The organism is Halioxenophilus sp. WMMB6 (genome assembly GCF_033283405.1).
Lineage (GTDB): Bacteria > Pseudomonadota > Gammaproteobacteria > Pseudomonadales > Cellvibrionaceae > Halioxenophilus.
Genome location: NZ_JAWMQR010000009.1, coordinates 115,344 through 173,014 on the forward strand (window position 1 = coordinate 115,344; position 57,671 = coordinate 173,014).

Annotated in this window: 37 protein-coding genes and 1 other RNA gene (1 of these 38 only partly in view); 11 read left to right on the forward strand and 27 right to left on the reverse strand. The window is 57.8% G+C overall.

Annotated elements, in window-relative coordinates; translation table 11 throughout:
* Positions 1 to 250: 250 nt before the first annotated feature.
* From SBL51_RS18860 to SBL51_RS18925, 14 genes are all read right to left on the reverse strand, one after another.
* Positions 251 to 625 carry a hypothetical protein gene (locus SBL51_RS18860; protein ID WP_317932675.1) on the reverse strand — a complete coding sequence of 125 codons (375 nt, stop codon included), beginning with the start codon at positions 623 to 625 and terminating at the stop codon, positions 251 to 253.
* Positions 626 to 746: 121 nt separating this feature from the next.
* Positions 747 to 1,199: a hypothetical protein gene (locus tag SBL51_RS18865; protein WP_317932676.1), complete on the reverse strand. Its 453-nt coding sequence runs from the start codon at positions 1,197 to 1,199 to the stop codon at positions 747 to 749.
* An 866-nt stretch (positions 1,200 to 2,065) separates the two neighbouring features.
* A complete protein-coding gene (locus SBL51_RS18870; protein ID WP_317932677.1) occupies positions 2,066 to 7,234 on the reverse strand; it encodes an OmpA family protein in 5,169 nt (1,722 codons plus the stop codon).
* Positions 7,231 to 15,765: an isopeptide-forming domain-containing fimbrial protein gene (locus SBL51_RS18875; protein ID WP_317932678.1), complete on the reverse strand. Its 8,535-nt coding sequence runs from the start codon at positions 15,763 to 15,765 to the stop codon at positions 7,231 to 7,233. Before SBL51_RS18875 ends, SBL51_RS18870 begins: the two co-directional genes overlap by 4 nt.
* A gap of 417 nt (positions 15,766 to 16,182) precedes the next feature.
* Entirely contained in the window at positions 16,183 to 17,568 is a 1,386-nt protein-coding gene (locus SBL51_RS18880) for an AgmX/PglI C-terminal domain-containing protein (RefSeq protein WP_317932679.1), read from the reverse strand.
* Between the two features lie 9 nt (positions 17,569 to 17,577).
* Positions 17,578 to 18,075: a biopolymer transporter ExbD gene (locus tag SBL51_RS18885; RefSeq protein WP_317932680.1), complete on the reverse strand. Its 498-nt coding sequence runs from the start codon at positions 18,073 to 18,075 to the stop codon at positions 17,578 to 17,580.
* Entirely contained in the window at positions 18,072 to 18,563 is a 492-nt protein-coding gene (locus tag SBL51_RS18890) for a biopolymer transporter ExbD (protein ID WP_317932681.1), read from the reverse strand. The genes SBL51_RS18885 and SBL51_RS18890 overlap by 4 nt, the downstream gene beginning before the upstream one ends.
* 12 nt (positions 18,564 to 18,575) lie before the next feature.
* On the reverse strand, positions 18,576 to 19,235 hold the full coding sequence (locus SBL51_RS18895; protein ID WP_317932682.1) for a MotA/TolQ/ExbB proton channel family protein: 660 nt from the start codon (positions 19,233 to 19,235) through the stop codon (positions 18,576 to 18,578).
* A gap of 49 nt (positions 19,236 to 19,284) precedes the next feature.
* A complete protein-coding gene (locus SBL51_RS18900; protein ID WP_317932683.1) occupies positions 19,285 to 19,572 on the reverse strand; it encodes a hypothetical protein in 288 nt (95 codons plus the stop codon).
* 5 nt (positions 19,573 to 19,577) lie between these two features.
* The gene (locus SBL51_RS18905) at positions 19,578 to 20,225 is read right to left on the reverse strand and encodes a tetratricopeptide repeat protein (protein WP_317932684.1); all 648 of its coding nucleotides are present in this window, start codon (positions 20,223 to 20,225) and stop codon (positions 19,578 to 19,580) included.
* Between the two features lie 68 nt (positions 20,226 to 20,293).
* Positions 20,294 to 23,515 carry a tetratricopeptide repeat protein gene (locus SBL51_RS18910; protein ID WP_317932685.1) on the reverse strand — a complete coding sequence of 1,074 codons (3,222 nt, stop codon included), beginning with the start codon at positions 23,513 to 23,515 and terminating at the stop codon, positions 20,294 to 20,296.
* Positions 23,516 to 23,565: 50 nt separating this feature from the next.
* Positions 23,566 to 25,665: a hypothetical protein gene (locus SBL51_RS18915; protein WP_317932686.1), complete on the reverse strand. Its 2,100-nt coding sequence runs from the start codon at positions 25,663 to 25,665 to the stop codon at positions 23,566 to 23,568.
* Positions 25,666 to 25,668: 3 nt separating this feature from the next.
* Positions 25,669 to 26,193 (reverse strand): hypothetical protein, encoded by a 525-nt coding sequence (locus SBL51_RS18920; protein ID WP_317932687.1) that lies wholly within the window; start codon positions 26,191 to 26,193, stop codon positions 25,669 to 25,671.
* A 1,157-nt stretch (positions 26,194 to 27,350) separates the two neighbouring features.
* Positions 27,351 to 27,857 carry a GNAT family protein gene (locus SBL51_RS18925; protein ID WP_317932688.1) on the reverse strand — a complete coding sequence of 169 codons (507 nt, stop codon included), beginning with the start codon at positions 27,855 to 27,857 and terminating at the stop codon, positions 27,351 to 27,353.
* Between the two features lie 332 nt (positions 27,858 to 28,189).
* Here SBL51_RS18925 and gtfA point away from each other — a divergent pair, with 332 nt between their 5' ends.
* Genes gtfA through glpK form a run of 3 tightly spaced genes read left to right on the forward strand, consistent with a single transcriptional unit; the run spans position 28,190 to position 32,302 of the window.
* On the forward strand, positions 28,190 to 29,632 hold the full coding sequence (gene gtfA, locus SBL51_RS18930; protein ID WP_317932689.1) for a sucrose phosphorylase: 1,443 nt from the start codon (positions 28,190 to 28,192) through the stop codon (positions 29,630 to 29,632).
* A gap of 52 nt (positions 29,633 to 29,684) precedes the next feature.
* Positions 29,685 to 30,809, forward strand: a complete 1,125-nt coding sequence (locus SBL51_RS18935; protein ID WP_317932690.1) for a glycerol-3-phosphate dehydrogenase/oxidase — start codon at positions 29,685 to 29,687, stop codon at positions 30,807 to 30,809.
* Positions 30,806 to 32,302, forward strand: a complete 1,497-nt coding sequence (glpK, locus tag SBL51_RS18940) for a glycerol kinase GlpK (protein WP_317932691.1) — start codon at positions 30,806 to 30,808, stop codon at positions 32,300 to 32,302. Before SBL51_RS18935 ends, glpK begins: the two co-directional genes overlap by 4 nt.
* A 253-nt stretch (positions 32,303 to 32,555) precedes the next feature.
* Here the strand turns inward: glpK and SBL51_RS18945 are convergent, their stop codons facing one another.
* From SBL51_RS18945 to SBL51_RS18955, 3 genes are all read right to left on the reverse strand, one after another.
* Positions 32,556 to 33,200, reverse strand: coding sequence for a hypothetical protein (locus tag SBL51_RS18945; RefSeq protein WP_317932692.1), 645 nt, complete (start codon positions 33,198 to 33,200; stop codon positions 32,556 to 32,558).
* Between the two features lie 319 nt (positions 33,201 to 33,519).
* On the reverse strand, positions 33,520 to 34,473 hold the full coding sequence (locus SBL51_RS18950) for an AEC family transporter (protein WP_317932693.1): 954 nt from the start codon (positions 34,471 to 34,473) through the stop codon (positions 33,520 to 33,522).
* 89 nt (positions 34,474 to 34,562) lie between these two features.
* A complete protein-coding gene (locus SBL51_RS18955) occupies positions 34,563 to 35,396 on the reverse strand; it encodes a 6-carboxytetrahydropterin synthase (RefSeq protein WP_317932694.1) in 834 nt (277 codons plus the stop codon).
* A gap of 271 nt (positions 35,397 to 35,667) precedes the next feature.
* Here SBL51_RS18955 and ffs point away from each other — a divergent pair.
* Positions 35,668 to 35,764: signal recognition particle sRNA small type (gene ffs / locus SBL51_RS18960), an RNA gene on the forward strand.
* Between the two features lie 235 nt (positions 35,765 to 35,999).
* Here the strand turns inward: ffs and SBL51_RS18965 are convergent.
* Entirely contained in the window at positions 36,000 to 37,295 is a 1,296-nt protein-coding gene (locus SBL51_RS18965; protein ID WP_317932695.1) for a MinD/ParA family protein, read from the reverse strand.
* Between the two features lie 204 nt (positions 37,296 to 37,499).
* On the opposite strand from SBL51_RS18965, the gene SBL51_RS18970 reads away from it, so the two are divergent.
* From SBL51_RS18970 to SBL51_RS18980, 3 genes are all read left to right on the forward strand, one after another.
* On the forward strand, positions 37,500 to 39,563 hold the full coding sequence (locus SBL51_RS18970; RefSeq protein WP_317932696.1) for an HDOD domain-containing protein: 2,064 nt from the start codon (positions 37,500 to 37,502) through the stop codon (positions 39,561 to 39,563).
* Positions 39,564 to 39,852: 289 nt separating this feature from the next.
* Entirely contained in the window at positions 39,853 to 42,045 is a 2,193-nt protein-coding gene (locus tag SBL51_RS18975; protein WP_317932697.1) for an EAL domain-containing protein, read from the forward strand.
* A gap of 235 nt (positions 42,046 to 42,280) precedes the next feature.
* A complete protein-coding gene (locus tag SBL51_RS18980; RefSeq protein ID WP_317932698.1) occupies positions 42,281 to 43,132 on the forward strand; it encodes a helix-hairpin-helix domain-containing protein in 852 nt (283 codons plus the stop codon).
* A gap of 95 nt (positions 43,133 to 43,227) precedes the next feature.
* Here the strand turns inward: SBL51_RS18980 and SBL51_RS18985 are convergent, their stop codons facing one another.
* Positions 43,228 to 44,382, reverse strand: coding sequence for an acyl-CoA dehydrogenase family protein (locus SBL51_RS18985; RefSeq protein ID WP_317932700.1), 1,155 nt, complete (start codon positions 44,380 to 44,382; stop codon positions 43,228 to 43,230).
* A gap of 473 nt (positions 44,383 to 44,855) precedes the next feature.
* On the opposite strand from SBL51_RS18985, the gene SBL51_RS18990 reads away from it, so the two are divergent.
* Positions 44,856 to 45,731: a hypothetical protein gene (locus SBL51_RS18990; protein WP_317932701.1), complete on the forward strand. Its 876-nt coding sequence runs from the start codon at positions 44,856 to 44,858 to the stop codon at positions 45,729 to 45,731.
* Complete coding sequence (locus SBL51_RS18995; protein WP_317932702.1) at positions 45,728 to 46,369, forward strand: hypothetical protein; 642 nt, start codon at positions 45,728 to 45,730, stop codon at positions 46,367 to 46,369. Before SBL51_RS18990 ends, SBL51_RS18995 begins: the two co-directional genes overlap by 4 nt.
* Before the next feature lie 106 nt (positions 46,370 to 46,475).
* On the opposite strand, the gene SBL51_RS19000 is transcribed toward SBL51_RS18995, so the two are convergent.
* The 8 genes from SBL51_RS19000 to SBL51_RS19035 form a co-directional block, all read right to left on the reverse strand.
* Positions 46,476 to 47,147, reverse strand: coding sequence for an OmpA family protein (locus SBL51_RS19000; protein WP_317932703.1), 672 nt, complete (start codon positions 47,145 to 47,147; stop codon positions 46,476 to 46,478).
* A gap of 66 nt (positions 47,148 to 47,213) precedes the next feature.
* Entirely contained in the window at positions 47,214 to 49,184 is a 1,971-nt protein-coding gene (locus tag SBL51_RS19005; RefSeq protein WP_317932704.1) for a serine/threonine protein kinase, read from the reverse strand.
* A gap of 128 nt (positions 49,185 to 49,312) precedes the next feature.
* The gene (locus tag SBL51_RS19010) at positions 49,313 to 50,032 is read right to left on the reverse strand and encodes a vWA domain-containing protein (RefSeq protein ID WP_317932705.1); all 720 of its coding nucleotides are present in this window, start codon (positions 50,030 to 50,032) and stop codon (positions 49,313 to 49,315) included.
* Positions 50,033 to 50,065: 33 nt separating this feature from the next.
* Positions 50,066 to 51,565, reverse strand: a complete 1,500-nt coding sequence (locus tag SBL51_RS19015; protein WP_317932706.1) for an FHA domain-containing protein — start codon at positions 51,563 to 51,565, stop codon at positions 50,066 to 50,068.
* Positions 51,566 to 51,693: 128 nt separating this feature from the next.
* Positions 51,694 to 52,524 (reverse strand): PP2C family protein-serine/threonine phosphatase, encoded by an 831-nt coding sequence (locus SBL51_RS19020; protein WP_317932707.1) that lies wholly within the window; start codon positions 52,522 to 52,524, stop codon positions 51,694 to 51,696.
* Between the two features lie 15 nt (positions 52,525 to 52,539).
* The gene (locus SBL51_RS19025) at positions 52,540 to 53,289 is read right to left on the reverse strand and encodes an FHA domain-containing protein (RefSeq protein WP_317932708.1); all 750 of its coding nucleotides are present in this window, start codon (positions 53,287 to 53,289) and stop codon (positions 52,540 to 52,542) included.
* An 18-nt stretch (positions 53,290 to 53,307) separates the two neighbouring features.
* The gene (locus SBL51_RS19030) at positions 53,308 to 54,117 is read right to left on the reverse strand and encodes a MotA/TolQ/ExbB proton channel family protein (RefSeq protein ID WP_317932709.1); all 810 of its coding nucleotides are present in this window, start codon (positions 54,115 to 54,117) and stop codon (positions 53,308 to 53,310) included.
* 46 nt (positions 54,118 to 54,163) lie between these two features.
* Positions 54,164 to 54,526, reverse strand: coding sequence for an FHA domain-containing protein (locus SBL51_RS19035; protein WP_317932710.1), 363 nt, complete (start codon positions 54,524 to 54,526; stop codon positions 54,164 to 54,166).
* A 398-nt stretch (positions 54,527 to 54,924) separates the two neighbouring features.
* Here SBL51_RS19035 and SBL51_RS19040 point away from each other — a divergent pair, with 398 nt between their 5' ends.
* Complete coding sequence (locus tag SBL51_RS19040) at positions 54,925 to 56,784, forward strand: protein phosphatase 2C domain-containing protein (RefSeq protein ID WP_317932711.1); 1,860 nt, start codon at positions 54,925 to 54,927, stop codon at positions 56,782 to 56,784.
* A 66-nt stretch (positions 56,785 to 56,850) separates the two neighbouring features.
* Positions 56,851 to 57,671, forward strand: the beginning of a protein-coding gene (locus tag SBL51_RS19045) for a M4 family metallopeptidase (protein WP_317932712.1). It continues 1,483 nt past the right edge of the window; only the first 821 of its 2,304 coding nucleotides appear in the window; it begins with the start codon at positions 56,851 to 56,853; its stop codon lies off the right edge, out of view.

Sequence of the window (57,671 nt, forward strand, 5' to 3'; positions counted from 1 at the left end):
CTCTTTTCTTTTTTCCTCTTCCTGGATGGTGTGGCTCGCACTATCGGGCTCCACTTTTGGGGTTTGGTATTTAAATGGTGGTGTTGGCGCCAGCCGATTACTGCGGCTTGTTCCTAGTGTTTCTGCCTGTTGGGGGTGGTTGCCTTTTTTAGCTTCGGCGTTTTTGGTTTGAGTGAATTAAATAGGTTTTGGAGTGAGTTAAGTGTTTCCTGTTGTTAGTTAAATGCTTCCTATTGTTAGGTGAATGTCTCTATTGAGCAGAAAATTGCTGCTTGCCCGTAGAAAAATGGTTGTCAAAGATCCGGCATAGTCGCTGCGAAAGGCAATTTGCCGGTTGCTTGACTACTTTTGCTATTGGCTTGGGGAAAATTGCGGGTGGGAGAGGCATTTTTCTATCTGGTAGTAGCAAATTGCTGGTTGGACAGGCCTTTTTGCTGGTGATAAATAGGAATTTTCCTATTGGTCGGGAGAATTTTCTGGGTTGAAGAGGCAATTTTTCTACTTGTGTGGGCAAATTGCCTGTTGGGGGGGATTTTGTTTTTGGTGTTTGGGAATTGTTTTCTTGTTGAGTTTGTTTTTTCGATGGCAATCGAAACAAATAAAGCCTAAATATTTCGCTGTTCATAACAGCACTGCTCTCTGCCTTCTCACCAGAAGGGTGAGCAACACAACTCAGCAGAGGCAGTCTTCAGTCAATTTATCTCACTGCGGTAAGCCGCAACGCAAGGCCCGCCCAAAGCCAACCACTAAACCGATTTACACTCGCCAACAATAACCTGCACTCCATCCCGCTCCTCTTTGCGAATCACAAACCAACCATGCTCACAAAAGCCGGTACTCTGCAAGCGCTCGCTTAACCGCTCGAGCACCCTCTCGCCGTCATCCCGGGGACGACCGCCGCCAGCGCGCATGCCGCCTTCCGGTGGTGAACCGCCCATGCCGGGGCCGCCGCCAGGGCTTCTGCCGCCCGGTGCACCGCCGCCTGGTCCGCCGCCACCCGGTCCACCACCAGCAGGGCGCCCGCCGGGGCCACCGCCGGCGTATTCGTAGGTAAATTGTTTGAGGCCGTCGTCGGTGATGTTGGTAATCAGCGCTTCGGCCAGGGGCTGTTCGTGTTTGGGTGCGCTGGAACAGGCGCTGAGCAGGGCCAGGCTCAGCAGGGCCAGACTGGGCAGTGAAGGGGTTTTAAGTCGCGACATTTTCAATTCTGAGTTGATGAACAATGCGCCGTGAGGCGGTTGGCCTTACGGCAACTAAGGAAGAGCTAGGGCCTGTTAACACTAATTTAGCACCACTGCTGGAGGTCAGTTTTTTGTCCAGCTAGGCGCCAGACTTGCCAGGTAGTGGGCCTACAAAGCAGCTGGCAACAACGCTTGGCAAAAAACTGGCCCCAGCCCGAAGGGTTGAGCCTGAAATGAGCTCGCTCGTTGTTGCTCACCGCTGATTTGGGCCCACCAAACTACGCGGCTCGCGCCTAGATGGAGCCCATTTCAAGCTCAACAGTGGTGCTAAATTAGTGTTAACAGGCCCTAGGTTAGTGGCCGAATGTGCAACAAAACAGGGGGCAAATGGGGAAAGAATGTGCAAGTTGATTTTCGATTGAGGAGGGGGGCTGTGTGGCTATCTGTTTTGGCGGCGACGCCGGAGATTTAGCAGAGGGGTTCGACAAATAGGTTTTGAAAATTAGGTTTCGAAAATTAGATTTCAAAAATTGGTTGAGAGAAACGGCTTCCGCGAAATGGGTTTTGGGAAAAGGGTTTACTGAGTGGCTTTTCCAGAGCGAATGTTCGCCGCTGGCGGGTCGCATCTGCGTGTCAAAAGAGGGTGGGTCTCTTGGCGACAATTTAAAATTTGGGGGAGTGGACGTTAGCGCTGAGCGGCCAGCTATAGCCCGCAGTTGGCGGACGTCGATGTTGGCTAATCCGAGTTGGGCAATCGCAAAATTTCAGCCGGCCGCGGTTATCCCGCGCCCAGCCTCCGTCAATTGGTGGGTGGGGCTTAAGCCAGAACCTGCCGCTTAAACCCGCACGCGCCTTTTAACTTGCCAGCACCAAGGTCTGCACGCTTAAAACTTGCCGACCGCATTGATAAAGATGCCTTGGCTGTCGTAACTGAGATCGGTCAGATCGTCGGAGAAGTCGGTGGCGTTGTAGCCGACCCCTACCTTCAGGTGATCACCCACGTGGCGGTAGATGCCGGCCAAGAGTCCGGCGCGTTGGTCCTGGGCGTCGGGCAGGTCGAGCAGACGCGCTTCGATCAACAGATCCCACTTGTGCAGCAGGTGCCAGTCGGTGCGGAAGATGTAGAGGTAGGCATCACTGCTGAAGAACTCCGGGTCGACCCGATCCAGGCTCAACTCGCCGCGGCGCAGGGCGTATTTGCCGCCCAGGCTCAGGTGGCGGTTAAGGTCGTAGGTGATGTCGGCGGAGAAGATGTTGCTCTTCTGCACATACTGCACGGCGCTGCCGGCCAGGGTCACCTGGTCGGTGGCGGGCAGGTTGTAGAAGTAGGTGTACTTCAACAGGGCGTTGAGTCGATCGCTGCTCACCGGACGATAGGCGTAGCCGACCACCGCCTCGGTGAAGTTGCCGTCGTAAAACTCACCCAGGGAGCTTTGGCTCTCGGAGATATTGAGTTTGCCGATCAGGCGCCAGCTGTCGGTCAACTGCAGTTTCAGGCTGCTTTTGCTCAACCAGGTTTTGCGCTCGGAGGTGAGTCCGGTGGTGGCGCTTTCGGTATCGTCGGTGCGGTACTCCAGGGCGCTGGTGATGGTGGTGTCACCCCACAGGTAGCCGACGTTGGCGCCAAAGGCGGTACGCTCGGTCTGGGCGGAAGTCTGCCAATCCTTGAGGGTGGCGATATCCAGGTTGAAGCCGTAGTTCCAGCGGTCGTTGGGGGCCAGGTCGATACCGGCGGAGTGGGTCAGGCCGGTGGGGGTATCACCGTGGCTGTACTTCTCCTCCATGTAGACGCTGGCGCTGTCGGAGTAGCGTGTGCGGAAACCGGAGACCAGATTGCCACTGCGCGAACGCACGCCGTTGTCGGCCCGTTCATTCTCCACCGCGTAGGTGGTGTAGAGGCTGGTGCGGTCGGAGTAGAGGAACTCGCTGCCGATTCGGCCCAGGGTGCCGAGGTCGCCACCGGACACTTCGCCGTCCATGATCAAGCGCTTACTTACCCGCAAACGCCCGCCCACACCGGCGCGGTTGTTGTCTTCGCGAGTGTCGGTGGCTTCCAGAGTGCCCTGCAGGTAGCCGTAGCTGCTCCAGCTGCCCAGGGAGTCGTACTCGCCCTGCAGGCGCAGGTCGGTGCGTTGACCCTCCTCCTGAGTGACCGGCACCACCACCGAGTTGTCGGTGCGGTCATCCAGGCGCAGGCCGCTGCTGAGCGTCCAGTGGTCGTTCAACTGGTAGTCGCCATCCAGCGCCAGGGCCATGGTCTCCAGGCCGTCGGTCTGGTCGCGGAGATCGAGCTTGCCGCGCATATCCAGGTTGTCGAGCACCGGCACCGCCAGGCTGCCACCGTACTGGGTGACGTCGCGGTTGGTCTGCAGGCCGGGGGCGGCGTAACCCGCCTCGACACTCTGCAGGTAGGCGGTGGCCTGGCCTTTGAGGCCAGCGTGCAGATCCTCCAGCGCCACTTTGCTGTCGAGGCGATAGGCGCTGGCACTGGCGTTTTCATCGGTTACCGACTGGTTGTCGAAGCTGTAGCCGCCATCGATGGAGGCGAGGGTGGTGACCCCGGTGCCATCGCTCTGGGCGGCTTCCAGTTTCACCCAGGTGGCGGCGCTCTTACGCCAGGTGAGGTCGAAGCCATTGAGGCTACCGTCTTCGTCGTCGGTCTCGTTGCTGTGCAGGTTAACCCCCAGGCGTACCTGCTCGTTCAGCCAGTAGTGGACCTGGCCACCCAGGGCCAGGGTATCCAGCTCGCCAAAGGCGGGGGTGTACTCGTAGCGGGTTACCAGGAATACCTGGTAGCCGATGCCGGTGTCGTTGTTGACCAGCATCTCCGAGGCGCGGCTGGCGGAGAGCGGTTCGCTGAGCAGTACCCGGCCCTGCAGGTAGTCGAGCTCGTAGTCGAGGCCGGGCACCAGGTTTTTCACCGCCACCACCAGCCCGGAGTCGGGGTCGCGTACCTCAATGCGCACCGTCTCTGAACCCTGCAGCAGATCCTCGTGGCGCAGGAAGTAGAGCGAGCCACCGGTGCCGCGGAACTCGTCGCGGCTGGCGACGGTACCCGGGTCGGCGACAAAGCCGTCGACGGCGATGCGCTCATCGCCAAAGCTCAGCACGTTGTCTGACTGCCAGTGGCCGTTGGCACCGTAGAGGGTGCGGTCAACCAGGGCCAGGCTGTTATCACTGTAGTCGACGTCGAAGTTACCCCACAGGCCGTAGTCGTCCTGCTTCTGTAACTTGACGTAGAACTTGCCCTGGGTGGGCGCCATCTCCTCCACCGTGCTGTCGTCGCCAAAGGTGGGGTAGAAGTAGTCCGGGTCCAGGCGCCGGAAGAGGGCGTCCGGGGTTTTGTCGAGGAAGTTGGAGAAGAGGTTGTCGAGCTCATCCTCACGGGTGTCGGCACTGCTCACCAACTGCCAGTTGTCGCCAAACTTGCCGTTGGCGTAGTAGGCCAGACGCCCTTCCAGGGAGACGCCATTGTCGTAGTGGATATCGTCCTGGGTGACCAGCTTGGCCGGGCCGTTGGTGCTGTCGGTGGCCAGGGTGATATCGGCCAGGCCGACGTAGAACCAGTCGTTCTTTTTCAGCTCCAGGTCGCGCAGGAAGAGTTCGCCATTGCCCTGTTCATCGAGTACCGCCACCTCGACGGTGTGCAGGCCCGCGGGCAGCAGCTCTTCGGCGACAAATTCACCCTGCTCATTGAGCGGCACCGGGTGGCCGGCGACCCACACCGAGTGGCCAGGGGGGATGGCGTCGCCAGAGACCTGGATGGAACCGCCCGAAAGGGGAATGTTGTTCAGCTCCAGGCGGTTTTCACCATAGCCGGTCAGCAGCTCGCGCTCGGCGTCGGCGGCCTGCAGCTCGTCCGGGTCGACGCTGTCGACCAGCCACAGGGACTGGGCCTTGGTCTCATCGAACAGGCCGTCGCTGTTGTAGACCCGCAAACGGTAGTGCAGGTGGCGGCGGACACCGGAGAAGTGCTCCTGCTCAGCGCTCCACTCGCCCGCGCCGTTGGCATCCAGCGGAATCACCGCCAGCGGCTCGTCGCGGCTCGACTGGCCGGCCTCAAACAGGCGTACTTCGGCGTGGTCGATGCGTTCGCGGTAGTTGCTGTAGAGCTTGAAGCGCACCTGGTTTTCGATGGCGCTGGTGTTGAAGTCATCCTGGAAGCGAATGGTGGTCGGCCAGGCGGTGACATTCAGGCGCGGTTTGAAGGCCAGGTTGTCGTACTTCAGTTGAATATCGGTCCGCTCCAGGGCGACGTCGGTACAGCGTTGGACGTCGGCGACACTTTTGCCCGGGTCATCCACTGGCACACCGTCGACGGTGATACGCATCAGGTTGAGGGCAAAGGGATTCTGGGTGGCCACTTCGCGGGTGATGCGGGTGATATCCAGCGCATCCAGATCGTCGAGGATGGCCAACTCTTCGTAGAGCACATCCACCACCACCCGGGAGCGGTCGAACTCGACGAAGCCTGAGTTGACCACATCGTCGGTCTGCACATAGCCGTAGCCTTCAACCAGCACCTGTTCATCACTCAGGCCGATAGCGTTGCGCACCTGCTCCATTACTCGTCGGGCGCGGGCGGTGGAGAGGCCGACATCGTCGCCATAGACGGCGGCGGTACGTCGCTCCAGGCGCTCGTTGGCGATGTAGCCGCGAAAACGCAGGCGCACCCGGGCTTTGTCTTTCACCTCGTCCATCAGGCGCACCAGGCGCTGGCTGTAGCCGGGCGGGACAATGGGCTGGCCGCCGTCAAACAGCACCGGCGGAATCGCCCCGGACGGGGGATCGTAGACCCGGGTGACGGTCTCGGCGCCGGACTGCTCGGGGCACATCTGTGGCTCGTCGGGCAGAGCTTGTAGCTGGTCGTCGTACCAGAACTCCACCTCGATGCGGTTGTTGAGCATGCGCCCCTTTTCGGTGGCGTTGGAGGCGATGGGCTGATCGACCCCCTTGCCGAGACTGTCGACCGCGCGGCTGGGCAGGCCCAGCGCCTCGGCCACGGCCAGGGCCACCCGGCGGGCGCGGGCGCTGGCCAGGCTCTCGTGATTGCCGTAGAGGCGGGCATCGCGGCCGGTCAGCGGCAGGTTGTCGGTGTGGCCGATAAAGCGCACCACCACATTCTGTTTGTTGTTGAGGTTGGCCAGCCCCTGGCGAATCTGCTTCAGGAAGTTGGCCGAGATCTCGGTGGTCTGCTCGTCGTAATGCAGAGGTACCACCAGGTTGCGTACCTTGGCGCGGTGATCGTGGCCGGCCTTATAGGTGAGCTTACAGACGGTCTCCACCCGGCACACCTTGAGCCGGTGCATCTGTTCGGCGACCAGTACCTCTTTCTCCACCTCGACATCGGTGATCTCGTCGTACCACACCTCCACCTCAACCCGGCGGTTTTTGGCGCGGCCGGCGTTGTTGCTGTTGCTGGCGATCGGCCGCGATTCACCCATCCCCTCATAGGAGATGGATTCCGCCGGCAGGTCGAGGGCCTGCTGGAAGAACTCGGCGGTGGTACCGGCGCGCTCGCGCGACAGCCCTTCGTTGTCGCCATAGATGGAGGCGAGTTCGGGACTCAGGCGGGCGTTGTCGGTGTGACCGACAAAGTGCAGGCGGACATTGGCGCGGTCTTTCATCTTAACCAGCACATCGCGCAGCAGCGCCACGTAGCTGGGTGGAATATCGGCTTCACCGGAGGCGAAGTAGATCGGCGGCACCACGTTCTGCAGCTTGACGGTGTTGATGTTCTGCTCGGTGACCTGCTGGGTCTCCAGGCGGTCGCCCTGGCTGTTGTCATCGTCGGGCATCAGCCACTGCCGGGCGTAGTCGGCGCTGTTCATCTGCTGCTCGGTGTTGTCACCAAAGCGCTGGTCGCGGTAGACAGGCTCGGCGTAGAGCGGTGTGGCCGCCCAGTCGACGGCGCCCAGGCTCCAGTCGAGGGTACGGCCCATCCAGCCCTGGGCCCGCTCGGGGTTGGACTCTTCAGCGTAACCCTGGCCGGCCAGCAGGCCGAATCCCAGGGCAATTAGCAACGGTTTTTTCATCAAGGTGATCGGCTTCATTTCAACACCCTCGACTTATCCGGTGGCCCGCCCCGGCGCCAGAAGATCTCCGTCTCGACGGTGAGCTTGTAGCAGCAGTCGAGTTCGCGCCACTGCTCGGCAATGGTGGCTTTGAGGGTGGCGACACGCTCTTTCACCAGGCTTTCGTTTTCCACATCGGCCAGGTAGGAGAGACGCAGGATCGCGGGTGACTTTTGCAATTCGTTAAGCAGCATGGGGATGCGCGGCAGCCACTGCGGACGCATCTCGGTGGTACCCGGCTGGAAGACGCCATCGGCGATATCCAGGCGCACCACCCGGTGCAGGGAGACCCCAAAGTTGAATTTCACCGCTTTACCGCGGGTCAGGCGCTGCACCCTTGGGTTCTCGCTGATAACCCGATAGCCCGAGGGCAGACTGCGCTCGTCCAGCTTGAGGATAAAGTTGGAGCCACGCAGCTCGTTGGGCACGGCGGCACAGGTGAGGTGGAAGCGGCCGTCGGCGTCGCTGGTGATCACCAGGCCGGTGGCGCTGACCACGCGGGCGTTAGGGATCCCCACTTCGCCGCTGTCCTGATAGCCGTTGGCGTTACTGTCGTTGAACACCTTGCCGTAGACATCGGAGCAGTCGAGGGTCGGGTCGGGCACCACGCGTACGGCGGCGCTGGCGGTGTTGGAGACCGGCTCCTGGGTGAAGAAACTCTCGACGTGGGCGCGGTTGATGTATTCGCCTTCACCGACGCCGGCACCGGGAATGAACAGCAGCTCGATGGTGCTCTCGGCGTTCAGCTCCAGGTCGATCTGATCCCAGCGCAGCTGGCCACCGACCAACACCGGCTCCAGCGGCAGGCCGTTGTAGCGGGCGGAGCCGGGCACGTACTTGAAGCCGGGCGGGAAGGTGTCGACCACGCTCAGGTCCTGCAGCGCCGACAGATAGTCGTTTTCAATGGTGAGCGTGTAGGGCACCAGATCGCCGCGCGAGACGTTCACCTTGCCGGCCACCTTGCGGATGGCGACAGCGGTGTCGAGGATCGGGTCGAGCGGGATGTGGTTGTTAAACAGCTGGTTGTCGCCGGGCACAAAGCTGTTGCCGAGTGCCAGGTGCAGATAGTAGTTGGTGCCGGCGCTGCGAATCGCCACCGAGGTTGGCGGTGCCGTCTCCAGGGCCACCACTTCACACAGGTCAGCGGTGGTGGGGAAGGCGTCGTTGGCACTGCCGGGACAGGAGGGCACGTCAAAGGCGGCCGTGGTCTCGTCGTTTTGCGGCGGAATCAGGCGCGAGGCACCGGTTTCATAATCGGCCGTGGGCGCGGTGACGCGAATCAGATAGCTGTCGCTGGTGCTACAGGCGGCCTCGCTGAAGTTGACGTCGAAGCGGTAGAAGCCGAAGTCGGTGGTGACCTGGCTCTGTTGCGCTTGGTCGTCAAAACAGGTGGCCGGCAGCGGCTGCAGGCTGCTGCCGTTGAGCAGCTCGACCGTGGCGCCAACAATGGGGGTGCGGATGATCGAGTCGTAGATGACGCCGTTGGGCAGCAGCGGAAGATTGAGGTAATCGAGCACGCTGTTGCCGGCCACCACAATCTGGTCAATCGCCTGCAGACTGTTGACGTAGGGCGAGTCGGCGATGCCGAGCTTGGCTGTGGTGACGGTGGCGTTGGGCTGAATAAAGCGCAGACCATAGACAAAATTGGCGGTGTCGTTGGGCGGCAGGCCAATAAAGCCGTAGAGACCGTCGGCGTCGGTGAGGGTGGTGGCGATCAGCTCGCTGCCGCGGTAGAGCTCCACCGTCCAGTTTTCAAAGCGGGTCTCGTTGCTGTCGACCGCCTTGTCGTCGTTGCTGTCGCGCCAGACGCTACCACCCAGGTTGGCGGTATAGGTGGGCGGCGCGCCGATAACCACTGCCACCGAGGCGGAGTCGGTCTGGTTGTTGGCCTGCCAGTAGACCTGAGCGGTGTTGATCACCGTGGTGCCGGTGGTCAGGTTGGCATCCAGGCTGGCTCGAAAGCGCAGGGTGATCGAGTCGCCCGCGGCCAGGTCACCATAGTTGGAGCTGTAGTCGGCGGTGACGGTCGGGTCGACAAAAGTGACGCCAGTGGTCACGCCATTGAGGGTGGCCGAGTTGGCGGTGTAGAGCAACTGGTCCGGGTCGGGCAGATCGAGATTATCGTAGATGATCACATCCGTGGCTGGCAGGGAGCCGATGTTCTGCACGGTAATGGTGTACTCGAGCTCATCGCCGGCCAGTACCAGATCGCCGTTCAGGTCGGCCACGGTTTTGACAATGGCGAGCAGCTGCGCCGGGCCCACGATACTGACGGTGGGCTGGTCGCCGTTGCTGTCGATGCCGTCGGCGTCGGTCGGTTCATCGGCCTGTTGGTTACTGCTGACCACACCCTGGTTGACAATCTGGGTGCCGGTGGTGGCGGTGGCGGCGACTATCACGTCGAACACCACGGTGGCACTGCCGCCGGCGGTGATCACCCCCGGTGCGGCGCCATCATTGGAGTAGACCATAATGCCGGCCGCCAGTGGCGACTGGCCGAGGTCGGGTTGATTGACCGGCTGACCGTTGAGGGTGGTGCTGTCGGCCACATAGAGGCTGTTGGCCGGCACCGCATCGACCAGGCTGACGCCGCTGGCGTCGACGTTACCCAGGTTGCTGATAACGATGGTGTAGCGCAGGGTATCGCCGGCATCGATCACTCCCGCCGAGCCGTTATCAACCACCAGGGCCACGGTTTTGGTGGCGTCGAGCAGTGGCGCGTAGCCAACCACATCGACGGTGGGGTCATTGGCGGTATCGGTATCCGGGTCATCCGAGGGTACTTCGGCAAAGGGTCCGCTGCCGGCGCCACTGCCGTAGACAAAGCCCTGGTTGGCAATGGCAGTGCCGCCCACGGTGCGCAGATCGATCACCACATCGAAGGTGATGGTGGCGGTGTAGTCGCTGCTGGCGGTGTAGTCGCTGCTGGCGGTGGCGTCGGCCGGCATAAAGCCGACCGTGCCATCCGCCGGCGCGTTGATGGCCAGGCCATCGCGCAGGGGCGATACGCCCGCGGCCGGGTCGGCCACCGGATTGCCGTTAAGGGTGGTGGAGCCGGCCAGATACTGGGTGTAGGTGGGGATCTGGTCGCGCAGGGTGACGTTGCTGGCGTTCTCATTTCCGTAGTTGTTGACGGTAATGGTGTAGCGCAGGGTGTCGCCCGGCTGCAGTACCGCCGGATCGCCGCTGATATCGTCGGAGACCTTCTCCACCCGCCACAGCGGCGCCGAGCTGATGGTGGTGACGGTGGTGCTACTGGGCGTGGTGGGCAGGTTGTCGGCGGTGATGGAGCCGGTGTTAAGCACCTGGCTGCCGCTGGTCAATACCGGCAGCAACTGCGCGCTGAACACCACGGTGATGCTGTCGTTGCCGTTAACGTCGCCGGTGGCGGCCAGGGTGATGTTGCGCAGGTCAATCAGGCCGGTGCCGTTGGCGCCGCCGGTGGCGTCGCTGTTACTGCTGTCGATGCTGGCCGGTAGGCTGATGAACTGCAGGGTGCCGGGCACAAACTGTGCGGCCAGGCTGTCCTGCAGCACACCGTTGGTGATGGGCACGACACTGTTGTTGGTCAGCACCAGGCTGTAGCGCAGGCTGTCACCGGGGCTGGCGTCGAGGCCTGGGTCCTGGCCGGTGCTGTCGTTAATCACACTCTTGGTGAGGGAGACATCCAGGCGCGTGGTCACCGTGGTGGTGACCGGGCCCACGTAGTAGTCGTTATAGGCGGGGCTGTTGCTGCCGTCGCGCTCATAGGGGTTGGCGCCATCCTGGCCGCTCCACCGGCTGCTGGCGCTGTTGGTCAGATCCTGGCCTGGCTGCACGCCAGCCAACACCAGCACATCGTAGGTGATGGTGATGGCGGTGCCCTCAACCACATCGATATCGGCGGTGGTGTTGGCCAGATCCCAGGTGAGGGTCTCGGCCGTGGCCACGCCATCGCCACCGTTGGTGAGCGGGTCGTTGATGGTGTTGCCGTTGCCGGTGACAGTGGCGGTGCCGGTCTGGTAGAGCAGTCCCAGGCTGAGGGCGTCGTCGATGGTGAGATCGAAGGCGTCGCTGAAATTATCGGTAGTGGCGCCGCCCTGGGCGGTGAGGGTCAGGGTGTAGCGCAGGCTGTCACCGGGCAGGGGGGCCGCACCTGGGGTGGTGAGGTTGGCCACCGCCTTGGCGATCGTAACACTTGGCTCAATGATGGTGACCGGGCCGCTGCTGCCGCGGGTGTCAGCGGCGGGGTCGAGGCCGTCGTAGGTGTAGTCGGCCGTGTTGCTGAAGCTGACGCCGGCATTGGTGTCGTCGCTGTTTACCACGCGTGTGGTGAGGGTGATCAGTAACTGGTCACCGGCCACAATTTGCGGCACCGCCAAACGCACCTGGCCGGGGGCGGCGCTGTTGTCGGTGAGAGCGACCGGGTTGCCTTGGAGGTCGACCGCCGTGGCGCTGACGTACTCCAGCGCCACTGGCAGGTCGTCGTTGATCTGGACGTTATCGAGAGTGGCGTTCTCCACCACCGCCGGCACGCGCAGCTGGTAAACCACCTCGTCGCCGATGGTGGCCTGGTCGGCGCTGACCAGGGTTTTACTTAAGCGGGAGATGCCGATCTGGTTGGTCATATAGACCTGGGCGACATCGACCGGTGTGTAGAGGCGGCCATCCAAGGCGAGTGGTCGCGAGCGGTACTCAGCCAGGGTGGCGCTGTTGTTCCAGGTGGAGAAGGGGGCGATGTCGCTGTGGAAACCGATGTTGTAGGTGACCGTGACACACTCGTTGACCGGAATCGGGGCGGAGTCCTGCAGGGTGATCTCTAACACGCCACCGCGGGCGGGCAGTAACTGGCTGTAGTCGACCCCTTGGTTGAGGGTGACGCCGGCCACACTGACCACCGGTGGGCTGGCGACCAGGTCGGTCTCATCCAGCTCCATGGGCAGCTGATCGCGAATAGTGGCGCCATAAGCCGGGGCCAGGCCGTTATTACAGGATTGCACCTGGAAGCTCATGCTGTCGGCCAGGATATCCACCTGATAGGGGTCGAAGGCGACGCCACTGCCGGTGCGGCCGCCCTGCACATCGACCTTGGTGATGGCGCTCATGGCCGGTTGCAGTACGTAAATGGTGGCGCTGTCGGTGAGACGGGCGGGGTCGAGCAGTGGGTCGCCGCCGGTGTAGCTGAGCGACGCCTGGTTGGTGAGGCTGTTGCTGGTACTGGTATCGACCCCGATGGGGGCGTCATCGGTCACCACCTTGGCGCGGTACTCAATCACTAATTGATCAACTGGAGTGTTGTCTCCGCTGGGGGTGTTGACGATATCGCCAAAATTCCACACCAGGTTGCCGGTATCGCCGTTGGCCGGCTGGCTGCTCAGGCTATAGGTGAAGGTGCTGGCGCCGGAGGCGGGGCTAATACTGACCAGGGCGTCGTAGGCGAGGCCGGCCGGCAGCACATCGCTCACCACCACGCCGCTGGTGGTGTACTCCTGCAGGTTCAGGGTGAGCTGGTAGTTGACGGTATCACCGACGCGCAGGACCGGGTTACCGGCGCTGGCCGGGTTCTCACTGAAGCTGTCGCTGACCACACTTTTCGTGAAGCTGGTGTTGTCGGCACTGCTGACGGTAACCGTTACCGGGCCGGCGCAGTAGTCGTTGGGGGCGGCGATGGCGGGGCAGCCGAGGCCGTTACGCTCGTTGGCGGCGCCCTCGTCGAGAGAGGTCCACTCGGCCACGGCGTTGTTGATCAGATCGCCGGTGGAGGCGTCGTCCACCTGCACCTGATAGGTGAGCACCAGGGTATCGCCGAGGCCCACATCCAGGCTCGAATCTTCGTTCAGGTCACCCCAGATCAGCTCACCGGTGGCGAGAATATCGGGAGTGGCTACGAAGCCCACCATATCGACACCGTTGAGCTGGGCGCGGGCCGAGCCCGGTACAAAGCTGAGGGCGGCGGCGGGGCTGTCGGTGATGCTCAGGTCAAAGGCGCCGGAGTTGCTGCCCACGGCGTGGCTTAAGGTGATCTGGTATTGCAGGATATCGCCGACGGTGGCGGTATCGGTGGCGGCCTTGCCGGCCGGGGAGACGTAGCTGACGCTCTTGGCAATGTTGAGGGTCGGCTCCAGTACCACCATGGCATCGGCGGTGTCGCCAGTGCCGGCAATCTGCGAGCCGGCGACGTTGTTGATGCGGTTGAAGGTGTAGCTGGCGGTGTTGCTGAAGGCCAGGCCGCGGTTATTGGTGGTGGTGTTGAGCAGTTCGGCGGTGATCTCAATCACCGCCTGACCACCGGCGGGGATATCGATACCGGTGGAGGCATCGACAATCACCGCGTTGCTGCTGGTGCCGGCGTTGCTCAGCGCCCAGCTGCCACCGGCGATCACCCGCGCACTGACGTAGCGGATATCCGCCGCCGAGGCGCTGAAGTCATCGAGAATCCGAACATCGTAGATGGCGGTGTTGATCGGCGTGGCCGGTACGGTGATGGTGTAGGTGAACTGCTCGCCAATGGTGGCGGAGGTCTGGCCGTTCTGCTTCAGCAGTGGCCCGGGCGTTTGGATGGTCACCGGGGTCGGGTCTTCATCGCCCAACACGCTGGGGTCGGAGACGCCGTTGACGAAGGGGTCATCACTGACGGCGAAGAAGTCGTCGCCGATGGCGGGGGTACCCTGGTCGGCGTGCAGGATGGCCCGATTATTGACCACCCTGGCGTTGGCCAAGGTGGACAGCAGATCGATCTCAAAGACGATATTGAGCTCGGTGCCGGTGCCGACATCCAAAGAGCCGCCGCCGCCGTTGATCACCAGTGAGCCGGTGCTGGTGTCAAAGGTGTAGCTGGCGCCACTGGCATTGACCATGTTAAAGCTGTTCAGGTCGAAACTGGCCGGGTCCAGAATATCGGTGACCTCAATGCCGTTGATGGTCTGGTCGACGTTAAACAGACGCAGGGTGTAGCGGATGGTGTCGCCGGCGATGGCGACGGTGGCCGGAAAGTCACCGGTAATGGCATTGGTGGCGGTCTTCTCGAAGAAGTAACCGGTCAGTGCCGTGGTGACAATGTAGGCATCCTGGAAATCGTTAACGCCAACTGTGCCATCGGTGATGGTGGGGTCAAACACCCGGCGGTTGGTAGTGCTGCTGTCGCCGCTGTACCAGATATCGGCACCGATAATATTTTTGAGCGGTTCGGTGTCGCCGGTGGTGTCGGCATCGAGCTCGCTGACGTAGGTGAGGATTAACATCTCGCCGGCGCCGATACTGGCGGCGGCAGAGGTGGTGGTGAGGGTGAACTCACAGGCCGGGAAACCGGAGTAGGTGAGGGTGTAGTCGGTATTCTCCACCAATACCGCGCTTACCGGGGTGACGCCATCGGCGGCGAACACCTGGGCGGTGAGGGTCGCGCCCGGGTCGGTATCACACATACCGGCCGGGGCCGAAGGCACATCGGGCAGCAAGTCGGTGAGGGTGATATCCCAGGCCGGGCTGCCGCCGACATTCTGTACCTCGATGGTGTAGGTGACCGGTACCCCGATGTTAACCGCGGTCTGGTTGGCGGTTTTGCTGACAAACAGTGACGGCTCAGAGATGGTGATGGCCGAGGCGATACCGCCCTCACCGGGCAAGGGGCTAAAGAATTCATCTTCCAGCAGACCGTCGCCGTCAGCGTCGAAGCTGCCATCCTCAAAGATGCCGTTTTCATCCAGGTCGACCCAGCGCGAGAACTCCCAGTTGGCGGTGTTGATAATCTGGGTGCCGGCAACGTTGGCCACCGGGTCGTTATCCACTTCGACGGTGATATCGATATAGATCTGCTGGCCGGCGTAGATGGTGTCAGCAAACACAAAGGTGAGCAGGCCGCCGACATTGGTGAAGGTGTGCGGTACGGTGAGGCCACTGCTGGCGAAGGTGACCGACGGGGTGCCAATCAAAGTGAGCGAGGCACCGGTGGCGTTGAGATCGTCAGTGAGGGTGACATTGCCCAGGTCATTGGGTGAGGGCTCGCCCGCCGGTACATCCATGGAGGGCAGAATCAAACGGTAGGTAAACTGCTCGCCAATACCCACTGTCGCTATGGGTGAGCGTTTGTCGATGGTCTCGTTGGGCAGAAACAGATCCTGACAAACGCCGGAGAAGGCATCCTCCAGAGAGTTCACCACCCACAGTTTGTGGGGGATGTTGGCACAGGCCATGTTGCCGGTGTAGTAGACGTTGTCAAAAATGATCAGGTGGATGGACGGATCATTGGTCTGGAAGTTGATGTTGGTGCTGAGCGGATTGGTGATCGGCCAGTTCTGAAAAGTACAGGAGACGTCGATGGTGATTTGCGTCGGTGCCGTGCCGATGATGTTGCCGTCGATAAGACCGCCGTAATCAGAGCAGAACTTCTCCGCCGCTTGCACAGGGGCGGTAAACAGGGCTGCGCTGGCCAGCAGCAGGGCGAAGGCCAAAAAAGCCCACAGGCTGCGCTGATGGTTACCGGCGGAAGCGCCGAAAGCGGTGCAGGTTGAAGCGTGATACCTACGCATAGTCATGGGCCGCAAACTCACTGGTCACTCGTTGATAATCGAACTGCGATTAATTTTTTCTTTTCGGCTGTTGAATGCATTTCGTTAGCCTGCTTCCTTTCCAATCGACCCAATAAATTTCGTGCGGCAGTTACGGCAAAACAACGACTTATTGGGCAAAAAAGTTGTCTACAATCCGAAATTCAGAGTGCCAAAAAAGGCGGCATTCGTTTACCAAAAAAGCGACAAAAAATAGATAAAGTTAATCCAAAAGTAGACGCTGGTTTCGAGCTTGGCCATTGTCCTGGAAGTAATCTTTGGACTTTTTTTTAAATCGTAGAACTGTTACTCAAATTTATCCCGCGCTGCTAAAGAAATATCCCAATCGACATCTTCAGGAAATTCTAATAAACAGCGCGGGCAAAGGGGTGTTGGCGGCCTGGCCTAGGCCGCTGGTAGGAAGTCGATGGGATAGAGGATGGTAATTTGGGGCACGCCGTCTTTCGGCCCGAAATTAAAGCGTTTAACCCGCTCCAGAACTTCAGCCACCAAGGCCTGGGAATCCATATCGGTATTCTCCAGTTTGGCCACTGACACGCTGCCATCGGGCTCAATGGTGATACGCAATACCATCTTGCCTTTCAGGAATGGGTTCTGGCGCAGCTCGCGGTTGTAGATGCGATAGAGCGAGGCTTTGTAACGGTCGAAGACAATTTGAATCTCTTCGTCGGTACGGGTGGGGCCGACACCATCGCTGAGCGGTCGGTCATCGGCCACCATATCGGTACCAATGGAACTGTCCACCCTGGCGAAGGAGACACCGGTACCCAGCTCGTTGCCGGCGGTACCGCCCACGCTGCGGCTGATGGCGGCGTTGTTGATACCGCCACTGGTGGCCGTGGCCTGGGACATCACCAACGCGCGGCTGGCATTGCCGGTGGAGGCGGCCGCCGTGTTACGCAAATTGGCGGTAGCGCCCAGTTTCTGATCGATATCGTCTTCTAAGAGCTCGTTGAAACTCTCTTTGAAGGCGAGTACGCCAGAGGTTTCGGCTTTGGTGCGCGCCGCTTTTTTCTGTTCCGGAGTAGGCTGTGGTTTCTCCGTGGTATCGGCCACTTTTTTCTCTTCTTTGCGCTCTTCCACCGGCTCCGGTTCATCTTTCTTCGGCCGCTCAATCGGCGGCTGGGGTATCGGCTTATCTTTCTTGACCATCTCTACCAAGTATTCGGGTACTTCCACCTCTTCCGGATCAAATTCCGGCAATTGCCAGAACAGAATCAGGAGATTGAGCAGCACCAAAAAGACCGCTGCACCACCAAAGGATTTACGACTGCGGACCTTATCTTCGCGCAGTGTGTGCCAGGGCACAGTCATGGCGCGGAAGGGCAGTTCGTGCTCCTCCCGCTCGATGATAAAGTCGGATTGCGCGCGATCTTCCTGATCTAAGACTTCATCAAGTTGATAGCTTAAATCGTCGACAATTTCGCACTGCTGGTTGAGCTTATCCTGCAGCGACTGCTTGGCTTGTTGCAGGTCGTCGTTCTGCTTTTGGAAGTCGGCGATTACACCCTGAATGCGGCCCAGCTGGGCGGCTTTCTGCTCTGGGCTCTGTTCTTCACCCCAAAACAGGGGGGCAGCATCCATCGCCTCCAGTTTATCCAGCGCACAACAGATATCGTCCAGTAGTTTGAACTTCTCGTCCGATTGCTGTAACTCGGCAATGGCTTGGTCTTGATCGCTAATCTGACTGTTGAGCTGGCTGATCTGCTCTTCAACGGTAGCTATTTGCGATTCAAGCGCTAATTTTTCTTCGGCTATTGAACTGGTCACAAAACTGCTCTAGCTCTGGGATGCTTTTTGGTTAACAGCGAGTGAAATTTTGGTGTAACCGGCGTTGGTGCACACAGACATGATGCCCCGCAATACTTTAAAGGGGACCTCCTTGTGCGCCATGATGGTTACTTCGCTGCTCTTGTCGACGCCCTCGTTGTTCAAACCGAGTGCGTTGCCTTTAATGGAGGCGAGTTTATCTTTCAGTACGTCCGCCGTAGTGGCGTCGGTATTGAGCACATCCATGGTCGGCATAATCGGCTCGCCGGCGATGGAGATAGTCTCCGGACTGACAAACACCACCACCGTCTGCCGGGGTTTGGCCTCGGCGACTGAATCGGGCAGGGTCACATCTTTGGGCGGTTCCACCACTTCAACGGAAGATTGGTTGACCAGCAGATAGAGCACCAGAATGGTAAATACATCCATCAGCGAGGTCAGGTTAAGGCCGCCCACCTTGTTGCGTTTGGCTCGCGCCATGCGCTTAATGCGACGGGAGTTTTTCATGGGGCATCGCCTAGTGATAATTTGGGAAAGAGGGCTCTTCGCTCTAACTCCGTCTGGCCATCGTGGCGGATCTCGGCCACCTTGACGGCATCCATCACACGAATCAGATCGTCATATTCGATGTCCGGCTCGACCAGAATGACGGCGTCCTCTTTCTCCTGATATTGGTTTTTCAGGGCCACCAGTTTTTCCGAGAGCGTGCCGATGTCCTGCTGGCCATCGATCTTGTCGATGGTGGCGGTAATCTTGTCGCCGTCGGTCATCTGCAGGCCGTTGTCCCGAATAATCACCTCGATGGTGATTAATGGCTTATCCGGTTGCTCGCCACCGGCGGCCTGCGCCGGCAGGTTGAGCTCCTGAATCGTGATCCGGGAGAAGACCGCAGTAATCAGCAGAAACGGAATCAGTACCACCATCAGGTTCAAAAAGGTGGTTACGTCGATCTCGACCGGATCGCTGGTGCGCCGATAGTGGTGTTTTTTTGCCATCGTAATTGTCGCTTAGGCTACTTGTTCGAGTTCAGCTCGCTTGGCTTTCTTGGTGATGACGTTGAGCGTGCGCACAGAGATCATCTCTAAACTGTCAACGATGGTGCCGGTTTTGTAGTTCAGGAAGTAGTGCATAAACAGCAGCGGAATCGCCATTACCAAACCGAAGGCAGTGGTGTTCATGGCGATAGAGATTGAAGCGGAGAGCAGGTCAGCCTTTTCCGCCGGGTTGGCGTTGGCGACCGCGTTAAACGCTGCAATCAGACCGAGAATGGTACCGAGCAGACCGAGCAGGGTGGAGATGTTGGCGTACAGGGCGATGGAGCCTGTGCGTTTTTCCAACAGCGGGATGATGCCCATCATCTCCTCTTCCATGGCGATCTCAATGTCGTCGCGACGGCGCACGGTGCCTTGTCGCTCCAGACCCACCTGTAACAATTTGCTGACGGTGGAGGTATCGTCGGCGGTCATTTTACGGGCGGCTTCAAAGTCGCCTTTAACCAGTACCGGCTCCATGCGCGACCACATCGATTTATTGGCCCGCTCGATTTGTGTGAGTTTAATGAATCGCTCAATGCCGGTGGCGGCACCGACGGCACCAACGATCATGATTGGATACATCCAGAAACCACCCTCTAAAAAGAAAGCGACGATGGTATTGATAACGCCCATGGTTTATTCCTCTCCCGTGTGCTTGCTAGGCACTGGTTTACAAAAAAAATTACTGATCAAGTTTGCCGCTGCGGATATCGAAATAATCCAGCTCGCGATTAAAAACATCTTTGTCCAAAGGCTTGAGTGAACCATCCACCAGCGCCTGCGCGGCCAGCTCTGATTCAAAGCCTATCTCTGAGCTTTTCCAGGGTACGATGAAAAGCGATTTGGGCGCTTCATCGTTACCGACAATCGATATACCGGAGACCGTTTTTACCTCGTCCTTTTTACTCTCTTGCGCGAATGCAAGGGGGCTTAATAGGATTATCGGCAGTAATAAAAATTTTTTGAGCATGGTAGTTATCTCACCTGCTTTTGGCGCAACGTGGCGATCCAGATTTTTACTGTTTCATCTTCCGGGTTGGCCTCGCTGTAGGCCTCGTATTGTTCCAGCGCACAGTTGACATCATTTAGATATAAATCACATAAAATGCCGTAATTTCGGCGCGCCGGCATAAATTCCGGGTATTTATTTACCACTCGCTCATAAAGTAAGCGGGCATCTTCAAAGCGGCCGATGCTGCGATAGAAAATACCCATCTCATTGAGTGCCGCCGGGTGGTTGGGATTGATCGCCAGGGCTTTTTGAAAGCTTGCTTCCGCCAACTCATTCTGGCCGGTTTTAGTATAGGCGATACCTAAATTGATGTAGGGCGCGGAATTATTCTGCGTGCCGTTGGCAACTTCATTTAACAGTACAATGGCCTGCTCATACTGCTGATCACGCAAGAGCTCAAGAGCGTTATCGAATTTGCGGCGAATGGAGAGATCGACGCTGCGGTTTTCCACCACTTTAATGCCGTTGTTGGCATCGTCCTGGCCTGACTGCTTCGAGGTTGTCGCACAGCCGGTACAGAAAATAACCAGAGCTATTGCAGGCAGGTACAGGCTGCGTAGCAGCGCGCTGCTGCTACGGTGCTGCTTAATTGAAATGAAGGGTGTCGCCATAGGTCTGATGGAAAATCCCGCCGTTAGGTTACTACTATAAACCTAGCCTAATTTAGCTTCAGCGTAGTTCAATTTTCCGAATCTGATAACGCGATAACATTTTTGTTATCCAGCGCTTGGCTTTGATCGTGGTTGTCGTTCTCTGCTGTTGATTCGGGTATTTCTGTGCTACTGGTGCCAGCATTAGTGGGTGCTGAATCAGCTGCGGACGCTTGACTGCTCTCGGCGCCGGGTGCTGGAGCCACCGGGGCGGCCTCGGGCTCTTTAATGGCGTAGAAGTAGGAGTCGATGGTCTCGACAAAGCCGGTGTGCTCCTCGTCGCGGGCGTAGATGGCCGGGAAAAGATCAGCGAGCTTGCCGATACTTTTATCGATCCAGTTACTGTAGACGCCGATGTAGAGCAGCTCGATATTTTTGCGGTGTACGCTAATGGCCTTCTCTTCAAACGGGAAGATCTGATCCTCCAGCGCCAGCTCGTACTCTTCCAGCTCCAGATCACTCAACCCTGATGGTCGTTCGGAGTTGGCCAGGGCGCGGGAGAAGTCGTAGTAGATCTCGGCCATGTAGTAGGTGGCGGCGGCGGTGATGTCGGCCACTTCGTAATCAACCAGGTCAGAATAGGCTTCGATGGCAATTTTCATCAGCTTTTTCTTTTTATCCAGGTTTTTCTTGATCGGCTCGACAATGGCCACCGCTTTAAATTTGTCGAAGTTGGGTTTGGCCAGGGTTAAGGCTGCGCCGGCCGCCAGGTAGCGGGTGCGATCGGTGCGTTGTTTGCCGGCACCTTTGTCGAGGGCGACAATTTTCAGCAGAGTGGCGGTGTGGCTTTTGCCATCGCCGCTTAATTCGTAAGCGCCGGCCAGTTTGCTGTAGACCTCCAGCACATTTTCGATGGGCGCCGGGAAATAGCTAATAAAGCGTTTGTAGACCGCCACCTCTTTGTCGGTGACCCCGGCCTCCTGATAGAGCTCGGCGGCCAACAGCAGCGCGCCGCGACGCACCTCTTCGTCGTCGGCTTCCGACTCGATGCGCTCATACTCACCGGCAGCCAGCTCCAACTGACCGCTCGATTTATAAACGAAAGCGATCTTTTTGGTGATCTCTTTTTGCAGGTCGTGTTTGGGGAAGTGGTCGCGGAAGGCGAGCAGCACATCGGTGGCTTGTGACCAGTTCTGCAGTTCGATTAACGCGCTGGCAGCATCAAATTCAGCGGTGGGGCGGATACTGGAGGTGGGCGCCAGTTTACTGACCCGCAGGTAGTGGTCGGCGGCCAGTTGGAAGTCGCCGGCGGTGCGCGCCTGCTCACCCTGGTTGTAGATGGCTGCGGCCAGGTTGTCGTAGAGACCAGTGCGCGACTCATCATTGCTGGCGGTTAATGACAGCACTTTGCTGTAGCCTTTTTCCGCCTCGGCGTAGTTGTTCAGGTCAAATGAACCGTGGCCGACCACCAACCAAGCGGCACGGGTTAAGGTCTGCTCAGCAGTGGGGTGGTTGTTGATCAATTTGTAAGCCGTGTTCACCGCCAGCTCATAATTTTTCATATCGTAGAGATCATCGGCGGCGGCGCTCAATACCAGCGCCACTTTTTCATGTTCCGGGTAGGTATCGGCAAAACGCAGAGAGGTGCGAATCACCTCCTGTTTAACGCTGTCAGTGGCAGCGGATTCCGGTGCCAGGCTTTTCAGATACTCACGGTAGGAGTAGACCGCGTTGTAACCGGCTTCGGAGGATTGCTCGTGCGCGGGGTAGTTGTAGGCGGTGAACTCATAGGCAACGGCGGCATCGCGGAAATCCTGGTTTTCCAGCATCAGGTCAGCCATTTGGTAGTTGATATGGGGCGACTCCTGCTCACTTGGGAAGGAGGCCAAAAATTTGCGATACCACACCAGCGCCTCGGCGTAGTTGGCCGGCTTCTCTTTTTCAAAGCGGGCATCCTGGTAGAGGGCGTGGTAGTGGTTGGCCAGGTCGGTCAGGTTGCCTTTCAGATAGTCGACCACTTCCGGGCGGCTGTGGTAGTCGTAGTATTGCCAGTAGGCGGCGTTCAAGGCGTAGGTTTCGGCGAACTCTTTCTTGGCGTCGATCACCAGCTGCGCAAAGCGGCCGGCCTTGAATATCTCAATGGTGCGCATAAAGAACTGTGGCGCAACCTCGTGGTAGGGGTGGCCGGCAATAAAGGCTTTGTAGGCGCCGGCGGCGTCGGCGTAGCGACGTTTGTCCAGATAGAACTCACCCAGGTTGCTGTAGACCTTGTCTTCGTAGGTGCGCCCGCCAATCTGGTTGAACAGATCGACCACTACCTCTGGGCCACCTAAGTTGGAGAAGCTGAGCGAGATGACGCGGAAGGTGTCGTCTACCCGTTTGCCTTCGATCTGGTCGTGTTCCTGGTTGAAGTCGTAACCGGTGCTCACCTTGTAGTCGAGCACAGCGATAAACTGCTCCAGCGCCTCGTCGTACATCTGCTGTTTGTAAAAGCTCCAACCCAGCTTGTAGAGCGCCAGCTCGTAGTAGTAGGAGGTGGAACCCATCTGCACGATGGAGTTGTAGGCCTGCTCGGCGTCGTAATATTTTTTGCGCACAAAAAAGAACTCCGCCCGGCGAAATTGAATTTCATCCAGGTAGCGGGAGTTGGGATAGGTTTCGATGAACTGATTCATCACCGCCATGGCGTTGTCGTTTTCACCGAGCTCCTCATAGGCGCGCGACATCTGGTAGAGCACCTGATCGTTGCGGTCGTAGAGCGGGTACTCTTTTAACAGCTTGGTGTAGAGGGCGATGGCCTGGCGGGCACTGGCGTTTTCCAGGTCGGAGGCGGCGCCGGGGTGTTCGGCCAGGGTTTCGGTGTCACTGTTGGCCAGCGCTACGCTTTGCGACGCCCGCTCCTCAAACTGGGCGACACTCTCGTCGCTGTTGGGATTGCTGATGTTGGAACTGGGGGTATCGCTGTTGGCACTGGCGGCGGCGGTTACCGTGGGCGAGGCCATAGGCTCGGCGCTGCGGGCGGTGTGGTTGACCGCGTGGCTGTCATCGGTGCCAACGTAGCCGTACTCGCGCTCGATGGAGAGGTCGGCAATGCGGCGGATGGCATCTGGGGTCATGGCCGTTTCCGGGGTCTCTTCGAGAAACACCCGATAGCTGTCCATGGCTTTTTCCAGGCCATCCTCAACCGTGGCGTCTTGCAGGATAAAGTCAGTATTGCGCAGCGACGCCAGCGTATCTTTGCCGTCGGTGATGGCACAGCCCGCCAGGGCCAGCGGTGCGGTGACTAAAATCAGTTTGTGAAGGTGCTTCATGGCTGCTGCCTGCAATGTCTGTTGTCAATCGATTACACAAGCGAGGCCAACTACTTGGCCTGGTGCTCGGTAATGTCAGCTTCCGTTTCTGAATGGGTTGAATCGGTCGGTTCGGTCGGCGCGACTGGCTCGGGTGGCGCGGTCGTCTCGGTTGGTTCGCTCGGCGCAGATGGTTCGCTCGGTGCGGCCGGATTGCTTGGTGCTGCAGTCTCAGTCGGCTCGTTCGGCGCAGCCGTTTCGCTCGGGTCGGTGGCACTGTTCAGGTCGCTTGACTCGGCCGGTTTGGCGTTGTCGAGTTTGCTCATGGTGGCCCGGTCATAGCTCTCGGCTAGAGCGAAGCGGGCTTTCACCTGGGCGGCTTCCAAGCGCTGGCTGCGCTGCATCAGTTCGTTGATGGCCATCTGCTCCAGCATTTTGCCCTGGCGCAGCATGAGGGTTTCCACGGTTTCAATGGCGCGTTGGGTACGGTTGCGCAGATTGTTTATCGTCTGGTTGTAACCCTGGTAGCTTTGCGTGGCCGCCTGGCGGGTGCGCACAAACGACTGGTAAATGGCCTGCAGCTGGGCGATCTCTTTGTCCAGTGCGGCCAGGTGTTCGAAGGTGGTGGTGAGGCGCTCGTCGTACTCCACGGTCCAGTTGTAGTGGATAAAACCGCGCAGGCGATCAACCCGCGCCTGGGATTGCGGGTTGTTGTTTTTGCTGCTGTTGGCGTAGGCCTCGATCGACATCAGCGACAGGCGCTCATCGGCGGTGGCCAAAAATTCCGGGCGCGGCGAGATCAGCATCGCCTGCAGGCGGTTGTCGATACGGTCGCGCTGTTCGAGACGCAGCTTGATCAGCGAGTCGAGCTTGCGGAACTGCTCGTCGATGCCGGGCAGCAGTGGCTCGTAGTAGTTTTTGCGCAGCTCGATGATCTCGGCGTAGGCGTCGTAGTTGGTGGCCCACAGCTCCAGCCGCTTGCGCAGCTGCTCCAGATCGAAGTAGTTCTGCAGTGACGACTGGAAGTCATGGGAGGCCATGAGATCCATCAGGTAGTAGGTTTCCGGGGTCTCTGGCAGCTCGCGCAGTTTGATCACCCAGTTGCGGTCGAGCTTGATCTCCTCGCGCACCAGGGCCTCGAGAAATTTGCCTTCGCGTATGCTTGCGATGGAGGCATCCAGGCGATCGAGCTCGCTGTTCATTACCGACAGCACATGGCCATAGCCGAGCGCGGCCTTGCCATACAACCCCAACTGGCCGTAGGCGTAAGGCACACCCAGCATCGCCTCCTGCACGGCGGCGTCGGTGACGTGGCGCTCGCTGAGGATGCTCCAGGGTACCAGTGCGTGCTGGTAGTCATCGTATTTCACCCGTGTCCAGCCAAGCCCCAACAGGGCCGAGTTGGAGTAGGGCCCATCCATGCGCACCCGCTCCAAAAACTTGGCAGCGTTCTGGTATTCACCGGCTTCCATCAAACGGCTGCCGAGGGTGAGGTTGGCTTTATCGCGAATGGCCAGTACGGCGCGGTCTTTGGTGTTTAACTGGCCGACGTCGGCCAGGGTGGTGGCGGCGGAGGCCAGGTTGCCCTGAGCCAGACGGGTCAGCCCCAGGTTGTACTCGGCGTAGCCCAGGTGGGTTTTGGAGCCGGACAGGGATTTAAAGATCTGCTCGGCTTCGTCAAAACGGCCGGTAACCATGAAGATCTGGCCCTTGAGGAAATGGATTTCGTTTTCCATCGCCTTGGGCAGTTGCCCTTCGATACGCTCAATAGCGTGCAGCGCGTTGATATTCTGCTGCTTTTGAAAATAGATTTTTGCCAGCCGGTAGAGCGCTTCGTTGCGCACTTCGGGGGCGACGTTACCTTCGATAACTGCCTTGATCGCGCGGCCGGCCTTGCGGTGCATGCGGTAGGAGAGTTCGAAATCGCCCACCGAGAACTCGGCTTCGTTGATGTGGTAGTGCAACTGGTCCAGTTGCGGCTCATCCACGCCGTAGTACTGCCGAACCTCGGCATCCAGGCGGGCGATCGCATCAAAATACTCATCCTGATTGGCGTAGTAGAGCGCCTCACCGAAAAAGAGATCGCGGTGGCGTTCGTTGCTCTCGGCGCTGGCTGCGACACTGTTGCCGGCAATCAGCAGAGCAAGGGGTAGGAGCAGAAGTCGGCGCATTGGTTAGCGGTCGAAAAATTGAACGCTCTTGCCACCAATGGCAGAGCCGGAGAGTTTGATTTCGACAAAGCCCGGGCCTACACCCTTGTCATACTGGTAGTCGGCCACCTCGACAAACTCGGTACCGAGTGCGGCTTTGCCGCGGAAGCCGACTTTAATGGCGTGGGCGCCGGTGCGCATATTGCCGGTGAAGATACGCTGCAAGCCGCCTTCGCGCAGGGCATCCAGCTCTTTAAAGGAGTAGATGTGGTGGGCAACATCCTGGCCATCGATGGTGATCTCCACCGAGTCCAGATCGACCTTGTCGCTGGCGGTGAGCGAGATAAACAGCGAGACCTGGGTATTGGAGGGGAACAACAGCTTCTCTTCCAGCAGACTCAGTTCAGTGGAGATGGCCAGAACATCCTGTTTAATATCCTGCACCTGTTCATCCAGCCCGATGATCTGTTCCCGGGAGACCTCCTGGGCCAGGGTTGGCAGGGAGAGGGTCACCATTAGCATGGTCAAGAAATAAGCAATACGTTGCATTGTTACAGCCTTAAGTAAGCCAAGCACTATCGAAACAGTTAAACAACCACAATGGCATTAGCGAACGCTGCATCGCGAACGGCGTTATCGTTGTTGAACAGGGGTTTGGGCGAAAGCCAAAGTTTAGGGTTGGTCCTATGCAGTGAAGTATAGTGCTGAAGAGTTTAGTTGCCGGTGATCCGACAAGAAGTGTGAAAAAAATTTGATATGAAGCGACAAAGCGATAACTAAATCACAATCACATATAAAAAAGTGATCTAGATAATTTAAAAAGATGGCCACTCAAGACTAAGCGGCAATTCAGTTCAGTTAAACCTTATATTAGCTGAAGGTGTTGGTTGTTGGCTGCGATTTTCCGCTGTACAAATATTGCTCCGTAGTGCGGAAAACTTATTCTTGAAAATTATAAAATTAAAATTTTAATAATCACCACCACTGTTCTATTGTAGCGAGCTGCTCTCTTATTAAAACCAAATAAAAATTGTGGGTTTACGCTTTTGGGATTTTCCTCACTCTGGCAATGGCTGTGCTTGACTGAAGATTATTTGATCGGATTTTTTGAGCCGGGTTTTTAGCCCTATTTTTAAGTTGCCTGAGTGCGCGGGTTACTTTTTGAACGATAGTAAAGGGGTTTTTATTTTTCCGGGTTTCGATAGCGTGCAGGGTAAACCGTAAGGTGTCCATAGAGAGTGATGACCATACAAGTGAAAGTCATAGAGAGCGATAAATAGCGGGTTATAAGTGCGTGGCCTATGGCAAAGGCGATGGATTGGAGTTCCCCGTTTCTGAGGCTGCAAAATACTTTTTGTGAAAATTATTGGTTGATTGGCCCGGTGTTAGCCGAGATGGCACAAGAGTGTGCGATAAACCATTTCCAATTTGGACCAAAGGCTGGCGCTTGCTTAGAAAACTGTCGGGTTAAAAAGGTAACAACGTTAACCCCGTATCTGACTGTACGTTTTCTGATCGTAGTGTTCTTCTTCTTATTTTTAGTGTGCACTGCCTTTTTGCTGCGCTCTGCTTAATGTTCTCTTTTAATATTTTCCACTGTCTATTTAAAGCCTGCCAATATCGCGCCGCTTGCGCGATATTAGTTTTGGCCTTTCTGCATCGCCGCAGCTGGGCTGCTATTTTTTTGATCGACACAGTTGTTCAGTTTAATATTTTTCTGGCCGAGGGTAGAGGGCGTAAATCTGCTCATCGTAGAGCACACCGCGCAGATAAATATTCTGTTTAAACACCCCCTCCAGTTGAAAGCCCGATTTCAACAGAGCCTTGGCTGAGGCCTGGTTGGCGTGGGCAACTGAGGCATAAATTCGTTTTACCGGGTAGTTGCTAAAAACTGAGTCACAGAAGGTTTGGGTGGCGGTGGTGGCAATGCCTTGCTGCCAGTAGGCTTCACCCAGCCAATATCCGAGCTCGGCGCTAAAGCGATACTCGTTTTCCAAAAAGCGTACACCGATAGCACCAATACATCGATCCGCTAGCGTAATTGCTTGATTGCACGTCGGGCCCTGCAGGTGACCCTCGGTCACCCACCATTGGCCGTCGGCCACTGTGTAGGGCGAGGGAAAATGGTCGCGAAGGTATTTGGCCACCCTGGGGTTGTTGGCCTGTAGCACGATGGCGTTGACATCTTCCGCCCTGAAATCCCGCAATTGCATGGTTGCTCTCCTGGATTGGACCAGCCTGATCGGCGCGGATTGGTCGACCGGTTCGTCTGCCATTGCTGAGTGGCTGCTTTGTCAAACAGAGCGACGCTGCCGGTCTGGCCGTGTGAAAATTTTCCTGGACGCTCTCGATGTACAAGGCTGCGCCGGCATCCGAATGAATGGCAGTGGCGGCCTGCAGGCCCGGCCCCGGCTTTTGCAATATGGTTTTAAATGCGTAGTATAAGGCGCTCTGTTAAACGATTTTTAATAATTGCCGGCTAACATCAGTTGCTCGCTGATTAGGTTGGCTGCAATCGATTTAGAGCGAATTAACGGGGGTATCAATGGCGCTTCGCAACCAGGTTCAACTGATCGTTTATCCCAATCGTATCGGTGATAACCTCGCTGATCTGGCCGACTTTCTGGAACAACATTGCCTGGGGAAAATCGGCGGTGTACACCTGTTACCCCCTTATCCGAGCAATGCCGATGGCGGCTTCTCTCCTCTGACCCACAAAGAGATCGATCCCATCTACGGCAGCTGGCAGGATTTTGACCGGATCTCCCAGAAGTTTGATGTCTGCATGGATCTGATGATCAACCACATCTCCGATGCCTCGGTGGAGTTTCAGGATTTTCTGCAGCACGGCTACGACTCGGACTACGCCGATCTGTTTGTGCACGTTGACCAGATGGGCGAGATCACGCCCGATGATATGGCCAAAATTCACATTCGCAAGGAGAAGGAGCCGTTCCGCGAGATCACCTTTGCCGACGGCAGTTCGGGTAAGGTTTGGTGTACCTTTACCGAGCACCAGATCGATCTCAACTACAATTCGCCCAAGACCTATGCGCTGATGGAGGATTACATCGCTTTCCTCACCAGCCATGGGGTTAATCTGTTTCGACTGGATGCCTTTGGCTACACCACCAAGCAGATAGGCACCAGCTGTTTTCTGGTGGAGCCCGATGTTTACGATCTGCTGAAATGGGTGGACGACACCGCGCGTGAATACGGCGCCGAGACTCTGCCCGAGGTCCATGACCACAGCAGTTATCAATATGCGATTGCGCTGCACGGTATGCACCCCTATGGCTTTGCCTTGGCGCCGCTGCTGCTCTATTCGCTGCTCGATGGCAACAGCACCTACCTCAAGCAGTGGCTGCGGATGTGCCCGCGCAACCAGATCACCGTGCTCGATACCCACGACGGTATCTGTATTCCCGATGTCGAGGGTGTGCTGCCACCGGATAAGATTCAGGCGATTATCAATAATGTCTCTGAGCGTTCCGGCGATCCAATTCTGCGGCGCTCGGCGGCCAACGTGCACAGTGTCGGGGCGATTTATCAGCTCACCTGCACCTACTACGATGCCTTAAAACGCAACGACGATGCCTATCTGGCGGCGCGGGCGATCCAGCTGTTTGCCCCGGGTATTCCCCAGGTTTACTACGTCGGTTTACTGGCTGGAGAGAATGATCACGAATTGATGGACGCCACTGGCGAGTTGCGCGATATTAATCGCCACTTCTACACCCCGGATGAGATTGCAGCGGCGCTGGAGAAACCGGTGGTAAAGCGGCTGTTTAAATTGATGGAGTTTCGCTCGAAATACCCGGCCTTTGATGGTGTCTTCCATCTGCAATACGCCAACAACACCAGTGTCGCCATGTGTTGGCGAACTAATGAATACTCCTGCGAACTGTTTGTTGATCTGCTGTTTAAAAAATCGACCATTCGCTATATCGATGTTAAATCCCGTCGCTGGCTGACCATGCGGGTGTAGCGGCCGGCGCTGACATCGCCGAGACCAATTTTTTCTTTTTGTGAAACAGTGTATGGCCAAGCAAAATTTTGATGTGGTGGTGATCGGTGCGGGAATTCACGGCGCGGCCGTGGCACGGCAGGCCGTAGAGGCGGGTAAAAAGGTCTTGATTCTGGAGCAGTTCGATCGCCCAGCCAAGGCCACCTCCAGCCGTTCGTCAAAATTGATTCACGGTGGTCTGCGCTATTTGGAATCGTTTAATTTTGGTCTGGTGCGCGAGTGCCTGTTGGATCGCCGGCGCCTGTTGCAGGACTACGGCGACCTGGTGCACATGCAGAAATTTTATATTCCCATCTACAAAGATACCTCGCGCACGCGGTTAACCATTCGCGCGGGTTTGAGCCTCTATGGCCTGCTTGGCGGCCTGGATGAGTACAGCCGGTTTAGCATGGTGCCGCAAAGCGAGTGGGCCAATCTCGACGGCCTGGAGCAGTCGGACCTGCTGGCGGTATTCCAGTATTGGGATGCCCAGACCGACGATGCCAAATTGACCTTCCGCCTGTTGGAAGAGGCGGTGGGTATGGGCGCGACCCTTTTACTCAATACCCGCTTCAGCCAATGCCGAGAGCAGGGTGAGGATCTGCAGGTTAGCTTTCAGCGCAACGATAAAACGCAAGCGGTAACCACCCGTGCCGTGGTGAATGCCACCGGCCCCTGGGTGAACGAAACGCTGCAAAAATTCAAGCCGGCCATTGCCAGCCTGCCCATGGAGTTAGTGCAGGGGGCACACCTGGAGTTACCCGGCAGTTTGGAGCAGGGGGTCTACTATCTGGAAGCCCCCCAGGATAGGCGCGCCATCTTCGCCATGCCCTGGTACGATCGCATTCTGTTCGGTACCACCGAAACCCTATACCAGGGTGACCCCAATCAGGTGCAACCCACACCGCAAGAGATCGATTATCTGCTCACCGTGTACAACTATTACTTTCCAGATAAACCGCTCGGCAAGGGCGATATCATCAACGCCTGGGCCGGTTTGCGGGTGCTGCCAGCCGGTGACGGCAATCCGTTCAAACGCTCGCGCGATACCATTTTACAGAGCAATCGCGCCAAGCAACCCACTGTGGTCTCCATCTACGGTGGCAAACTCACCAGTCACTACTCCACGGCCAAAAAAGTACTCAAACTATTGTCATGAACAAGCACACCTATCTGCTGGCGATTGATCAAGGTACCACCTCCAGCCGGGCCATTGTCTTCGACGAGGCCGGCACTATAGTCGCGCTGGCGCAGCAGGAGTTTGCGCAGCACTACCCGGCCGATGGCTGGGTGGAGCACGAGCCCCAGGCGATCTGGCAATCGACGCTGGCGGTGGTCAACGAGGCGTTGCGGACGGTGCGCAGCGGTGGCGGTTCGGTGGCGGCCATCGGCATTACCAACCAGCGTGAAACCACCCTGGTGTGGGATAAACAGACCGGCGAGCCAATCTACAACGCCATTGTCTGGCAGGACCGGCGCACCAGCAGCCTTTGCCAGCGGTTGAAAACAGAGGTGGATGAGCGCGAGGTGCAGCAGCGCAGTGGCCTGCTGTTGGACCCCTATTTTTCGGCTACCAAGGTGGCCTGGATACTGGACCAGGTGCCGGGCGCCAGAGCGCGGGCCGAGCGCGGCGAGCTGGCCTTCGGTACCGTCGACAGCTATCTCATCTGGCGGCTGACCGGTGGTCGCAACTTTGTCACTGACGTCACCAACGCCAGCCGTACCAATCTGTTTAACATCCACAGCCAAACCTGGGATGACGAGCTGCTGGCGCTGTTTCGGGTACCCAGGGCGATGTTGCCCGAGGTGCTCGACTGTACCGCCGAATTCGGTATCACCGAGCGTGAACTGCTGGGCGATGCCATACCCATCCTGGGGGTGGCCGGCGACCAGCAGGCGGCGACGGTGGGGCAGTGCTGTTTTACCCCGGGCACAGTAAAAAGCACCTACGGTACCGGCTGCTTTCTGGTGATGAATACCGGCGAACAGGCGGTGCTCTCCAACAACCGCCTGTTAACCACCATCGCCTATCGCATTGGTGGCACCACCCACTACGCCCTGGAGGGCTCCATCTTTGTCGCCGGTGCCGGCGTGCAGTGGCTGCGCGACAACCTGGGGGTGGTCAAATCCGCCGCCGAGACCGAAGCCCTGGCGGCGGGGCTGGCCAGCAATGAAGGGGTCTATTTTGTGCCGGCCCTCACCGGCCTGGGGGCGCCGCACTGGCAACCCGATGCCCGTGGTGCGCTGTTTGGCCTGACCCGCGCCACCGGCCCGGCGCATCTGGCCAGGGCGGCGTTGGAGGCGGTCTGCTACCAAACCTATGATCTGGTGCGGGCCATTCAGGAGGACGGTATCGCCTGTGAGGGTTTGCGGGTGGATGGCGGCATGGTGGCCAATAACTGGCTGATGCAATTTTTAGCCGATACCTTAAATGCCCCCGTCTTGCGCCCCAAAGTATTGGAAACCACGGCATTGGGCGCTGCCTATTTAGCGGGTTTGCAAATGGGGTTATATCGCTCGCTGGAAGATTTGAATGGTCAATGGCAACGGCAACAGGAGTTTAAACCGGCAATGGCCCTGGAACTCCGTGATGCTAATTTAAGCGGTTGGCAGCGGGCGATGGCGCAAGTCATTGCTTCCTCCGCCGGTTAAAGCGGCGCCAGTGACTGTTCTTTGATAAAACCGGATTCATTGGTATCCAGCCGTGTTATTAATATGGAGAACCAAAAGGGAGAACTCTCGATATATACAACGGGAGAACGCTCGCAGGTGGGTACCGGCGAGCCAAAGACCCTAGAGGAAGGTGTTTGAATAATTAATTTATAGGTTTAACGACTCTTACTGAGTCTGTTGTTATCGGTTTTGCGGCAAGTTCGTGAGTGTCTAGACCCTCACACACTCACGGTCAAAAGAACTGCGACAAAATTTTAGCCATATCATTGCTTGGCTGATCATCGGTTACCAGGCTATTGGCGAAGGCTGGTGGTTGTCCGGAAGGCGGCGCCGGTGGCAGGTCATTCTCCGACATCCAGGCTACCAGCTCGCTAACCTCCATCCCGCGCGCTTGGGCCATGGTCACGACACTCTCAGGAGCCGAGGCTGCCAGGCTCGCTTCGTCATAGCTACCGCTTTCAACACTGGACAATACCTGCTCATGAAATCCTCTCACGGCCTCCATGTCTGCCGGACTCATGGGTGGCGGCGGGGGCGGTGGTGAGTTGCTCATGTCTGCCAATTGATTGACCAGGTCACTCATTTCAATGCCCAGTTCCGAGGCCAGTGTTTGCAGAAACTCGGGGGCCTCCTCAGCTAAAGCCTCCGCATCAACGGCCCCCGATTCACTCGCTTGCTGAATCGACCGCAGGTAGTCCGCAAGTTCTGTTTGCTGATCTTCGGTCAATCCAGACAACGCCTGTGCGGCGCTGCTGAGCGAGACAGTCTCTTCGGATTGTGGCGGCGGCGGGGGTGAACCTTGAAATTGCACATTTTGGTTGCTGTTGATGCTGTTAAACGACAACTGATAGTTGCTTTGTGCACTGCTTACATTCATAAATTCCTCCTCTTGGGTTTTTGATGTAGCGGTGTCACTTTTGCAAACGCTAATCCACTATTTTGGGCAAATGTGCAAACAATGTGGAGAATTGCCCCAGTCATGATTGGCAGGCAGATGCGTGCTTTGGGAAGGTGTGTTGGGGCGCTCACAGGGCAAGGCGGAAACGTTAAATTCAAGGGGTTATTGGCGATAGGACAGCTTTTTTTAACTCCAATCGCCCACACAATTCGGTTGCTGGTAATGCTGCGCCCGAGCAGGGGTAAATTATTACCGTATGGCTCAACAATAAATGTCAGCGGCGGAAAAAGGTTGCCGCCTAGCTTAACTGGAAGGCGCGCAGCAGGGCGGCGCCTAAACTGGTGGTAATCAGTGAGAGCAGGGTGGTCATCACAATGGCATTGGCCGCCAGGGTGGCGTTGCCGCCCATGGCCCGGGCCATCACATAACTCACCGAGGCCGACGGTGCTGAACTCATCAGAAAGATGGTGCCCAACTCCATTCCTTGAAAACCGAAAGCGACCGCAGCCAGGGTAATCAGCAGTGGCGCCACCAACAGCTTACCGATGGTGGTAATCAACGTATTTTTCATATCGCCCATAGCCTTGAAGCTCAGGCTGGCACCGGCGCAGAGCAGCGCCAGGGGCAGTGTCATCTGGGCAAAGTAGTTACCGGTTTTAATGGCCAGCGGCGGTATGGGCAGGCGCATGGCGCTGACCAGCAGGGCGGCGGCAATGGCTATGATCAGCGGGTTTTTGGCCACCCCCCAGAGCACGCTCTTGCTGATCTCTGCCACCGAGCCAGAGGCCGAGAGCCAGCGGGTGAGGGTGATCACCGACAGCACGTTGTAGGCGATGGTGACAATGGCCAGGTAGACCGCTGCGGTGGAGTAGACCGCCTCGCCGTAGGCGTTAACACAATAGGCCAGGCCGATAATACCCATGTTGGAACGGAAGGAGCCCTGAATCACCACGCCGCGGTCGGCGGCGGGCGTTACCAGTTTGGGAATGATCAGCTCCAGCAACAGGTAGATCACCAGGGTGGCGGCGACACCAAAACCCACCAGGCCAAGGCTCTCGCGCACGTGTACATCGGCCGTAACAATATTGAGGAATAACAGCGCCGGCAGGGTGACGTTAAACACCAGCTTGGTGGCACTGGCGACAAAGGCATCATTAATGACCTGCAGGCGCATCAGTAGCGTGCCGATAAACAGCACAATAAAGATCGGCGCGGTAATCGAAAGGGCAAAGCGGAAAACTTCTAAAGTCATTAACGGCGGTAACTCTCAGCTGGACTGGTGGCCTTTGGAAAGCCAGGTAATTCTTGAATCGTGGTGGCTAAACACAGGGGCCAACGAAGCTAAGCGCAGGCGATGGCCCCCTTGCCAATCCCCTCAAACGCTTTAACGCGCACTGCCGCTGTGGGCTGCTGCGCCTTGATCTCTTGGCAGAGGTGCTGGGCCAGGTTCTCGACGGTGGTATCGCACTCCAACAGGTAGCAGAGGCCTTTCGGCAGCCTGATCTGAAACCGGCCCTGGGCCGACTCATAACCAAAAGTGTATTCACTGGCGCCCTCATCGATCAGGTCATCGCGGGTGGCCAGGTAGACATCGGCCCAGCGCTGGCTCCAGTCGGCCTCCTGTTCGGCGGAACGCTCGCCATCGAGCCAGATGGCTATGGCGGAGCGGTGACCGTGGGCGATGCGCTGGCAGTTGCCAGTGTGCTTTTTCAGGCCGTGGCTGTAGTGGTAGTAGCTGCCGGCTATGGCCTCGACACTGAACTCCAGGTCGACTCGGGCAATGGCACCGGGCAGTTGGCCGCGCAGTTGGGCAACCACCCAGGTGGCGCAGGCTTGTGGGGTGATGGCTGCGGCTGGAATCAGCGCGACCGCCTGCGCCGGCACTCGTAGCTTGATGGTGCCGCGCAGGCTCCGCCAGCTCAGTTCGATCTCCTCGCCGAAGTCATTTAACTGTAATTCTGGCGCTAAGGTTGGCACCAGCAAGCGGTGGTCCAGTTGGCTATCCAGCCATCGGCGATAGAGCGCTTTTATCTGGCCAAAGTCGCAGATCATACCGGCCTCGTCCAGGTCGCCCTCCAGGCCGAAGTTGGCCAGCCAGGTCTCGCCCACCAGCCCCCGGGCCGGGTCGAGATAGCTGAAGTCGACATTGGTTAACTGATCTACAAATAGGTACATGATGATTTACGCAAGTGGCAGGCTATCGGCCGATAGCAAGGGGGTAGTGGTTAAAAATTTGCCAGTTCAAAAAAGGGGCGCATCCTAACACAGGTTGACAGGCCTCCGCACAGCCACTTTGGTAGATGGCCCTGGTGAATTGGTAGTCGATAAAACTATTGCTGAAAAAACAGGCACTTGCAGTTAGGCGCCGGGAATTTGGTGGTGCCGGTGAAGGGCTTGCAATGGCCGGGCAAACCCACCATAATGCGCCGCTCGTTATGGTGACCCTTTTCGGTCCCCTCGCAACGATCAGCTGCGAACCCCGCCAGGCCCGGAAGGGAGCAACGGTAGTGGTGACATCGTGTGCCGGGGTGTGGCTGGATTGGGTCGCCACCCTATCTCCCCTCTGTAGTTGTTCTTTGCCTGCACTTTCCCGTTCATCGCGTACCACAGCGACTGCCGCTTAATTTTTCCTCTATCGCGCTGGTGCTATTGCGTGGCTGCGCAATCTTCCGGTCAAGTGATATTAGTTTTGGCTAATACTGCTGGTGGTTGTTACTGCGTTGGTTAATTCTTTGGTTTTAAATTTGGCGGGGATGGGTAGCCCGGGTGAGAAGGGGGTTAGAAGGCGGCCAGAAACTCGGTGAGTGAGTCGCTATCGGGCAGCGCGACAATCTGCGCCAGCAGTGCATTTTGGTTACCAAATCGCCGCTCGTCGTAGTAACTGCTATGCCACTGGGGGAGGCGGTTGGTCGCTTTGGTTTTCGCGGCCGGCACGGCGGGTGCTGGCTCGATGGTGATCAGATCGGGGCTCTCTGCTGAACTGGATATGGGCGGGCTGGACGAGGGTGGAGTGGGAGTGAGCTTAATGGCGGCGGGCGGAGTGGGTGCTGGCGGCAGGTCGGGCTCGGGTTCGCCGAACTTGTCATTGAATTGGTGCTGGATCTGTTGCCGCTCTTCGGGGGAGAGGTCGTCCGCCGATATTCGTTCCAACAGCTGAGAGAGCAGGGGGTAGGAGAGCTCCCTGGGGATAAGTGGCAGCTCCTCCCGTTCGTCGGTGTCGTGGTTGGCCCTGGCCACCAGTTTGGGACGCCCGCTCGGCAGGGGTAGGGGCGACACCTTCTTACTGCTGGCAGGTGAGGCCTGCGCGGCGATCAAAGCCTCCGCCAGCCGCATAAAACTCTTACAGGAGGGATCCTGGGTCGGCAGGGTGGCAACCGGTTTGCTACTCAACGCCGATGCACGGATGCTCTCGTCCATCCAGACGCTGCCCAGGTAGTTGCAGGTGAGGCCGAGCTCCGCCGAGACCTCCTCCTGAAAGCGGGAGAATATCTGGTTGGAGCGCTCGCCGGGTGCCACCTTGTTAACGATTACCTCAACCCGCCGGTTGATGCCCAATTTTTGCAGTGCCTGCAGCTGTTGCGCGGCCTCCCGCTGGGTGGCTAACTCCGGGGTGATGACGGCAATCAGCGTTTGGATTTTGGGCATGCGCCTGACTGCCACCGAGGGCACATCCAGTATCAGCCAGTTGCTATCCGCCGCTATGGCTTGCCAGAACTTCTTAATTTTATTTAATTGGGTATCGAAAGCGACCGCGTGCAGCCGGTGCAGCTCGGGCTCGGCTGCCAGCAGGCGGATATTTTCCGGGCCGGGGATGAGAACATCGTCAACCGGAAGCTCGTTGGCCAGCGCCTGCCAGAAGGTGTGGCGCACTTCTTGGCCGGTCATGGCGATGGCGCCATGGCCGTTAAACTCGCCGTCGACCAGAGTGACCTCTTCCCCCAGGCGCCCCAATGCGACGGCCAAATTGAGGGCAATAGTCGACTTGCCAACGTTTACGCGACCGCCGGTAATGGCAACCACGTGCTGGCTGTGTGCTTCGGAATTTAGGCTGCTCCTTGGCGTGTGTCGATCCATGAGGTCACTTGTGAGTTATTGCCGACGTAACTTTTGAGCACTACTATACAATTCAATGAAGAAATTTGTGCCAAGCTTTGCAAAATTAACATTTTTCTTAGCTTTATGAACTATCTTTCTATACTAGAGCTACTGCTTTATATACATTCCTGATTATAAATTGGTAGAATGGCGCGTAAATACACATTTGTATGAGGTATAGGAATGCCGGGCTTCGGGAGAGCCGTCCAGGAGGAGATCTCAGCCGCAAACTTGCCCTCCATGCCACACATATTGGCGGAGTTGCTGCGGCTCTGTCAGGACCCAGCCGCTGACTTTCAACACATGGCCCGCATGGTTGAACGCGATCCAGTACTGTCTTCTCAACTTATTTCCGCCGCCAATTCCGCCCATTTTTCCCGACACGGTCACGTCAATTCCATCGAGCGCGCTCTGCTGCTGATGGGCACCGACGCACTTAAGACCATTGCCATTACCGCCTCTGTGCAGCAACTGGCGCGCTACTTTAGCAATGTCGAAGCCAGTTTCCTGAAGAGCTTTTGGCGCCGATCTCTGTACGGTGCGCTGATTGCCAAATCCCTGGCACTGATGACCAGCTATAGTGCCCCCGATGAAGCCTACCTGTTGGGATTGGTGCACAACCTGGGTGAGTTGGTGTTGTTGGTTAATTATCCGGAGCAGTACCCCCACCTGCTGGTGGATCCAAAATCCAATCCAGAGCCGATGGAGCAGGCACAATTTCACACAACTCACAGTGAATTGAGTGCCTATATGGTGAATGAGTGGGGGCTCGGCAGTCTGGCCGCCGACGCGGTGCTCTACCACCATGCGGCCCTGGAAGAGGTGTGCGATTCGCATCACCTGACCAAGATTATCTGCCTGGCAACACAACTGGCGGCGGAGCCGATCAGTGAGCTGCACCCGATCGACCCGGTGTGCGCTGAAGCCTCGGAGCGGTTGTTTGGTATGAATGCCGCCCTAACCGCGCAAATTGCCGCCAAGGTAACCAAAGAGGTGGTGAAAATCGCCGGTTCTTTGGGCATCGATCTGCAAACCGGTAATCACACCGACCTGCAGCGGGTGAACTCAACTCTCGGCCAGCGTCTGCAGCGGCAGATGCTGACTCCGGACGGCAACGCCCTGGCGGAGATCACCCTGGATACCGAAGAGCAGAGCGCCGAGACCCTGTCGCGCACCATCAATCTGCTGTTTGGTTATCGCAACAGTCTGTTTTTGCCCTATCTGCCGGAGCGTAACTGTCTCAATTTTCTGGTGGAGGGGGATAGCGCCGGGGCCATTGAGGTGGCGCTCACCACCAGCGACAGCCTGGTGGCCAAGGCGGCTCGCAATCGCGCCATTGTCTGCTCGGCGGATATGGCCAACGACGGTGATACGCTCAAGATTTTAGATCGCCAGCTGATGCGACTGTGCGACGCCAGCTCCCTGGTCTGCCTGCCCGTGGTTGAGGATGATGTGCTTTTAGGCGTCATTGCAATGGGCGATACCCGCGGTACGCCGCCGGATGAGATCAAGCGTTCCATGCTGACTGATTTCGCTCATCAGGTCGCCTCCGCGCAGAAACATACCCTCCTCAATGTCGAGGCGGCGAGTGAGCAGGTGGATCATTTGAAAGCCCAGGTGCGGGCCATTGTGCATGAAGTGAATAATCCGCTGGCGATTGTCCGGAATTATCTGGATGCACTCTCGGCCGGCGGAGATATGCCCCAGGACTCACCCCAATTTCAGGTGTTGAAAGAGGAGGTGGATCGGGCGGCACAGATTCTACTGCGCTTGCAGGATCTGGAGGCACAGTCAGATTCCAGCTCGGAGATGGGGCTGCTCAATCAGGAAATTCGTTCTTTAGTGGCGGTTTTACAGGGCTCCATTTGTAAAACCAATGGTACTGAATGTGTATTGCAATTGAGTCCCAAACTGGAGAAGGTTAAGGTGCCACGTAATCAATTGCGCCAAATCGTCTCCAATCTGGTGAAAAACTCCGTTGAGGCGATGACCTATGGTGGCAAGGTGATGATCGCCACCACCTATGCCGGGCCGGCACTGGAGCTGATTATCGCCGACAACGGCCCGGGGCTGCCGAGCGAGGTTTCCCGCTCGCTGTTTCGGCCGGGCATTACCACCAAAGGCAAAGGTCACTCCGGCCTGGGGCTCTCCATTACCCGCAGCCTGGTGGACGAATTAAAGGGCACCATTACCTGCCAATCAGGTAAAGCGGGGACCAAGTATCGTATTACCTTACCGGCGGAGTAAGCGGTAAGGGGTTGTATCGGCTCAACCACTATGGGAGTTGAGCGTATGATTTACCCAACATAAATCAGGCATTTTTACTTTTGGGGTGTAGTACTGAGGCGCCAAATTTTTTGGGGGTTAACTGGCCCTGGGAAGAGACAAGCGCTGTTCATGGACGTGATTGCTCTTTGATCATGAAATCAGCTGCGGATTGGCTGATATTCCTAAGAGGTAAAGCGATGGTGAAAATGACACCGACTCTATTGTGTGTGGCCGTTTTCGCCCCTGGAGTGAAGTAATTGGGATGACTATGGGGAACGAGCCAAATTACGCTTTTCAAGCGACCGCCGGCGCGGCGATCTTAGCCGTCGACGATGAGCCAAGAATGCTCGATAGTTTGGTGGCAGGCCTGCGTGCCCGCCAGTTAAATATTGACTCAGCGCTCGGTGGTGAACGCGCCTGTGAGAAGTTGCTAAAAAATCAATACGACCTGATTCTACTCGACCTCAATATGCCCGATAAAAATGGCTTTGAGGTGATGGATTTTGTCCGCTCCCACAATATTCAAAGCCCGGTGATCGTCGTTAGTGGTGAATCCTCCTTTGAGTCAATCACCAACGCCTTCAAGTTTGGCGCGACGGATTACCTGAAAAAACCCTATTCCATGGACGAGCTGCTGCTCACCGTGGAAAATGCCATCAAAAAAAGCCGGCTGGAGCGGGAGTACAACCTGGTTCAAGAACGCCTGCAGCACTCGGAGAGCCTGCACCGCTATATCGTCAACAGCTCGCCGGATGTGATCTTCATGCTCGATCGCAAAGGGCGCTTTACCTTTCTTAACGATAAGATCAGCTACCTGCTCGGCTACGACAAAAACGATTTCCTCGACCGCTCCTGCCTGCCGTTGATCGAAAAGCACTCGCGCAGTCGCGCCGCTTATCAGTACCGAAAAATCGTCAGCGGCGAGATGCAAAGCGCCAGTTTTGAGCTGTGCATTAACCGCAAGGGGCGCACTCTGTTCCCGCGCTATTTTGAGGTGAACCTCTACCGCGTTGATAACAACCAGTTAACCCAGGACTTCTTCGGTGCCAGTGACACGAGCGTGGTCTACGGCACCGCGCGCGATATCACCGAACAGAAAGAGGCCGAGGAGTTTATTAGCTTTCAGGCCTACCACGATACGCTCACCCGGCTGCCCAATCGCACCCTCTTTAAAGATCGGTTGAGTCTGGCCATCAACCAGGCGGCGCGCAGCAAGCAGAAGCTGGCGGTGATGTTCCTGGATCTCGACCGTTTCAAGAATGTGAACGATTCACTCGGTCACTCGGTGGGCGATGTGCTGCTGGAGAAGGTGGCCCGTCGCCTGGAGTTGGTGCTGCGTGCTGGTGATACGCTGTCGCGCTTTGGCGGTGACGAGTTCACCCTGCTGCTGCCGGCCCTGGCCTCTGAGAACGACGCCCGGACTATTGCCGAAAAGGTAATCGAGACCATCAAGCAGCCGTTTCATATAGGCGGCAAAGAGATGTTTTTGGGGGTCAGTATCGGCATTGCCATCTACCCGGATTGCGGCGAAGACATCGAACAGCTGATCAAAAATGCCGACCAGGCTATGTACCACGTGAAGGGGGCTGGCAAAGATGGCTACTGCTACTACACCCCCTCTATCAGTGATGCCCTGGCGGAGCAGCTGCACCTGGAGCAGGACCTGCGCGTGGCGGTGGCCCAGAAGCAGTTTGTAGTGCACTACCAGCCACAAATTGACCTGCGCAACGGCAAGATTGTCGGTGTCGAGGCGTTAGTGCGCTGGTTACACCCACAGCGGGGGCTAACCAGTCCCGCGGAGTTTATCAATTTTGCCGAGAAGAGCCGGATCATCTGCGACATCGATCGTCAGGTACTGCGCGCCGCTTGCATAGAGGTGAAGCGCTGGATGGAGGTGGCCAAGTGCGACATTCGTCTGGCGGTTAATTTCTCTCCTATTCAAATGCACGAACCGAGGGTGATCACCAGCCTGCTGGAAGTGCTGGCCGAAACACAATTCCCGAAACACCTGTTTGAGCTGGAGTTGACCGAAAACACCATGATGAGTGACTTAGACCGCGTTGCCAGCAACATCTCCATGTTGGTGGATGCCGGGGTCTCCGTGGCCATTGACGATTTCGGCACCGGTTACTCTTCGCTTAACTATCTCAATAAACTCCCCATCCGCACCCTCAAGATCGACCGCTCCTTTATTCAGCAAATTCCCTACAGCGAAGGCAATGCCGCCAGTGTGGTGAAGGCGATTACCGCCATGGCCAAGGGGCTGGATCTCACCATTGTCGCCGAGGGCATTGAGACCAGAGAGCAGCTCAACTATGTGCGTAAGCTCGGTTGTGATGTGGCACAGGGCTACTTCTGTGGCCGCCCTGTGCCCGGTGAGGAGATTTTGAAACTGCTTGCGCCAAAGCGGGAAGAAGCGGTGGTCACTCGTCTACCTAACAGCGGCGCCTCTGCCGGCTAGGTACCTCTTAAAAGGCGTGCCGCAGTAACAGCCAGACCACCCAGAACTCGGCTCAGATTTCCCCAGCTCCCTCCCTCTGCCCAACAATAGCCACACTTAAAACCTGTCTCTTAACCGATTAATTACTCGGATGTCGGGGGGTGTCATTTAAATCACTAATACTCGACATGTTTCTTGGGTAGAATCCGCGCCCGCAAGGCTTCCATCCATAAAAACAACCCAATAGAGGTGGTTTGTGAACAATACTTTGAGTTACCCAGATTCCAATACCGGCCGCGAGCTGCAGCTTAACGGCAACAGCAGTTACCAACTGGCCGATCAACAAGTGCAAATCCATGTCGACGAAATCGCCAACAATCGTCAGTTGGGCAACCTGAGTGGCACCCTTGCCCTCGAGTTGTGGGCGTTGCCAGAGCCTTACCGAGGTACCGGTTTTAGCGGCCAGGCCTTGGCTGCTGCGCAATTGAACCCCGTCGCCGGCCAATACTGCCTGCGCGACAGCAGTTTCCAGCTCGATTTCCAGGCGCCCAGCCCAGGCAGCTGGTGGCTCTGTCTGATGCTGCGCGAGTGGGAAGCCGGCCAATTTATTACCCGCGACTACATCAATTTTGCCAACCCCTATGTGGTTGCTGCCGGCAAGAGCAGCGAGCGTGCCGTGCGCAGTAACTTCGATAACGTGATTGAGGTGGCCTTCCGCGAGCCGGAAACTGGTGACGCCAGCAAGACCGAGCTGGCTTCTAAGCCCGCTACTCAAGTACTTGAAAGCAAAGCAGCTACCACCAGGGAGCCTGAAGCTAAAGTAGCTCAAGCCAAAGCACCTGCCAGTAAAGTGCCTGAACTCAAAGGGCCTGCAACCAAACCCGCGGCTCGGGCAAAAAGTGTTAAGTATGAAGCCGCGGCGGCCGTTGGTGCGGTATCGGTTAACCGTGCCAGTTGCGATCAGCTGCACGCGGTTAAAGGGATCAACAAGAAGCTGGCGCAGGCAATTGTCGACGGCCGCCCTTATAAGGCATTGGACGATCTGCTGGCCGTAAAAGGCATGGGTAAAAAGACGTTGAAGCAGATCGAAAATCTGATTTCGCTCTGATAAGCGCGCCAATCTATGCAGTAACGAAAAACTGGAGGCAATGCCTCCAGTTTTTGTTTCGCTGCCGAGTTCGGCAAAGTGGCGTTAGCCGGCGGCTACTTTAAGATGTTGCGCGAGATAATCATGCGCTGAACTTCGCTGGTGCCCTCGTAAATGGAGGTGATGCGAACGTCGCGCGCCATGCGCTCCAATGGGTACTCCTTGATGTAACCATTGCCGCCCAGCAGCTGCAGGCCGGTGTAGCAGGCGCGGTTGGCGGTTTCACTGGCGAACAGTTTGGCCATGGAGGCGGCCTGGGCAAAGTTGCCACCGGCCTCTTTGATTGAGGCGGCCTGCATGAGCAGCAGGCGGGCGGCTTCCAGCTCGGTCCAGCCGTCGGCCAACATCCACTGCAGGCCCTGGAAGTTGGCCAGCGGCTGGCCAAACTGCTCGCGCTCTTTAATGTAGTCGCGGGCGTACTCCAGGGCGGCTTGGCCAATACCCAGCGCCAACGAGCCAATACCAATGCGGCCACCGGCCAACTCGCCCAGGGCCACCTGGTAACCGCGATTGAGCTCACCCATTAAGGCCGACTCCGGAATGCGGCAGTCATCGAAGAATACCTGGTTGGTTTTGGAGCCTTTCTGTCCCATTTTGTGTTCGGCGGGGCCGATGGTAACGCCAGTGGTTTCGCGCTCCACCAGGAAGCAGGAGATACCCTTGCCGCGTGGTGCGCTGGCGTCGGTGACTGCCCACACCACAAACACGCCGGCGAACTCGGCGCTGGTGATGAACACCTTGCTGCCGTTCAACACCCACTCGTTGCCATCCTTAACGGCGCGGGTTTTCATCGCCGAGGGGTCGGAACCGGCGTTGGATTCGGTCAGGCAGAAGCCGGCGGCCTGGTACTCACCGGAGCAGATCAGCGGCAGGTACTTCTCTTTCTGTTCGGTGTTGGCCACCGCTTGAATCACCTCTGCCACCATGTTGGTGACCGATACGGTAACAGCGGTGGAGGCACAGGCGCGCGCGATTTCAGTGATGGCCAGGCTGAAGGCGGTGCTGCCGACACCAGAGCCGCCGAATTCGGGATCGACATTGAGCCCCATGAAACCAAGCTCGGCCAGGCCTTTTAAATTGTTGAAGAAAGCCTCTTCAGAGCCCGCTTCGCCGGCATCCAACTTAGCGGCGTTGGGGGCCAGTTCCCGCTCGGCGAAATCCCGGGCGGTATCTTGGATTAGGCGTTGCTCTTCGGATAATTCAAAATTCATAGGGTCTCCTCAAGGTGCTTCTTGTTACCCGCGATCCAGGTTTTTTACGTGGTGTGGTGTAGTTAGTATTTCATTAGCCGGTTTTTGTCTGTCTGTTTTGCTTGGCTTTTACCACTGCTGCCGGTGCCATAACGGCCTGCCGGCCCCGAACCGACTGTTGTTAAAAATCTGTTTAATAGCCCGCTTTACGGGTAAATCGGGGCGCAAGTGGCCGGCTATCTTACCATCAACTTTATGCCGGTCTTAAATAGTTTTACCCGGTCAACCGGGTAGGCCTCTGCCATCGAACATGGCCAAGGGCGGAGCCTTGTGTATACTTATTTGCGCCGAAGGCACCTTATTGGCTGGCTGAAGGACGAGGTTTGGGCAAGTTGTTCGTTTGCCCGCAATGCGATGGCAACGACTAACCGCTGGGATTGCTCCGGCCTGGCAGAGCCCGGGCCGTACGACAAATTGTCTATTAGAGGACTTGAATGCAGATCGATTGGCCAGCGCTGGTTTTTAATCCGCAATGGATGAAACAGCTTGATGTTCTGGCCGCCAAGCGCTTTCACCACACCGGCGATGCCGAGGCGGCCACCACTTTTGTTATTGAAAAACTGAGCGAAGAGAACTGGCAGCGCCTGGCTACCTTCAGTGGTTCCTCTCGCCCGGAAACCTATCTCTACACCATCGTTAACAATCTGCTGGAAGAGTATTCGCGCAAACTCTACGGTCGCCCCCGACCGCCTCAGTGGTTAAAGCGGGAAGGGGATCTGTGGGTGCGTATCTGGAAAATGCTCTGCTTGGAGCGGCAACCGGTGATGGCGGTGATCGACAGCGTCTGTTCCCGGCATCGTCGTGAACCGGAGTTTGCCCAGGCCATCATTAAAACCATTCGCGGCAAGGTGCCCGACTGCGGCCTGAAAAGCCAGTCGCTCACCATCAACCATACCGACTCCGGTGCCGAGGAACATTTCGACGACTATATTTTGAGCGACACCCGCACCCTGGAGCAGTCCCTGGATGTGGCCGAGTTTGAACAGCGCATGCAGCTGTTTGCCGAGGTGTTAGAAAATTTAAATAGTCCCTCTAACACTGCGATGAACGCCCCCACAGCCGATTCCCGCTCGTCGACCCTGTTACAGGTGGTTGGCCAGCTCGATCTCAGCGAAGAGGAGCTGTTGATCATCAGGATGGTTTACCAAGAGGGACTCAAACTCAATGTTGTCGCCAAGGCGCTGAATATGCCGTCGTATCAACCCGGCCGTTTACTGAAACGGGTATTTGCCCAATTTATTGATGCACTGGGGAGTGCCGGAGTGCCAGTGGCTGACCTGCAACGGCAGCTGCAGGAGGTGGAAATTTGAACTCACTGCCCGAGATTGCCAAAAAGATACTGCTTGCCCGCCAGGGCCACAGTGCGGTTGCCGACCCACAACCGACCCTGGAGGAGCTGGCCCTGTTGCTGGATGATAAGCTCAGTTTTCAGCGCAAGCAGGCGGTCTACGCCTGGTTGAACCGCAGCCCCGAGCTGTTTGCTCAGTGGATTCGGCTGGTGGAGGCGCAAGAGGAGGTCAGCCAGCTGGCCGCTGCCAAGCCGCCGCTGGGCCTGTTGGCGCGCCTGTCCGTCTGGTGGCAACAGCTGCCGGTGAAGGCGGCCACTGGGGTGGCCGTGTGTGGCTTGGCGGCGATACTGGTTTGGCAGTTGAACCCCACCGAGCAATTCAGTGCGCTGCCGGCGTCGGAGCCGGCCCAGGCATTTACCCAGCCAGCTGGCGAATCCGCCTCGCCCTGGCTGACCCTGGCTGAGGAGGTAAACAGCCAGTGCCAACAGCCGGGGGGGCTCAGCCCGGCACGCTTGGCGCTCTATCAGGCCTCGCTGCGCCGGCTGGTGGCCGACACTGAACCCGAGTCGCTGCCCGGGCCGGTACAGGCTCTACCCGAGGGGCAGCTCAGCGCGCCGGCTCTCTGTCTATTGGCCCAGCAGCTGCTCGCCTCCTCCTAAGCGGTTGCTGTTGGGTTTGCACCAAGGCCCCCGGCCTTAATGCAGGCTGGGGGCTTAAGCCCCCGGTTTTCAATACGGTTTAAAGCCAGCGGTGTAGCCAGCTGGGCTAGCCCTGTTCGCCGCCTTCCACCTTTAACTCCACTCGCCGTTGCGCCGCGTTGTTGGCCACCTCCAGCGGCAGTGGTTTGGTCTCACCGAACCCGCGCGCCAGCATGCGATCACTGGCGATGCCCTGGTCGACGAAATAGTCCCGGACACTGGCGGCACGCTGTTCGGATAACTTCTGGTTGTAGTCATCCGCCCCCACCGGGTCGGTGTGACCATCGATAATAATCAGGGTGTCGTTGGACTCCTTCAGCACCGCCGCCACCTGGGAGAGGGTGCGCTGGGAGGTGGTGTTGAGGGTGGCTGAGCCGCTGGCAAAGTTGAGCGCCTGCTCGGAGATATTCACGCAGTAGGCCTCGTTGCCACTGTTTTCCGCCTCGCAGGGGGCGGCGTCGACATTGGCGATCTGCTTCATTTTGTTGGCCTGGTTTTTCAGATAGGCGTAGGTGATCAGACCGGCGACCCCGGCCACCGCCAGGCACTTGCCGGACTCACCACCGGCCTGTTTGCAGGCCAGGTAGCTACCGAAGCCGACAATGGCACCACCGCCGCCGGAGCCAACCGTCTCGTTCACTGACTTGGTGAACTCCTCCATGGTTTTACAACTGGTTAAGCCGAAAGTCATTACACCGGCAGCGACGGTGGCGATGATTTTTTTGCTGCGTGCGTTCATGTGCAGTCTCCTGCGAGGCTCGGATATTTTTTAAGTTAAAACGGTTATCGGTTAAAACTGCTATCTCTAAAACTGCAGGGGATAGACATGGGGTGGCTGATCCACTGAGTAGAAACAGGCTTTGCCCCGGGTTGTGCGTCCACCGGCACTGGCGCTGTAGTCGAACAGGCCAAAGTTGTAGCGGACTTTATAGCAGTTACTGGTTTTACAAAATGTGTGGTACTGGTCGTTAAAGGTGACCGGCAGCAGCTCTAGCGGGAAGCGGCCCACCTTAAACTTCACGCTATCGGCGCTCAGCCCGGCGGGCAGTTCAAAGTAGGCCTCGCCAGTACCGGTGCTGGTGGCCGTCGCTTGGCAATTTTTCCAGGCCAAGCTGCCGCCGGCTTTTTGCAAGGTGACGCTCAGGCGCTGATCACGCTTGCTCAAGTTGGCGTTGAGTGTGGCGGTTTCATAACCGGGGGCGGAGATCTTCAGCCGGTAGTCGCCGGCCGGCAGTGTCATGCCCGGCCGGTAGGGGGCACTGACTCCGGCGATTTTCACCTCGGCCGTGGCGGGCTCGAGGGTCAGCCAGAGCTTGTGGCTGGCCTGCTCAGGTTGCAGCTGCACGCTGATGGTCTGATCGCTGCGGCTGAGATCGATGGTAACGGTTTGAGTCTGGTAGCCGGCTCGGCTCACCTGCAGGTGGTAGGTGCCGGCCGGCAGTTCAATACCCGGTACATAACGGCTGCTGGTGTTGGTGAAGGCCACCTGGGCATCAAAGGGTGAGGCCTTAACCCAGAGCCGATAGCTGGCTGCTGGTAGTGTTTGTGCCGGTGGGTTAGCGCTTGTGGTGGTCTCTGCGGTAGAGCCTGTGCTTGAAGCAGGCGGTTCGTGGCCAGTGTCAGGCGCCGGTTCGTTAGGGGTATCCGCAGGCCCAGCGCTTGACGTTTGGGCTGTGGTGGGTGGCTGTGCGTCGTTCGCGACTTCAGGATTCTGGCCGGTCATCACAACTATGGCGACAATCAACAACAGGGCGATACCCAGCAACAGGCCAAGTACTGGTAGCGCCCGATTGGCGCTGGTCGGTGGTGATGGGGGCTCGACCTCGGAGGCAGTTGTGCCGGTTTGGCTGGTTTGCTTGGCGGGCTTGGCGGATTCATTTAGAGCCGCGATCAACGCTTCGGCACTCTGCCAACGATCCTCTTCGTTGATGCACAGGCAACCGGCCACCGCCTCCAGAAAGGCATCGGAGTAGGCTTCGGTGTCGGTGGCCAGAGCCGTTAGCATTGGGTCAGGCTGGCCGCGCATGATGGCGTTCACCCTAATATTGACATCAGGTGGATTGGCGCTCTTGATAATACGCCAGATCACGCCGCCGATGGCGTGCAGGTCGGTCCAGGGGCCGAGCAGTCCTTCGTTGTGCACCTGTTCGAAGGCGGCGTAGCCAATGGTGTAGGGGGCGTTGGATTTGCTGTGTTGGCTGAAGTCCTGTTTGGCAGCACCGAAGTCGATCAATACCGGGGCACCGGTGTCGTGGCGAATAAAAATATTGCCGGGTTTAATATCGCGGTGCAGTACCTGCTTACGATGGATGGTGGCCAGACCGTCGAGCAGGGGCAGCATAATGGCCAGGATTTCGGCTTCGGAGAAGGGCTCGTCGGCCAACTGCCGCTGTTTGAGGAGGTCGCTAAGCGGCACACCGTTTTCGAAGTCCATCACCAGGTAGGCGGTGCCGTTGGCTTCAAAAAAGTCGCGGCAGCTGACGATGTTGGGGTGGTGGTTAAAGGCCACCAGCTGCTTGGCTTCGGTCAGAAAGCGCTGCAGGCCGGCTTCATAATCGTCCTGTTCGCCGTTACTCAACGGCACCACATCGCACCCCTCACGGGTGGAGATCTCCTGCGGCAAATACTCTTTCAGCGCCACGACAATTTCGTCGAGGTGGAGGTGGCGCCCTTTATAGACAATACCGAAACCGCCGTACCCCAACACCGATTCGATTCGGTACTGCTGTAATACGGTGCCGGTTGCCAACGCCAGCCTGTGGTCCGTACTCGCCAATGTAAGCTCCTAGCCCAGGCTCACGGCTGTGACCGCCGCCTGGTGGGTGGTGATACCGGATAGCCACCGCCAAACGGGCGCCATCGTGAAATTTTTTGGTCTGCTGCTCAATGTCGTCGGGCCGCTGGTCAATCCTGCAAAATCGCCAGCAGAATACTGGCCAGCAGCGACTGGCCATCAATGGAGTTAACGAACTCCCCCTGGCCGGCCTCGGCCAGGGCGTTGAGGAATTTTTTGGCATCCTCATTGCGCACCATCACGGTTGAGATGTAGTGCTCCTCAACGGCTGAAAAATCCTTGGCGCTCTGTAGGGCGACGCTGATCTTTTCCGGGTAGGCGGGGGCATCGGTAATGGCGACGATGTAGCGCACCCGGCTCTGCTCCCGCCAGTTCATGGCCACCGCCTGGTCCAACGCCGCCGCGATCATTTCCGGGACATCCGGATTGCTGCCGCCGCCAACGCCCATGTTGGGTTCAATGGCATCGATATACTCTTTCAGGCCCGCCATCTCAGTGGTGTCGGTAATGGGGTGTTGACTGATGGGCTCGGCCCACAGACGATCGCCATAGGTGACCACGCCAATACCGACACTGGGTGCCAGCCGGTTGAGTACGTCGGCCAGGTCGGCGATCTCCCGTTTCAGCTGGCTGATCTCCTCCTCCATACTGGCCGAGACATCCAGCACAATCACCAGGTCGAGATCGGGAATGGTGACCTCGGATTTGCCGGTGTTGGGAAAGAAGGGCAGCGAGATGACCGACAAAAAGATAAAGGCACCCAGCGCTGAAGCGAACAGATCCAGCGCCGACATGCTAAAGATATTGATTTCTCGATTGGGTATTTTCATAGCGCCTGGGCTCTGCTTGCCGCGACTGAACGGCTAGTCCATAAAAAGGACTTGGCAGTTAACGGTACCAATGCGAATCTTGTCATTGGCCCGGATCGCGGTTGGGCTGAACGGCTGTAGAGGCTGCTCATTCACCGCTGTGCCGTTGAAGCTCTTCAGGTCTTCCACCATGACCGTGTTGTCCACCAGGGTGATTTTCAGGTGCTCGCGGGAGACGCCGGCGACGTTAATGACATAGTCGGCCTTCTGTGCGGAGCGGCCCAGTAGTTGGCCATCCTGGGCTTGGGCCAGGGCCTTGCCGATAATTTTTACCCGACATTCGTTACCATCTTCGTCGGTGCCGAGCAGCAGAATATCGGGGAAGGTGGCCGAGGCCTGGGCCAGTTCGGCCTGAGCGGCTTCATACTTGGCCTGCTCCATAGCCAGGCGCTGACGGTTGGCCAGCGCCTCCTGCTCGGCGGCGGCCAGGCGGGCTTTTTTACCGCGGATCAGAATAACGGCAATGAGCGCCACCACGACTACCAAAAGGCCAAGGGCGGCGGCGATATAGAGCTGCTTGCGTTGCTCATTGGCTTTCTCCTGCTCAATGCGCTGGCGCTCCTCTTCCGCCTTTAAAATAGCCTCCTCTTTTTCGGCGAGCACCTCGGCCTGGCGCTCGAGCTCGGCATTTTTGCTCTCCAAATCCTCGCTGGCGGTTTTGATCTCGTCACCGGCGGTTTGCAGATTTTCGTCCAGCTCTTTGGTGCGGGCCTCCAGCTCTTTGCGGGCTTTTTCCAGCTCGGCGCGCTGTTTTTCCAGATCCGCCTTGGCCTGTTCCACCTCTTCCAGCTCTTGCTTGGTGGCTTGGCTGCTCTGCTCGGCCAACTCCGCGCGCTCTTTATCGGAGAGGCAGGTGGCAGTGGCGATGGTGGCGGTGACGCCGTTGGCGGCCAGGAAATCGGAGACGGTTTGCAGCTCGCTGACCACGCTTAAGTTGTCATCGGTGGGCTGCAGGCGGGAGCTCATCAGCGCTTTTGGGTTTTGGCTGACGCCGGCCAGTTCGCCACAGTTATTAAGCAGTGGAGCGCCGAATTCGTTGTCCAATACCTGCTGGGTGTGGCGTACGCGCGGCAGTGGATTTTTAGAGTCGGCCACCAGCAGGGTGTGCACTGTGCCTTCGCGGCGGTTGTCGTTACTTAGTTGCAGGTAGACCTTACGGCCGACAATCAACCCCGCTTTGGCCAAGGTGAAGGGTTCACCGGTGAGCCCTTTGGCGCTGATCAGGGCGAGGTCGGCCTCTTTATCTTTGGCGATCACCTCAGCAATAATTTTGGCGCCGGTGGTTTCGTCGTAAACCATTACCTGATCGCCCTGTTCGATCAATAGGTCGTTGATTAACAGCGTCTCTTTGGCAACCAGGGCGGCAACGCCACTCTGTTGTTGCAGACCTTTTCTGAAGATTTCGACCTTGGCGACAGTCGCAGCTTGCAGCTGGCCAAAGGCGGTCCCACAGAGTACGAGAGCCGCAATCCATCGCGCAAAAAAGGTGTTCATTACAGAGTTCTCCAAAGACTTTTCTCAGTCGATTTTTAATTCATTTAAAACGCCCGCTGACCAGGCCCTGGGTGCGGGCGGCAGCCATTGCTAAGCGGGCGGGTTCCTGGTTGGCTTGGACCACCGGCCTAACGGGATTTGGGTTGTGCGGTGATCACTTCGCCCGACGCTGGCTGGGCGGTACTCGGCTCCTGGTCACTGTTCAATACCCGCAGGGCGATCATAGAGGCGTTGTCCTGGGACGGCCGGCCGATACTTTCAATACTGTCGAGCAGGGTGGAGATAAACGCTTCCGAGCTGTAATCGGCGCTGCTGCTCTGTTCGGCAATGGTGCGAATTTGCGGCTCACTGCAGGTCTCGACACCATCGCTGGCTATCACCAGCCAATCGCCGGGGTAGAGCTCCATGGCCGTGGCTGGGGCATCACACAGCTCAATGGTCTCGCCGAGAATGGCCTCCAACAGTTGCGAGCGCTCCGGTGCCCGCGCCGCCTGTTCGGCGGTCATTTCGCCGGCGGCGACCCGTTCGGCCAGCTTCACCGCCATGGAGTGATCTTCGTTCAGACGCGCAATATTGCCTTGGCGAATCAGCCACATGGGGCTGTCGCCGACACTCAGCCATTGGATGGCGGTGCCATCGAAGGCCACCGCCACCAGGGTGGTGCCCATGCCGGCCAGTTCCGGCTGCGCGGCAACCGCCTCGGCCACGGCCAGATTGGCGGCGTTCATGGCGGCGATCAGGCGGCTGCGGATATCGGCGGCGCTGCTGTTTTCGGTGAAGTGCTGTTTGAATCTATCCACCACCAACTTGCTGGCGATATCGCCCCCCACCTGGCCACCCATACCATCAGCCAGCAGCAGCAGCCGAAAGCCATTGGGCCAACTGAGTATGGCGGCGGTGTCCTGCTGGCTTTTGCGGGCGCCCTGCATCTGCCCCCAGGCCAGGTCAATGTCCAACATAGAGTGGCTCCGCCATTAATCCCAGGTGAAATCGTCGCCACACAGCGGCACAAAACGCAGGGTGGTGTCGCCCAGGGCGATATGGCTGAAGGCTTCCAGCTTCTGAGCCCCCATTACGGGTATATCGTTGATGTAGGCCATGTTGGTGCCGGTACCCTGTTGCACGTAGAACTGCTTGCCGCGCGGATCGAAGGTGATCATCAGGTGGTTGTTGCGCGAGATGTTGCCATCGCCAAAATCGAGGCTGACGCGCTCATTGGGGCTGCGGCCAACGCTGTTGTGGCCATAGCCAAGCTTGACGTAGTGCCCCTTGCCGGGACCGTCGATAATTACCAGCCAGCCGGAGATGGGGTCGGCCATGGCATCGGTTTCCACCGGTGCCGCGGCTGCTGCCACAGCATCTGGGGCGGTGGCTGCGGGTTTGGCTTTATTGCGGTAGATCATGGTTTTGGGCTCATCCAGGTCGTCGGCGGCGGGCGCGTTTTCGACACCGGCGCTGGCGGTACTGGCCGCGCCGCCGGCTTTTTTCGGCGCCTGGGTAGGCGGTTCATCGGGGAAGAGACTGCCGCCAGGCACCTGCATGGTGAGGCCGCTGTCGTCTGCGGCGGTGCGCGGACGGGTGGCTTGCTCACCACCAAAGCTGCCGCTCTGGTCTTCGAAATCCATCAGCGAGCCACCCGGCTTGTTGCGCGCCGGTGACTGGTCGCGGTTGATTTTGGTTGGCTCCTCGTAGGGGACGCCGTCTGGGCCTCGTTTAATCGACATAGCAGTACACCTCCGGAGTTACTTCTCTTCGTATAAGCGGTTAACAAGATTATCAATGCAGTATTGGCCGGCACCGTTGAGTGCCATCTCTTCGCGGCCCTGATCAATGTGCAGCAGAAAAACCAGGATGGCCGACATAATCAGGGCCACCAGGGTGGTGTTGAAAGCGATACCCAGCTTGGTGGTTAAACCACCCAGCCAGACGCGGATGGCGTCGCTGTTGGAGACGTCGGGCATGGATGAGGCGTCCGACAGCGCCAGGGCAATACCGATTACAGTACCAATAAAACCGAGCGTGGGAATTAACCAGACCAGGTAGCGCAGCATGTTGTACTTGAGGTCTATCTCGTGCTGCATCAATTCCATACTGGAGTTGAGCAGGGAGTTGGCCTGGTCGATGGAGCGGCTGCTTTGGAACTGCAAAATGACCCGCTGCGCCAAACGCTGCACAAAGAAGTGCCGGGACTGTTTGCGCTCGATAATGGTTTGAAAAATCGGCACCAGATCTTTGGCGCGCAGCATGGTGTCGTCGCCTTCCGGCAAAATATTAAAGCGCAGCTGCTGGGCTTCGCGGCTGGCCCGCGCGTAACGCACCCAGAGCTCGCCCAGGCCGATAAAAAACATCACCCACATGACGTTTTGAATGGTGAATGGGTAGAGGCCGTTACTGCGATCGAACAGTACATCGGGAATTCGGATTTCGCCGGTGGCGGCGCTGGACGCAGGCGTTAAAAACGAGCAGATGCCAATAAACACCAGCGCCACCAACAGTGCTCCGAGGGCTGTAATTACCCGTGTTTTTTGTTCATCCAATTCAAGAGGGTTCATTCAGTTTCCTTAGTCAGGTTCTGTAACTGACAAATAGCGTGCGCGACTATTTTTCGACTTCACCGGTAATGGCATTGCGGCGGGGTTTTACCGAGACCGGATCAAAGTGGTTGTTGGGGGAGGGGGGAGTGCGCTTTTTTGAGCGCTCCAGACAGAGGGCGTCGAGTGTTGCCACCGGCACCTTCTGTTTACCAAAGGCGAGTGTTTCGCTGTGTTTAATATAGCCTTGTTGCAGTTTCTGCCACTGCTCATCGCGCCAGACATAGGTGCCCCAGGTGGAGCCGCAATCAATCAGGTAGAGTCGCCCGCTCTGGCTGCGGGTAATTTCGGCGTGGGTACGGGAGACAGATTCGTGGTCGATGACGTAATCTGCTGAGCCGGAGCGACCGGCGGTGATGGTCGTAAACAAGCGTAAACCCCTTTATTTCCTTTCCATGTGCTGCGTGCGCTCTGTTGCCCGAGTATTGGATAGTAGTGCGGAGAGCCAAAACGGCGTTCACCACAATGTTCATCCTTCTCAAGAGCTAAAGTATAGACAATGCTCAGCTTGGATGGACAAAGAAAAGAATATAACAGCGTCAGCCACTGTCCAGGCGAACGGCCGGCGATAATTACCAGCGGCGTAGCGACACTGCTGGTCAATTTGCGAACAGTCGTGAAAATTTCTGTCGCAATTAGTGGGCTGTCCCTCCAATCAGCGACTAACCTCTATCTAATTCGCTTTAGATAATATAGGCGCCGATTGGATGTTTGGCGCCGGGCAATATAGGCTTTCTGCATTACAACGACATGAGGGGCAGCTCACGCATGGCAATTCATTTTTCTTCGATCGGCTTTAGTCATATCGGCCAACGCGATGAAAACCAAGATCGCTTCCAGGTATTTTCCGCAGCGGAAAATGAGGAGTGGCTGGTGGTTGTGGCGGACGGTATGGGCGGCCACAAGGGGGGCAGCATTGCCGCCCAGGCGGTGATCGAAGCGGCCCAGCAGTGTTGGCAGGCGCGTCAAAACCAGACAGAGAATGAAGCTTTTCTACACCATTTAGTGCACTCGGCGCAGGCGACGGTCAATGTTGCCGGCAATGCCGTCGGCCTGCAGCCGCGCTCGACCATGGCTGCGTTGCTGGTGCGTGATGGCCAGGCGGTATCGATTCATGTGGGAGACTGCCGGGTGATTCAGCTGCGCGGTAACAGTTATATCAAACGCACCACCGACCACTCCATCGCCCAACTGCATGTGTTACAGGGCCGAATCACTGAAGATGAGATGGCCACCCATAAAGATCAGAACAAGCTGACCACCAGTGTCGGCGGCGACGATGAGCCGGAGCCGGAGATCGAGCACTGGGATTTAAGTGGCATCAACACCTTTATTGTCTGCTCCGATGGCTTTTGGGAGCTCTACACCAAGCAGCAACTGACCGAGCTGCAGTCCACCATCAAGAGCCAAGCGAGCCTCGAAAAGCTGGTGACTGAACGCATCGCCCGAGAAGAGCGGCACGATAACACCACGGTGGTGGTGGCACGCATTGCCGGCCCAGGCGCGGTGGCTGAGAGCAGCAGTCGCAAGCCGGCGCTGATGCTGCTGTTGGTGGGTGTGCTGCTGTTATTGGCGGTGCTTGGCTTCTGGTTCTTCTCCGCCCCGGCCGACAAAACCCGGTCGTCTATGCCAACAGAGGCGGAGGCGCTCCCCTCCGAACCTTCACTGCCGGCAGAAAAACGCAGTAACCAGGCGCCGTCGCCTTTGGAAGCCAGTGCGCCAGCGTCAACCGGTAGCAGTGGCGGCGGCTCAAGTGAAGGTGGCGGTGCCTCAGGGCTGCCCAAGCCACCCCCCTCCGGTGAGAAGAGCAGCACCGCCAAAACCGAGGGGCCAGACGCCACTACCGTGGAGGCTGGTCAGCCGACTCTGCCCGAGTCGGAAACGGTGCCAATGGAATCTGAAACTGTTGAGCCCGCAGAGCCTGCACAATTACCGGAAGCGTTACCAGAAGTGCAACCGGAAGAGCCTGCGCCCCATGAACCCAAAAGCAAAGCCTCGCAGAACCATCCACTGATGATGGGCTTCGCCGTGGTGGCACCGAAAGAGGAGCCGGCCTCCGAGGACTCCGGTGAAACCAGCGGCACCAGCAGCGGTGGTCAGCCCGGGCCGATCACCACCGAACGCCGCAAGGTGGATGTGCCAGTGGCCGATGAGTCGGAGGTGCCGGGTAAAGCCGCCGATATTCTGCGCGACTCCGGTGCCATCGGCCCGGATGACTCCGTCGCCAACAGCGGTGCTAATCCACCGGCGCTGGGGTCGGCGAAAGTGATTCGCATGCAGCAGACCCACAAGGAGATTCCGGTGTTTGGCGCAGAGGTTCTGGCGATTGTGAAACAGGGCAGAATGATTCGCCTGTCTGGCAAAACCGTGGCCGATATCGAGTTAGATACCGAGCCCAAGCTCTCCTTCGAAGAGGCACTTACAACAGCGGCTGCTAAACTGAACAAGACCATCACCAGCGAAGAGCAAGGCACGTTGATCATCTTTAAAGACCCTTATGGCTACGAATTGGCCTGGCGTGGATTGGTAAGCATCGACGGCGAGGAGTCGGAAACCATCTTCAGCGCCACTGACGCCACGCTGCTCTTTACCGAACCCGTCATTCACCACCGCGGTGGCGGCTTTTAAAAGAGCTCATCAGGCAAGCAACCCACAGACCATTCAACAGCCCTAAGGAACGGGAAGATCAACGTCGTGAAAAGTTTATCGAGATTACGCTATCGCCTGGTTTTACTGGCAGTGTTAGCGGTGGCCGGCCAAGCCTGGGCGGAGGGGGAAAACGCCGATAGTCGCCATCCGGCCAGCTCGATCGCTTCAACCCATTTAGCCTTCGATAAGCAGGCGCCGGCACTGCGCAGCCAGGCGCAGATCAACCAGTGGTTGGCCGACACCCTGGCGCCGCAGCTGGGCTTGCTTGCGGGCGACCAGCTAATGGTGAGTGCCGCTGGCCGAGCGATCGGCGGTTATGCCGTCTACCCGGTACAGCAGAGTCATCAACAGCGGCCGGTGGTCGGTAACGATTCGCGGCTTATTATCGGCCCCTCCGGGCAGCCCACCTATTTTATGGGCAAACACCAGGGCTATGGTGAGGCGGCAAGTATTGCCAGCCTCTCACTGGCTGAGGCACTGGTGCTGGCCAAGCCGGTGGATACTGAAACGGTGGCTGAGCAGCTGGTCTATTGGCCGGCGGATGATGGCCGGCTGATTCTCGCCTATCAACTGACCGGTGAATTTCTGGTGGCAGACCAGATCGAGGCACAGGCGGTTTTTATCAGCGCTGAAAATGGCGAGCTGTTGCAGCGCCAGGCGCTGGAGCACACCGCTCGCGATCGCCATGTGGCCGACTTTAACGCCGCCTGCCGCGACAACGACGTCGACTCACTGGTGATGCCCGATACCAGTGGGCAACTGCAGCAGATCGCCTACGATGGTTTTTCACGGTTGGAAGGGCAGGGCAACTCCGGCTCCAAAAATGTCGACGAGGTGTACGACCTGCTCGGTAACGCCTACGACTT

Excerpts from the sequence above, each read along its gene's own strand:
- SBL51_RS18985 (WP_317932700.1), bottom strand. The coding sequence starts at position 44,382 with ATGAATTTTGAATTATCCGAAGAGCAACGCCTAATCCAAGATACCGCC.
- SBL51_RS18990 (WP_317932701.1), top strand. The coding sequence starts at position 44,856 with ATGCAGATCGATTGGCCAGCGCTGGTTTTTAATCCGCAATGGATGAAA.
- SBL51_RS19025 (WP_317932708.1), bottom strand. The coding sequence starts at position 53,289 with ATGTCGATTAAACGAGGCCCAGACGGCGTCCCCTACGAGGAGCCAACC.
- SBL51_RS18925 (WP_317932688.1), bottom strand. The coding sequence starts at position 27,857 with ATGCAATTGCGGGATTTCAGGGCGGAAGATGTCAACGCCATCGTGCTA.
- SBL51_RS19000 (WP_317932703.1), bottom strand. The coding sequence starts at position 47,147 with ATGAACGCACGCAGCAAAAAAATCATCGCCACCGTCGCTGCCGGTGTA.
- SBL51_RS18890 (WP_317932681.1), bottom strand. The coding sequence starts at position 18,563 with ATGGCAAAAAAACACCACTATCGGCGCACCAGCGATCCGGTCGAGATC.
- SBL51_RS18950 (WP_317932693.1), bottom strand. The coding sequence starts at position 34,473 with ATGACTTTAGAAGTTTTCCGCTTTGCCCTTTCGATTACCGCGCCGATC.
- SBL51_RS18945 (WP_317932692.1), bottom strand. The coding sequence starts at position 33,200 with ATGAATGTAAGCAGTGCACAAAGCAACTATCAGTTGTCGTTTAACAGC.
- SBL51_RS19015 (WP_317932706.1), bottom strand. The coding sequence starts at position 51,565 with ATGAACACCTTTTTTGCGCGATGGATTGCGGCTCTCGTACTCTGTGGG.
- SBL51_RS19030 (WP_317932709.1), bottom strand. The coding sequence starts at position 54,117 with ATGAACCCTCTTGAATTGGATGAACAAAAAACACGGGTAATTACAGCC.
- SBL51_RS18875 (WP_317932678.1), bottom strand. The coding sequence starts at position 15,765 with ATGACTATGCGTAGGTATCACGCTTCAACCTGCACCGCTTTCGGCGCT.
- SBL51_RS18895 (WP_317932682.1), bottom strand. The coding sequence starts at position 19,235 with ATGGGCGTTATCAATACCATCGTCGCTTTCTTTTTAGAGGGTGGTTTC.
- SBL51_RS19040 (WP_317932711.1), top strand. The coding sequence starts at position 54,925 with ATGGCAATTCATTTTTCTTCGATCGGCTTTAGTCATATCGGCCAACGC.
- SBL51_RS18955 (WP_317932694.1), bottom strand. The coding sequence starts at position 35,396 with ATGTACCTATTTGTAGATCAGTTAACCAATGTCGACTTCAGCTATCTC.
- SBL51_RS18910 (WP_317932685.1), bottom strand. The coding sequence starts at position 23,515 with ATGAAGCACCTTCACAAACTGATTTTAGTCACCGCACCGCTGGCCCTG.
- SBL51_RS18915 (WP_317932686.1), bottom strand. The coding sequence starts at position 25,665 with ATGCGCCGACTTCTGCTCCTACCCCTTGCTCTGCTGATTGCCGGCAAC.
- SBL51_RS18935 (WP_317932690.1), top strand. The coding sequence starts at position 29,685 with ATGGCCAAGCAAAATTTTGATGTGGTGGTGATCGGTGCGGGAATTCAC.
- SBL51_RS18885 (WP_317932680.1), bottom strand. The coding sequence starts at position 18,075 with ATGAAAAACTCCCGTCGCATTAAGCGCATGGCGCGAGCCAAACGCAAC.
- glpK (WP_317932691.1), top strand. The coding sequence starts at position 30,806 with ATGAACAAGCACACCTATCTGCTGGCGATTGATCAAGGTACCACCTCC.
- gtfA (WP_317932689.1), top strand. The coding sequence starts at position 28,190 with ATGGCGCTTCGCAACCAGGTTCAACTGATCGTTTATCCCAATCGTATC.
- SBL51_RS18920 (WP_317932687.1), bottom strand. The coding sequence starts at position 26,193 with ATGCAACGTATTGCTTATTTCTTGACCATGCTAATGGTGACCCTCTCC.
- SBL51_RS18870 (WP_317932677.1), bottom strand. The coding sequence starts at position 7,234 with ATGAAGCCGATCACCTTGATGAAAAAACCGTTGCTAATTGCCCTGGGA.
- SBL51_RS19020 (WP_317932707.1), bottom strand. The coding sequence starts at position 52,524 with ATGTTGGACATTGACCTGGCCTGGGGGCAGATGCAGGGCGCCCGCAAA.
- SBL51_RS18900 (WP_317932683.1), bottom strand. The coding sequence starts at position 19,572 with ATGCTCAAAAAATTTTTATTACTGCCGATAATCCTATTAAGCCCCCTT.
- SBL51_RS18860 (WP_317932675.1), bottom strand. The coding sequence starts at position 625 with ATGAACAGCGAAATATTTAGGCTTTATTTGTTTCGATTGCCATCGAAA.
- SBL51_RS18970 (WP_317932696.1), top strand. The coding sequence starts at position 37,500 with ATGCCGGGCTTCGGGAGAGCCGTCCAGGAGGAGATCTCAGCCGCAAAC.
- SBL51_RS19010 (WP_317932705.1), bottom strand. The coding sequence starts at position 50,032 with ATGAAAATACCCAATCGAGAAATCAATATCTTTAGCATGTCGGCGCTG.
- SBL51_RS18975 (WP_317932697.1), top strand. The coding sequence starts at position 39,853 with ATGGGGAACGAGCCAAATTACGCTTTTCAAGCGACCGCCGGCGCGGCG.
- SBL51_RS18905 (WP_317932684.1), bottom strand. The coding sequence starts at position 20,225 with ATGGCGACACCCTTCATTTCAATTAAGCAGCACCGTAGCAGCAGCGCG.
- SBL51_RS18965 (WP_317932695.1), bottom strand. The coding sequence starts at position 37,295 with ATGGATCGACACACGCCAAGGAGCAGCCTAAATTCCGAAGCACACAGC.
- SBL51_RS18865 (WP_317932676.1), bottom strand. The coding sequence starts at position 1,199 with ATGTCGCGACTTAAAACCCCTTCACTGCCCAGTCTGGCCCTGCTGAGC.